We start from the raw sequence: 57,671 nt of genomic DNA on the forward strand, positions 1-57,671 counted from the left end.
GACACTTGGTTTGTCAGCCTGCAATATTATCGACATCAACCAACCTGATGGTGGCTTACGTCCATCCAAAGACCCCATAACCGTCGACAAGGTTGCCCGTGACGATGCCATGGCAAAATTGGGCGCAGCACAGCATCCGCGTATTCTGGAAACCTATGGTGGTGAATATAAAGATGCACGGCTGGAGCGCATGGTGGCAAAAATTGTCGGCAAGCTGACGGCAGTTTCCGAAAATCCTAACCAGACCTACCGCATCACCATTCTAGACTCTCCCAACATCAATGCTTTTGCTTTACCCGGCGGCTACGTCTATATCACCCGCGGTCTACTTGCACTTGCCAATGATTCATCCGAAGTTGCCGCTGTTCTTGCCCATGAAATGGCACATGTTACCGCCAATCACGGTATTTTACGCCAGCAAAAAGAACAGGAAGTGGCAATCGCCAACCGTGTCATTTCAGAAGTTCTAGTCAATAAATCCTTCGAACAGGAAGCAACAATCCGCGGGAAGCTACGGCTGGCACAATTTTCGCGTAATCAGGAATTGCAAGCTGATGCCATCGGCATCAAAATGCTGGGTGATGCTGGTTATGATCCATTTGCCTCACCACGCTTTTTACAATCAATGGAGGCCTATTCAGCCTTTAGAAATGTTTCCGGTGCCACAGATGCCACACTTGATTTTCTGGCCAGTCACCCGGCTACCCCGCAGCGTATACAGCTGGCCATCGGCCACGCCCGTAAGGTCGGTGCACCCGGTGTTGGAACAACAGACAGAGCAGCTTTTCTTAATGGCATTGATGGCTTGATCTTTGGCGATACTGCCGATGAAGGATATGTACGCGGCAACCAGTTCATCCATCCCAAGCTGGCAATCAGTTTTGCCGTACCCAACGGCTTTACAATTGATAATTCAACCGATGCGGTCATTGCCAGTGGACCGGATGATATTGCCATTCGCTTTGACGGCATCGCCATGCCTAGTGGTTTTTCAGCCAGTGATTATATCCAAAGTGGCTGGGTCAGCGGACTTGATCGCGCCAGTGTAACACCCCTCACCATCAATGGCCAACCAGCAGCACGGGCCCGTGCAACAAGCGACCGGTGGCAATTTGATGTCGTCGTGATCGTGGTCAAGGATCGTGTCTACCGCTTTTTGACGGCAGCGCCCAAAAATTCGACAAACCTTACGAATATTGCCAATGCAACAGTTGCCAGCTTCAAAACCCTTTCATCGCGAGAAGTCTCAGCCTTGAAACCATTACGTATCCGTGTTCAGATCGTACAGGCCGGACAGACAGTTGCTAGCCTTGCTGCCAAAATGCAAGGTACGAAAAATAAGGAAAAGCTTTTCCGCATCATTAATGCCTTGTCAGCGGGTGATGTTGTTTCTGCAGGCGATCGCGTCAAAATCATTATGGAATAAGAGGTCAATAAGCCCATTCTTCCTTGCCCGTCAGTGAAACTGTCAACCAACGATCCGGCCCGGCATCACCGATAGCATTACCTATTTCTTCCCTGATCTTGTCTATAAAACCGACATCCTTGATCGGATATTGTGGCGGAAGAATAAAATGAATTTCAATCATCGTCGAACGACCAACTTTTGCCGTGTAAGTTTGAGCACTTAAAAAACCATAGCGCTCAACAACATCGTCAACAACCTGACTAACAAGCGCGTCAAGGTCCACCGGTGTCAACATCAAAATACCATATAGAGCATTCTTGACTGTCTTAAAGGGAACCGGTGCCATACAAATGGCAATCAAACCAAGAATAGCAGGGTCAATATAGGATAATAACCAGTCATATCGAGTATTGCTGAGCATCAGGCCAAACAGAAAAGCCAATAAAAGCGCAAAACTGATAGAGCCGGAAATGATCCACCCTTTGGCATCAAAGGCCAAAAAATCCGACTTGATTGTACGGTTTTTACGGATTTCATAAATTGCAAGGCCATAGCAAAATATCACAGCAAAAATCGCAAAGAAAAGCGCCGCACCAAAATCTGGCCTATGTCCACCACGCATTATCGTATTGATGGCATCAAAAAGACCATAAATAACCGCAATAGATAAAGAAAGACCATTAATAGCCAATAACATCGGTTCAAGATGCCACAGTCCATATTGAAACTTGGCCGTAAAACCGGGGGCTTTCAATCTATGGCGGTTGGCATCAAGATAGATAAGACGGGCCACAAAAAGAGCGGCAACACTGAAAACTCCATCAATAATGGAATACATACCGTCAAATAGGATCGACGATGAACCGGTAAAAATACCGGTTGCTACGGCAACAACAGCCAATACAACAGTCAAACCGATGGAAAGCTTTAAAACAGACTGTTCCTGCGCTGCGTGTAAATCATATTCATGCAATTTCAATCTCCTTACCAGCAACTTATAAAGAACACTGCTAATAAAGTAAAAGACGCATCATCATGCGCCTTTTGCATGCCGTATTTTTTATCTACCGGAAGATGACGATCTATTATGAGTTAAAATCGAACCCAAGAACCATCCGTAATTTCTGCATGGCGCGCACCTCGATCTGCCGCACTCTTTCTTTTGATATACCCATTGTCTCGCCCAAAGCTTCTAATGTACTACCTTCTTCATTCAACCGCCGTTCACGGATAATTTGAAGCTCACGTTCGTTCAGAACGCGCAAGGCTTTATCAAGCCATTCCATCCGACGGGCACCATCAATCTGGTCCGCCACAATCTCATCCTGCAAAGGACTATCGTCCACCAGCATATCCATGCGTGTTGCCGAGTTTTCATCATCTTCATTCAATGCTGCACTGAGTGAATTATCAGATGCACTGAAACGATGATCCATCGTCTCTACATCCTTGATTGAAACGCCAACTTCGGTTGCAATCGCTTCCATAATAGCAGCTTTACTCATGTCAATATTTTCTGCCGCAAGTTGTGCCCGCAAACGCCGCAGATTAAAAAACAACGCCTTTTGTGCAGAACTTGTTCCACCACGGACAATTGACCAATTACGCAATATATAATCCTGAATAGATGCCCTGATCCACCACGTTGCATAAGTTGAAAAACGGACATCACGGCTCGGCTCGAAACGGGCTGCAGCATCAAGAAGACCGACATAACCTTCCTGAACAAGATCTGCCATCGGCAGATTATAGCGCTTAAATTTAGAGGCAATTGAAATCACTAGACGCATGTGAGCCGCAGCAATTTTATGCATGGCACGGTCATCGCCATCATGACGCCAGCGTATTGCCAATTCATGTTCTTCACTCCTTTCAAGATAAGGAGCTGTCATGGCACTACGCACAATATTACGGGCCAATGCGCCTTCTGGCATACCCGTATAAGAACCTGATTTATTAATATAGCCCACGCTTGTTTGCATCTTAACCTCTTATTTGCATACCGCCCACAGCGGTTATTCATTTCTGACTGTATCAAAAACGTACAAAGTCGGATTTTGTTCCAAAGATGCGATTAGATATAAAAATAACCCGTCATGCATTATGACGATGCATATAAAGCTACAAAAGAAAAAAGGCCGCAGAACCCTGCAGCCTTTTTTAAAAATAACGAAAAAAGCAATCAAGCGACTGCGATTTCACCGTCACCAGAATCAGCTTCCTCAGCCTCAGCCTTGGCACCGCGTTTAGGGCTTTTTGCCAAATTGGTTTCAATGAGGCGAACCGCTTCGGTCCCAGACAACTTGTTTACAGCCGAAACTTCACGCGCCATACGATCAAGAGCCGCTTCATAAAGCTGACGTTCCGAATAAGATTGCTCAGGCTGGTTCTCAGCACGGAACAAATCACGCACCACTTCAGCAATCGCAATAAGATCGCCGGAATTGATCTTTGAATCATATTCCTGCGCACGACGCGACCACATGGTACGCTTGATACGGGCACGTCCTTGCAATACTTTCAAGGCACGGTCGATAAAATCGGTTTCAGATAACTTACGCATGCCGATTGACAATGCTTTTGCAACTGGCACCTTTACATGCATCTTGTCTTTTTCAAAATGGATAACAAAAAGTTCAAGCTTGTGCCCTGCAACTTCCTGTTCTTCGATAGCGATAATCTGGCCGACACCATGAGCAGGATACACAATGTGTTCCTGAGCCTTAAACCCATGACGCGCCGGATTTTTCTTCACTTGGGATGACATATTCAACTAACTCCCTTTGCTTCCAACGTTTGTTGGAAACATCTGGTAAATACCCCGAAGGGTTAGAAAACCGATAAACTGGTCATATATAGATAGAACAGTTGATAAAATCACGCCGCTAACAAAATGCCACGTTTACTTCGTTTACACACAACAAAACCCTGCCAAATGATATCATCCGGCTTTTCAAAAGGGTTATAGAGTGAAAACCACCTTCCAGTGATAAAAGACCTAAAACGCAAAACATCCAGTCATCGGCTGAACGTTTTTACTCTATCACAAACCGTTAATAAGATCAACAATAATCCCGCAAACCCTTTGTTACCAGTAACTTTCAATCGCCGTTGCCGGGCTTTTCCGAAAAATACTGCAGCTTATCCGGCACGCCGTCCATTTCTTCAGCTTCCGACAATTGGTCTTTTTTAATTGTAATGTTAGGCCATTTCGACGCATATTCAGCATTCAGCTCCAGCCATTTGTCCAGCCCCGGTTCGGTATCCGGTTTAATCGCTTCTGCTGGACATTCAGGCTCACACACACCACAGTCAATGCACTCATCCGGATGGATGACAAGCATATTCTCGCCTTCATAAAAACAGTCGACAGGACAGACTTCAACACAATCGGTATATTTGCAACGAATGCAATTATCAGTCACTACATAGGTCATGAACTTCACTCCAGTTTGACGCTCAGAATATTTCAATATCAAGCAGAAATGAAAACACTCTGATTTTTGTTTGGAATATTGTTACAGCCTGCGGGTGTTTCCACCTTTAAAGCTGCGATATTCCAGCGCAATCCGGTTGAAAGCCTGTCACACTTTGCAAGCACGGGATCATATTTACAAAACAGAATTATCGTTTTTTATCGATTGTTTCAAGACGGGATTTACCTATCAATCACAATCCGCCTTTCAAACGGGCCAACTGGCGACGTTCCTTTTTGTTGGGACGTACAGAAAACGGTACATTGGCCATTTTCAATGAGGAATATTCCTGCGGAGGTGTGAGATCCTCGTAAAGGCTTTGTGCTTCAGTAGCCGGACCGCGGCGGGTACCCAGCGCAACCACCCGATAAATGAGAACACGATGAAAATGGGTAATTGTGAGAACATCACCCATCTTGATTGCTGTCGATGCCTTACCCACCTTTTCCCGATTGAGCCTGACATGCCCCCCTTCTGCCAATGCGGCAGCCAATGAACGTGATTTAACGACACGAGCAAAAAACAGCCACTTATCAAGCCGCTGTTTTAACGCCTTTTCCTCGCTCATTTTTTGAGCTGGTCACGCAAGCCTGCAAGTTTGGCAAATGGAGAATTGGGATCAAGCGGTTTATCCTGATCGCGTTTCTTATCCTTGAAAGCAGCTTGGCCTTTTGGTTTATGCCGATTCTCGCCATGCGGTTTACGTGGCCGATCCTGTCTTTCACCCTGTGCACGTTTATTATTATGCTGACGCTTGTCACCATGGGCACGTTTTGCCCGTTGGTCTTGACGCCCCTGATAGCGCCACAAGAAAACCGGCTGGTCTTCCTGCTCCGTTGCATCACCCACGCTATTTTCTGTCGTATTATCAACATCAGAAACAACAGAAGCGGCAGCATTTTGAGCCTGCTCTTCCCAACAATCCCCGACAGGTTCTGCTGCATGGATAGCGCCACTGCTTACATGAGAATCATTTCCATTGTCCAGTTCGGCAAGCTTTGCAACCAGCACCTTGGCATCAATCTGTTCATGACGATAACCGAGGCTTTTAAGAATTTCTTCCATGTCATCGGCTGTCGCACCAAGAATAGACATCATAGCCGGCGTTACAATAAATTGGCGGCCGTCAAAAGCGCCTTCTGGACGCACACCATCACCTGGCTTCCACGAAAGGGCCGGACGGATCAAATCAGCCAGACGTTCCAATATATCAATACGCACAGCACGATGGCCCAAAATACGATAACCGGCCAATTCATAAAACTTCGGATCAAAAGCTGAATCAACAACAACCGAAGTACGGCCCGCTGCCAACACTTGAATCACATCACCATAACCGGGACGGTCACGCCCGTCATTTTTCAATGCCCATAGCAAGGTAATCGCTTGGGCCGGAGCAGGCTTGATCATCATCGGCATAAAAATATGGAATGCCCCAAAACGTACCCCTAGACGGCGTAGCGCAGCTCGAGAAATCTGGTCAAGATTTTTAATTTCCTCGGCCACCTGACGACGGGCAAGATGCCCCAGCCCTTCAACCAGTTGGAAAGCGATACCGCGTGTCAAACCGGTCAGTGCATCAGCATTCAAAAGATCAAATAGCGGCTTCAAGGCCGTTTCAAAATGGAACGCGACAAATCTTTCAATCCGGCCGCTTACCTGTTCACGTGCCGGGCCGGTCAATTGTTCATCGGCGAGCAATATGACACGGGGTTTAAGAAGCTCGTCACCCGCCTGCAACGACGCAACCGGCTGGCCTATCCAGCGAATAATACCATCGCTGCCGATAGCCAGATCACCATTAGCACAAGCACCCAGACGCGCTGCACGAGCCTCAAATTCAGATGCCAACGCTTTCGCGGCAGCACCACGTACTGCCTTGGCATCCATGCCCTCCCCTCCAACATCAGGAGAAAACCGGAAACCATCCAGTTTCCCAACATGGTGGCCTTCCACCAATACATCACCATTTTGTGCTATTTCGGCATCCATCATCACATTCTCTTTAAGCCGTCTCATTAATACGCTTGTTCTGCGATCTACAAAGCGTTTCGTCAACCTCTCATGTAGCGCATCTGACAATCTATCTTCAATTTGTCGCGTCTTTTCTTGCCAGTGTTGCGGATCGGTCAGCCATCCAGGCCGATGGGAAACATAAGTCCATGTTCGAATTTGTGCAATACGATGGGATAAAGTATCAATATCGCCGTCGATACGATCAGCCTGCGCCACCTGTTCAGCCATATAATTTTCATTAACACTGCCGCGCTTGACAAGATCGGTAAAAATCGATGCGATAATGTCAGCATGCTGCGCCGGTGCAATTTTGCGATAATCAGGAAGCGCACAAACATCCCACAACAAGGCAACATGATCGCGGCTGTCCGCCAATTTCGAAATCGTATAATCTGTTGACAAAAACTCCAACGCCTGCGCATCCGTTGCTGGGAGTGCCCGTGCCAACCCCTCTATAGGAGCCGGCATTTCAAGCGATTGCTTTAATTGGGCAATCGATGAAAAGTCAAAATTGACGCTACGCCATTGCAGCACCCGTACCGGATCAAACTGATGGGCTTCAATCCGCTCGACTAAATCAGCCTCCAGCGGTGATACCCTACCGGTTACACCAAATGTACCATCGCGTGTATAGCGGCCTGCACGCCCTGCAATCTGGGCCAATTCTGCCGGATTAAGATCCCGGAACTGATAACCGTCAAATTTGCGCGTCTGGGCAAAAGCGACATGATCGACATCAAGATTAAGCCCCATGCCGATCGCGTCAGTTGCCACCAGAAAATCGACATCACCCGATTGATAGAGTGCCACTTGTGCATTACGGGTGCGCGGACTAAGCGCCCCCATAACAATCGCTGCGCCGCCGCGCTGCCTGCGAATCAGCTCGCCAATTGCGTAAACCTCATCGGCAGAAAAGGCGACAATGGCAGAACGGCTTGGCAATCGAGTAATTTTTTTTGAACCGACATAAAGAAGCTGCGAAAAACGTGGACGACCGACCACCGTTAGCCCCGGCAACAGCTTTTTTAAAACACCTTCCATTGTCGCCGCGCCCAAAAGCATGGTTTCCTGACGACCACGTAAATGCAAAATACGATCGGTAAAAATATGTCCACGTTCAAGATCACCCGCAAGCTGCACTTCGTCAATCGCGACAAAAGCAGCCTTTGTCTCGCGCGGTAAAGCCTCAACTGTACAAACGGCATAACGGGCAGTCGGCGGCGTGATTTTTTCTTCACCCGTTATCAAAGACACCTGATGAGAACCAATTTTTTCGCTAATACGATTATAAACCTCACGGGCAAGAAGACGCAGCGGCAAGCCGATCATACCGCTTTCATGCGCCAACATGCGCTCAATCGCAAGATGCGTCTTGCCGGTATTGGTCGGCCCCAATACAGCCGTTACATCGCGCCCGGAAAAAATAAGCGGGCCACGCCCCATGAAAAACTCCGTAAAAACCAGACGCCTTGCATATATGAGGACATGGCCCCACCGCAAGAGTAACACATTGTTAACCATAAAAATTAAGCTTTAGAACGGGAAGGGAACGAATCAGCGACGAATCACTGACATCGCCATGTTCTCTTTTTGTTTTTACCAGATAAAGCTTTTTAATGAAGAAGCATGACAACATATAGAATCACAAAACATCATTTCGCACATTTTCAAGCCAGATGCGTTAACTTTTGTAGCAAGCTTCAAGCACATCGTTTCCGATTCGCCATATAAAAGTTAATTCCACTTGAAAGTCTTAAAAAAAAATAAATAAAACCAAATAATTATGGTGTTATTTCTTAACATTCAGAACAGCTACAGAACGAATCGGCGACGAATCATTGACATCGCCATGTTCCTATTATGTTCACACAAGATATTGGGAGTAATTGTAGCGACAGATACTAAAGTAGAACAATCTGCCCTTCGAAAATCCACAATATGAATGTTTAATGGTTAACAATAGTGATGAATATCGGGTAAATAGACAAAAAATAAAATTAATAATTCATTCTGACGAGATAAATTATTCAATGCCTTTGTAATGCATCGGCAATCCACGGAATAAAACATAATCGAATCCAATAGCCGATTACCTTGATCACGCATGCCCATAATGAGCAACAGGCAATAAAAAAACCGGCCAGAGGCCGGTCTTTTAAAATAGAACAGATTGATAAAATCAGTCTTTCGGTGTCAAAACCTGACGGCCACGATACATACCGGTCTTCAGATCGATATGGTGCGGACGGCGCAATTCACCGGAATTTTTGTCTTCAATATAGGTCGGTGCTTTCAACGCATCGGCCGAACGGCGCATGCCGCGCTTCGAAGGGGATGTTTTACGTTTAGGTACAGCCATGGAAATACGCTCCAAATTCACTTTAATCTATCTGATACCACATGCCAAAAGCCGTCTGACCAGACAAATTGTGGATTGTTTGGGGTGCCTATACACTGATCTAAAGCATTTGACCAGTCTTAAAACGTATTTTTTACAACTCATATCAAAGAAGCAAAGCCTAACGTACACATTGTGTATAGGCACCAGAACGATATGTACGCGCTTCAACAAGACGTGCAAGCTGCGAAAGGCGCCTGCTAGGCCGTGCCGGATTACGCACATACGGATTGGGCAATGCAACAGCAAGATAGGCGGCCTGACGCGCCGAAATATTCTTGGCCGGACGTTTGAAATAATATTGGCTGGCTGCTTCCACCCCATAGATACCGGGACCCCATTCAGCAATATTAAGATAAATCTCCAAAATACGATCTTTCGGAAGAATTGTATCGGCAATCACCGCATAGGGAATTTCAAAACCTTTACGTAAATAAGATCGGTCATGCCATAAAAACAAATTTTTGACGGTCTGCATCGTAATCGTCGATGCACCACGCGATGGTCCACCCTCACGCGTAATAACCGAATGGAGCGCATTCCAGTCCACACCGTTATGAACACAAAATCGTCCGTCTTCCGACATCATAACCGCATATTTCAGTTGTGGCGATATATCTTCAAGTGCTACCCAGTGGCGCTTGAAGTCACGCAGTGCCACACTATCCTTGATCATCAAGGTTGAAACCGGATGGATAAATGGCAGCCGGTAAAGAAGCAACATAACAACCGGAAAAAGCAGTAGAAAAAGCGCAATATAAAAAACAAGGCGCAAGACCCCGCGCCATTTTTGCTCATTTAAATTGTGCCGCGTCAGCACGCTCACATTCTACCTCGCTTTGATCATCCGCATATATAACCGGAATAGCTGCATATACCCTTGTTAACAGCTATCGTTGCTACAGCAAAGAGTTGACGACTCCGATTGATTGGTTCATGTCGTTATAAACCAAAGGAATGCTTTTATGGATACCTTCAATACAACTTTGAACCATCATGCAGAAAAAATTGGCAAAGTTTTGGAAACAATGCTGCAACAGCGCACTTTGTCAGGAGAAATTTTACGTCCCGACACTCTGATGCAGGCTATCCGCCATGGTGTATTGAATGGTGGAAAACGTCTTCGCCCCTTTCTGGTAATGGAAAGCGCTGCACTTTTTGACGCGGACAAGGATGCCGCCATGCGTGTTGCCGCAGCCCTTGAATGCATCCATTGCTATTCACTTATCCATGATGATCTTCCAGCCATGGATGATGATGATTTGCGCCGTGGCAAACCCACCGTCCACAAAGCTTTTGATGAAGCCACAGCCATTCTGGCAGGAGACGCATTACTAACTTTTGCTTTCGACATTATCGCTGCCGATGAAACCGATCTGAAGGCCGAGATCAAGGTTAGACTTATCCGCGCGCTTGCACGCGCTTCGGGCATGGGCGGCATGGTTGGCGGACAGGCCCTTGATCTACAGGCTGAAACACAAAAACCCGATGAAGAAGACATTATCGCTCTTCAATCCATGAAAACCGGTGCGCTCATCCGTTTTGCCGTTGAGGCCGGTGCCATTATCGGCAATGCCACATCCGATGATCGTACCCGACTGGCAGAATTCGGCGCTGCTATCGGTCTGGCATTCCAGCTTGCTGACGATCTGCTGGACCTGACAGCCGATACAAAAGTACTGGGTAAAACGGCCGGCAAAGACATTGCTGCCGGCAAGGCAACCCTTGTCGCACTTCACGGCATCGACTGGACAAAGCAACAGCTTGATGGCTTGATCGCCCAAGCCGAAGAATTACTCGCCCCTTTCGGGCAAAAAGCAAACACCCTCAAACAGGCAGCGCATTTCATCGCAGCACGACAGAACTGACATGACAAAAGTACGTATGGATATCGCTATTGCAGGGATGGGAATCGGGGGATTGGCCTTGGCCAATTTTCTGATCCGTCAGGGCCACCGCATTGTCCTTTACGACCAAATGCCCAAGCCCGGCCCGGTCGGATCGGGCTTTGTTCTGCAACCGACAGGGTTGATCGTTCTTGACCAATTGGGATTACGCGATGCAGCTGAAGCACGCGGCCAACGTATTGACCGTATGCTTGGCAAGCTATCCAAGAATGACAAGACTGTATTGGATGTCGGTTATCGCGAGGGTGATTATGGTATTGCCATTATTCGCTGGGCACTTTTTGATATTTTATACCGCTCGGCCGCCAATGCCGGTGTCGGCATTGCCACCCGCCACAAAATTACCGCCATCGAATTGAGCGAACAACAACGCTTTATCTATGAAAATGGTGATAAAAGTCCGAAATTTGATCTATTGATTGACGCAATGGGTGCCCGTTCCCCTCTACGCAAAGTTAAAGGCAAAGAACTTGATTATGGTGCTCTCTGGGTCAATCTACCATGGCATGACAATATTGGTTTTGAGCGTACAACGCTAGAACAACGTTACGAAAAAGCTTCCTGCATGATCGGTGTCCTGCCGCTTGGCAAAGCCGGGCCCGAGCTTGACCCCATGACCACTTTTTTCTGGTCGATAAAACATCAAGATGTCAACCAATGGCGCCAGCAAGGATTGGCGAAATGGGTTGATGAAGTCTGCGCTCACTGGCCGCAAGTTGCGCCATTTCTAGCCAATATTGAAAATCACGCTGATGCATTTGTCCATGCCAATTATCGCCATCATACCCATATTCAGCCAACAATGCGGGGGTTCACGCGGTTAGGCGATGCCTATCACGCTACAAGCCCGCAATTGGGGCAAGGTGCCAATATGGCACTGCTTGATGCCCTAGCCTTATCACAGGCGCTGGCCAAAAATACTGATCTTGATGCCGCGCTTAAAAGTTATGTCAGCCGCCGGCGCCTGCACCTGCTTTTCTACCAAACGCTCAGTTACTATCTGACACCCTTCTACCAATCGGACAACCGAATATTACCGTTCTTGCGTGATTATCTCATTGCGCCCACATTGCGCCGCCGCGGCCTTGTCCATGCCATGGTGGCCGGCATGGTCACCGGACAATTGTTCAACCCCATCAAACGCGCCATGCGCTAACGGACCTAATCCGCCCAAGTTAATGTGGTTCCATCATGGATAATATTATATCGGGTACGCTCAAACAGATCGGCGTCAGAATAAAAGCAAGATAGATATGCTGCGCAAAATATTGCGTTTGGTCAATGGCCATCCCTTCCAAAACGCTTTTCAATATAATCGGCAACCATCAATTCAAATTCAGCCGCGATGTTGTCACCACGCAACGTCTTGACCTTTTCACCATCAATAAAGACAGGCGCTGCCGGTGTTTCACCGGTGCCGGGCAATGAAATGCCGATATCGGCATGTTTTGATTCACCCGGCCCGTTGACGATACAACCCATCACCGCCACATTCAAAGCCTCGACACCGGGATATTTTTCCCGCCAGATCGGCATATTCTTGCGGATATCACTCTGGATTTTTTCCGCCAGTTCCTGAAACACGGTCGACGTGGTGCGTCCACAACCAGGACAAGCAGCAACAATCGGAATGAATTGTCGAAAACCCATAACCTGCAAAAGCTCTTGGGAAACCTGCACCTCTCTTGTGCGGTCACCTCCCGGCTCAGGTGTTAATGATATACGGATTGTATCACCAATACCCTGCTGCAATAAAATGCCCATAGCAGCAGATGACGCTACAATACCCTTGGTCCCCATACCGGCTTCGGTAAGCCCCAAATGCAACGCATGATCACAGCGCTCTGCCAACATAGTATAGACTGCGACAAGATCCTGCACCTGTGAAACCTTGGCCGACAAAATGATATGATCACGCGGCAGACCGATTTCTTCGGCCAATTCCGCTGACAGGAGTGCCGATTGAACGACTGCCTCGCGTGTTACTTCTTCAGCAGATAACGGCCCACCCTTGGCCGCATTGTCATCCATCAATCTTGTTAGCAATTCCTGATCAAGCGAACCCCAATTGACACCAATCCGTACCGGCTTGTCATAGCGAATAGCCATTTCGACAATATCGGCAAATTGCTTGTCGCGCTTGTCACGAAAACCGACATTGCCGGGATTGATACGATATTTTGCCAAAGCTTCGGCACATGAGGGATGATCAGCCAATAATTTATGCCCGATATAATGGAAATCACCGATCAACGGCACATCCACACCCAACCGGTCAAGCCGTTCACGGATTTTGGCAACAGCCGCTGCAGATTCATCACGATCAACGGTGATGCGCACCAGCTCCGAACCTGCTTTCGCCAGATCAGCCACCTGTTTGACTGTTGAATCAATATCTGCCGTATCGGTATTGGTCATAGATTGAACCACAACCGGATGATCCCCACCTACAGTAACATTGCCGACAGAAACGGCAACTGAGCGACGTCTTGCAAAAGGTTTGGAATAATAAGCACTCATCTCATTCAGGCCTGTTTGAAACTTTGAATTTCTTATAGTGGCATAAAACCGTTTTGTCCTTTAATATTATTTTATGACACAGCCAAAACAAATCTCAGTCTTCATTATCTTACTTCTGTGCATCTTACCCTCTTTGACAACAGCACAAAACAACAGCTTGAGATTCAAACCCGGACTATACAAAGTCAGTAATCTTCAAGGGGATGGCAAACTGTTCTATTTCAATAGGGAAAAAGATAATGAAGCAGAACATATGATCTGTTTTAAAGATCATATGTTCTGCAGCAAAGGGGCCTTGCCAAATGTGGCTTCAACAACCTCAAGGATCGCCTAGAAAAATCAGTCGATAACAATATTATCCGCAAAATCAACCTGCATATTGATTGTGCCAACGGCAGTAACAGCACCAATACCATTGTCAGTGACAAATCAGGACAAATCAAGGTGACCACAAAAGGCAATCTGGAACAATATCCCTATCATCTGTCTTTTAACCTTGAATATACTGGGCGCTGTAAATGAGCTAATCTTTCTAGATCAGCGATTCACGTGAAACGCCATTTAAAGGGAACCTTTTGTCTGGTAGATTTATCCCCCCATGACACTTTGAAAACAAAGGAAAAACAAGGTATAATCAATGATAAAGCAAGCGTCATCAGTGCCGCTGCCGCCACGCTGACCAACCATTTCTTATTCATATCCTCTGCTGCCCTTACATAAAATATGCAAGATTATATGAGGGTAAAATCTTCTGACCGCTCTTTGATTATTTCTTTTTTCGCCATGATAATGGCGATGATTTTTCATAAAGCCAGCTATATTGGCGTATCATCTGTCTCGTACGGGTATATTGAAAGCCAAGAGCTGCAAAAATCAGCAGCACGCCAAGGTCAATCGCATAGAAATGGACCGATAACAATGTACCGTTAAAAGGCGGAATAAAATGAATAAACCGCACCGCACAAGCCAATGGCACCATATAAAGCAAAGTAACACCAAGAGACCGCCATGTCAGCGCACAGGCACGACCCGTCATCCATGCTGCCCATCCGCCTAATACACAAGTCACAACAATAAAAACCCAGAAAGATGATTCTTCATAAAGGATACCCTGCATGATCTTCTCCTTTAACAACGCTGCAGCCCCGTCCTCTTGCTTGACGGTCTAACAACGTGACATCCTAGTGTCGGCCGCCTTCGAGATAAGCCGCACGTACATCCGGATTTTCCAATAATTCACGACCCGAACCGCTCATTGTTATCACACCGTTGACCATAACATAGCCGCGGTGTGCCAACTTCAAGGCACCAAAAGCATTCTGTTCAACCAGAAACACCGTTAAACCTGTCTCACGATTCAAGTCACTGATGGCACTGAAAATCTGTTTGACAATCAAAGGTGCCAATCCAAGAGATGGCTCGTCCAACATCAACAACCGCGGGCGCGCCATCAAGGCACGCGCAATAGCCAACATCTGCTGTTCACCGCCCGACAAAGTGCCCCCGCGTTGATGGATTCGTTCTTTCAACCGCGGAAAAAGATCAAAAATACGTTCTACATCCGTATTAAAATATTTAAGATGATCAAGACTTGCACCCATCTGCAGATTTTCAAGCACACTCATGCGCGGAAAAATCCGTCGTCCTTCCGGCGACTGTGCAATACGTAAACGGGCAATCTCATGACTGGCCATCTGGGTAATATCCTGCCCGTCAAAAATAATGCGTCCGCTCGAGGCCCGAGGCTTGCCAAAAATGGTCATCATCAAGGTCGATTTACCGGCACCATTGGCACCGATCAATGTTACGATCTCACCTTGGCGCACCTCGATATCCACGCCACGCAAAGCCTGGATAGAACCATAAAACGTCTCGACCTTTTCAACCGAGAGAAGCGTTTTATTCTGATCGCTCATTAACGCTCCTCCTTCTTGATTTTTGCTTTGCTGGCAGCCGGTTTCTTGGCTCCTGACGTCTTCTTAGCAACCGTCTTTCCAGTTTTAGGCTTTGCCTTGACCATGCTATCATCCAATTGCGCCAATTCATCATCATCAACGCCCAGATAAGCGGCAATCACTTTGGGATCATTTTGTACCTCTTGCGGCGTGCCGTCAGAAATTTTTGACCCATATTCAAGTACAATTACATGATCGGAAATTTCCATAACAACGGACATATCATGCTCAATCAGCAAAATAGAGGTCTTTTCCTTATCCCGTATATGCAGAAGCAACTCATTCAGCTCGAGAGATTCCTTCGGATTCAAACCGGCGGCCGGTTCATCAAGACATAAAAGCTCCGGCTCGGTACACATAGCGCGGGCAATTTCTAAACGGCGCTGATCACCATAAGGAAGGTCGCCTGCCGGATCATCAGCACGATCAATAAGATCAATCTTTTCCAGCCAATAGCGCGCTTTTTCAATAGCCTCTTGGGCTGCCTGCTTATAACCAGGGAAACCAAGCAACCCAAGAATAGTATAACCGGATGCACGCATCAGACTATTATGCTGGGCAACCAAAAGATTTTCTAAAACGGTAAGGCCGGTAAATAAACGGATATTTTGAAATGTTCGTGCAATCTTCGCTATCTTATTAATCCGAAAATCACTCAACCGTTCCAGATAAATCATCTTATCATTTTTCAGATGAAGCGACAGCATACCGCCAGTTGGCCGATAAAAACCGGTAATACAATTGAAAACCGTTGTCTTGCCCGCTCCATTAGGGCCAATCAATGCGGTAATCTTGCCCCGCTTAACATTAAAACTCAGATCATCAACAGCAACCAAACCGCCAAATTGCATCCGCAAATGTTCAATCTCTAGGAGGATATCAGGCGTACCCATCAACCATGCCCCTCCTTGGTAAAATCCGCAGAAACACTTTTACGTTCTTTCAAGAAAGCACTGGGTGCACGTGTACCGACAAAACCGCGCGGCTTCAAAATCATGGCACACACCATTACCAAACCGAACCACAACATACGATATTGCTGGGGATCAAAATCCATGCCGAAAATCATTTGTAAATTCGGTATATTACGCAAGGCTTCCATACCCCCGATCATAACAACAGCCGCAAGGGCAATTCCGCCAAGTGAACCCATGCCGCCCAGAACAACAATCGCTAGAATAATTGCGCTTTCATCAAAAACAAAACTGGTATAATCGGCCCGCCCTTGACGCGCACCGAAAAAAGCACCGGCCAACCCACCAAACAGTGCACCTATTGAAAAGGCCGTCAGCTTGGTTGTGACCGTATTAATACCCAGCGAGCGACACGCAATTTCATCTTCACGCAAAGCTTCCCATGCACGACCAATCGGCATGCGGCGAAGACGAATAATAACCCATGCCGTAAGAGCCACCATAATAAGGATCACATAATAAAGAAATATCTTATAATGCGCCGCTTGAAACGTCAGACCAAAAGTATCGGCAAAAGAACCTTCCCCACGTGTGAAAGGCAGGCCGAAAAAGGTCGCTTTTTGTACCGATAATCCGTTTGTGCCACCGGTAACAGACGTCCAATTCTGCAAAACAGTCCGGATAATTTCGCCAAAAGCCAATGTGACAATAGCCAGATAGTCACCACGCAACCGCAAAACCGGAAACCCCAGCACAATCCCCCAAAGACAGGCAAAAATACCGGCCAAAGGCAGACATAACCAGAAAGAAAAACCAAAATGGGTGCCAAGAAGTGCAACTGTATAAGAGCCTACAGCATAAAAAGCGACATACCCCAAATCAAGCAGACCAGCGAGTCCGACAACAATATTAAGCCCCCATGCCAGCATGACATAAATCAATATCTGGATTGCGTAATTATCAATCCACTTTTGCGACTGGGCCATATTGTCAACGAGTACATTCAACACAAATAGCGGATAGATAAAAAGAAGGGCAAGAATGAAACCGGGCGCATACTTATTGATAACCGGAGAAATCTCCTTCACCGTCTCTTTAATTGACCTACGAAGGCCGTCTACATAAAACAAAATCAAACTCGCAGCCAAAGCTGCAACCAATATCACACCAAAAATGGTCAACTGACGCACCTGTTCGGAAGCGTTATAATCCGTTCCTCCCATATGCTCGATATGATAAATCCAAGCCCGATAAGCGACAAAGAGGATTGAGGCTGGAAAAAGTGCCATAACCGCTCCACGCATACCGCCGCCAAACAAGCGCCAGATAAAACGGCCAACACCGGCAATCAAAACATAATTGGCCAAATATCCCAATTGCGGCATCAAGACCATCTGGTTACGCAAGTTAAGATCTGCGCGAAATCCGACAATGAAGAGAAATAGCAAAAAAGTAATCGCTGCTACGACCACACCCTCTTTAAGTGCAAGAACGACATTACTTTCTAAGCGTGACGTCTGTGTGTTCATATTGGTCTCTGTCACGGCTACACCTTTTCCACTTCAGGCCGACCTAGAATACCCGAAGGCATAAAGATCAGCACGATCGCAAGAATAGAAAAAACAGCGACATCTTTATATTCAGCTGGAAAATAGGTCTGCCACATAGCCTCTGTAAGGCCGATCAACAAACCGCCAAGCATAGCACCGGGTAACGAACCGATACCACCAAGCACCGCAGCCGTAAAAGCCTTAATGCCGGGAATAAGACCGTCAGAAAAATGGATTTGTCCATAATTGACCAAATAAAGTGTGCCGGCGATGGCAGCAAGTGAGCCCCCCATAATAAAGGTAATTGCAATAGTCCGGTCTACATTAATACCGAGAAGCGATGCCATTTTGGCATCTTGCTCAACAGCCCTCTGGGCCCGACCAAGTGATGTCTTGCTGACAAGATAGGAAAAAATAATCAATAAGACAGTCGTTGTCACCACGACGAGAACATGCTTGTTGAGAACAAGAACATCCGTACCCGAAATGGTAAAACCACCTGAGACCAACTCGGGAATAGGTTTATTGCGAGGCCCTTGTTGAACCTGAACAAAGTTACGCAGCACAAATGACATACCAATTGCAGTGATCAATGGAGCCAACCGAAAAGAACCACGTAAAGGCCGATAAGCGATCCGCTCAATCATCCAGCTCCACACCGATGTAAATATCATCGACACCAGCAGCATAATCAAAAGCGCCAATGCAACAGGTACAGCGGCTGGGAGGGTTAACAGCATGATCAGCACAATCATGGCAATAAATCCACCAATCATGAAAACATCACCATGCGCAAAATTGATCATGCCAAGAATACCGTAAACCATTGTATAACCAATGGCGATAAGGCCGTAGATAGCGCCAAGCGCCAAGCCGTTAATAAATTGCTGGAGAAAATATTCCATTCAATCTTCACCCTCTTTTATACACTGGTTTAACCGGCTTTAAAAAAAGCCTAGCAATATGCGCACATTTATTGCAACGAGAATTTATAGCCCCCATCAAGAATCGCCTATTCTTTTTGCGGAAAAATGCTCTGCCTAAATAATATGCCTTATTCGCTTTTATTGAAATACAAGCAAAACAATTTACTATGCAACAGAATTTTACTTTGCCGTATCAACATGGGTAACGACCGACATGCCGGGTATCAAAAGTGCCGTTGCCTCCTGTCCGGGATCAATTTCAATCCGTACAGGAATACGCTGGGCCACCTTTGTAAAGTTGCCGGTTGCATTATCCGGCTTCAATACTGAAAATTCCGACCCTGCTGCCGGAGAAAAACGAACAACCTTGCCGGTCATTTTCAAACCGTTAAGCGCATCAACGGAAAACTTGACCGGCTGTCCAACTTTCATTCTTGCCAATTGTGTTTCTTTATAATTGGCAACAATCCACACTTCATCGGGAACAACAGCCAGCAATTGTGTTCCAACAGAAACATATTGACCAAATTTGGCCCCCACTTCACCGACGCGGCCATTGCGAGGGGCGTAAATCTTTGTATGGTCCAGATCAATCTGCGCCAATTCAACAGCGGCTTGCGCACTTTCCACATCGGCCTTCAAGCCTTCGCGGTCGACAATTATTTTTTTCAATGCCTGATTTTTTACATCCAACGCAGCGGCCGTCTGTTCAAGATCGGCACGTGCCGAATCCTCATCGCTTTGAGATGATACACCTCGCCGCGTCAACGGTTCGATCCGCTTCCAGTTAAGTTCGGCTTTGTGATAGGCGGCTTCTGCCGAGCGTATATCAGCTTTTGCCGATTCTTCCTGCTGGAACGAGCTTTGCAAAGCAGCTTTCTTCGTATCAAGCGTTGCCTCGGCCTGATCGAGCTTCTGTTTGAATATATGATCATCAATCTGGATTAAAAGTTGTCCTTCTTTGACGTGTTCATAATCTTTTATGTTAACCTGCGCGATATTGCCGGCAACCTGTGGGCTGAGTATGGTGACAAAACCTTTGACATAGGCGTTATCCGTTGTCTGCACACTGCTAATAAAAGGGGGCAACTGCCAGGCCCAAAGAATAAGCAATATACCTGCCAAACCAGCAACTACAGACACAGTTGTCGATTTTGATCTTAAATATTTTATCATTTTAAAGTCTCAACAACATTTCTAATCATACATTCAAACCACTCATACTGCAGAAGCATCCATGACATCCCGTTGCTGCTGCTCTTTCCATTGCTGATAGGTTGCTCTGGCAATTTTAACGAGTAAAAAGGTTAACATAGCAAGTGCAATACAAGAATAGAGCCTGAAAACATCATTATATGCAAGAATATTGGATTCTAATGTTGCTTTTTTAGCCAAGCTGGCAATGCCTTGTGCATTCAATAATGAAGGATCAATCAGAACATGACTATAAGCCGATGAAAGCTGGCTAACCTGTTTGGCAACAATGGGATCGCTCAATACAACATGCTGGGACAATATATTGGAGTGATATTTCTCAAATACAATCTGCAAACTGCCAAAAAATGCCGAACTCATAACGCCCCCGGTACTCTGGGTAAACAAGAATACAGCAATAAAACTCAAAATATAATTTGGTCCCCGTGCAATTGCAGTTGCAAGGCCTTTAGACATTGAAGGCGGTAAAAAAAGTGCTCCCCCGCACCCGATCATGGCCTGGCTCAGATACATTTGCTCCGGTCGGGTCAAATTGGTTGCATGGCTATCCATGAATGATCCGAAAGCCAATAAAATAAGCGCTATTATATGAAAAATATCTTCACGTCCGGGCTTGAATAAAAAAGCACATGTAAAGCCTCCAAAAATGGTACCAACAACAACCCATACATAAAGCCCGAACAATTCACGGTTCAACAATCCAAAAAGATTGAAAAAATTAGCTGCAAGTGTTGCCTGTTCAGACAACAAAACCCTGAATATCATCAATACAATTGCAATATGCAGCATTTCCTTACTAAAAAGCCAACGTAAATCAATTAGAGGATTTCTACGATTAAGCTCTATGACAGCAGCAATCATCAGACATAGAGCAGCAAAAGCCAGCCACCAGCCCATCCATTCAACATCACGCCACCAATACAGACGACCAACCGGCATGATTGCAGCGTTGATGCCAAGTCCCAACGCAATCAATCCATAAGAAAGAAAATCCATTTTCTCAATGACTTTTGCACGCGGTATCGGCGTCAATGGCAAAGAAAAAATACACCCAAAGCCAATCAGGGCCAAAGCCATTTCCATGCCATAGAGTCCATGAAATCCAAAATTGTCAATCAATGTTGGCGAAATCAATCGCGACAAGGGCACGGCAAGAGAAACATTCATCAAGTTAAGACTCAAGCCGAATGTCCGCTTTTGGGCAGGTGCAAAAGCTTCAATCATATAGAAGAAGGCCAAAGACGACATCGGTGCCGCTGCTATTCCTGAAAAAAACCGTATAATCAATGCCGATTGCAAATCTGTGACCAGAAGATGAAGCAGACAAATCAGTAGAAAAGACACAATAGAAAGTTCGGCAAAAGCACGCAAACCATACTGGTTACGGATTTTTATCAAAAATATCGACATGCTAACATTGGGCGCCATATAAGCCCCGACTAGCCATGTTGTCTCTATGGTCGTCGCATGAAAATAACCGGTGAGCTGACTAATATTGGATTGCACCATATTGGCACCCAAACCATAAGCAAACTGCAAGACACAGGAGGCAAAAATATAGATCAGACATTTATGAATGGGGCCAGCGAAGAACTTTCCCGGATTGGGAAAAGGCGGCTCACGCTCATCATCAGGAATGGCACTAACCGCCTCACTCATAACCGTGCCTCATGCTCGATCATTTTTGCAACAGAATTCAACACCTTAATAGTTGTCTGAATATTTTCTTGCGTAATGTCTTTTAACAATTGAGACCGAATGATGCGGCTCAATGCCTCTATACCGGCAACACTGCGACGGCCTTCAACGGTCAGGGTAATATTTTTAGCACGACGATCACTATCTACCTTATCACGCACGACAAGCCCTTGTTCCTCCAAAACATCAAGCAAGCGGACAAGAGTCGCATTTTCAATCCCCAATTCATCGGCCAGATCTTTCTGATAGAAATCATCCTGCCCTTTCAAAGCCATCAACGCGCGCGCGCGTGCCAATGTCAGCCCCTGTTCTTTGACACGCGCATCAAAAAGAACACGTAATTTCCGCGATACTTTTAACAGTAGATCAATAAAATGGGCCTGGTTATCTTCACATTTCATAGAAATGAACTTTATGTAGTAAGCTAACTATTATGAGCCAACATATATGAGCCTACCCCATTTTTAGCAATTCAAAACAGTATTACTCACAAAGGATTGAATGATGTTACTATGCTTATATATTTGTTCTCTTATAAAAAAAGCTGCCCCATAAAGAGACAGCTTGCTATCCATTTATATGTCTTTTTTTGTCTATAAAAATCAAGCTTCAGTAAACACACCTTCAACAGTCGTCAACTGATGTAAAAACTCTTCTGCGCGATTACGATAATCGTCTGTCTTGGCATCATTCATCTCGCTACGAGCTTCTTCTATACGTCGCTGCAAATCTTCACGGTCAAACTCACTAACCGGCACAGCCGATTCAGCAAGAAGCGACACACCATCCGATGTGATATCGGCAAAACCACCAAAAACAACAAAAGATTCTTCCCCGCCTGCCAATTTGACTGTAACCAGACCAGGATTAACCGTTGTCATCATAGGCGAATGATTAGCCATAACCGTCAAATAACCTTCACTGCCCGGCAAAACAACCTGCTCAACCTGTTCAGAAAGCAGTAGCCGTTCAGGAGAAACCAGTTCGAACAGAAAAGTAGCCATCTTCACATTCACCTTGATTAAAAAGTTAAACCGGAATGCCGCAATAAGCGACATCCCGATTATCAACCATTAAGCTGCTTCCGCTGCCATACGCTGGGCTTTTTCAATAGCCTCATCAATTGATCCGACCATATAGAACGCTGACTCCGGCAAATGGTCATACTCACCAGCACACAAGCCCTTAAAGCCTTTAATTGTATCTTCCAAGGCAACCAACTTGCCTGGCGAACCGGTAAAGACTTCAGCCACGTGGAACGGCTGAGAAAGGAAACGTTCAATCTTACGGGCGCGAGCAACAGTCAATTTATCTTCTTCTGAAAGCTCGTCCATACCTAAAATAGCGATAATATCCTGCAAGGACTTATAACGTTGCAAAACAGTCTGAACCTGACGTGCAACTTCATAATGTTCTTCACCGACAATCATCGGATCAAGCATACGAGAAGACGAATCCAACGGATCAACAGCCGGATAGATGCCTTTTTCAGCAATCGAACGGTTAAGAACCGTCGTTGCATCCAAATGCGCAAAAGACGTTGCCGGGGCAGGATCGGTCAAATCGTCAGCAGGAACATAAATCGCCTGCACAGATGTAATCGAACCCTTGGTTGTTGTTGTAATACGTTCCTGAAGCGCACCCATATCCGTGGCCAATGTCGGCTGATAGCCCACAGCCGAAGGAATACGGCCAAGAAGCGCCGACACTTCGGAGCCTGCCTGGGTAAAGCGGAAGATATTGTCAACAAAGAACAACACATCCTGTCCTTGATCACGGAAGTTTTCCGCGACAGTAAGGCCTGAAAGAGCAACACGAGCACGAGCACCAGGAGGCTCATTCATCTGGCCATAGACCAGAGCGCATTTTGAGCCTTCTGTTGAGCCTTTATTTTCATGTGGATCGATGTTCACCTTGGACTCAATCATTTCATGATAAAGATCATTACCTTCACGGGTACGTTCACCCACACCGGCAAAAACCGAATAACCACCATGGGCCTTCGCAACATTATTGATCAATTCCATAATAAGAACGGTCTTACCCACACCGGCACCACCGAACAGACCGACCTTACCACCTTTAGCGTAAGGTGCGAGAAGGTCAACAACCTTGATGCCGGTCACAAGAATTTCGGATTCTGTCGACTGCTCGATATATTCAGGCGCCGGCTGATGGATCGCGCGTGTTTTCGATGATTTGATGGGCCCAAGCTCATCAACAGGCTCACCGATAACATTCATGATACGACCGAGCGTACCTTCACCGACAGGAACCGATATCGGTATACCTGTATCAACAACCACTTGACCCCGAACAAGACCATCTGTGGAATCCATCGCAATTGTGCGCACAGTATTTTCACCCAGATGCTGAGCAACTTCAAGCACAAGACGATTACCAAGATTTTCTGTTTCAAGCGCATTCAAAATCAATGGAAGATGATCATCGAACTGCACATCGACAACCGCACCGATAACCTGCTTGATGCGGCCAATAGTTCCTTTTTTGGTGTCAAGCTTGAATGCACCAGCAGAAGTCTGCTTAGCAGAAGCCACCTTGGAAACGGCAGACTTAGCTGCAGCAGTTTTTTTAGTTGCCAACTTGGCAGATGCAGCCTTAGGGGCTGCTTTTGCCTCAGGCTTTTTTGCTGTTGTCTTCGTCACAGCTTTTTTGGAAGCTGTTTCTTTCTTTGGGGTCGCCGCTTTTGCCATCGATCCTTTACCTTCCACTTTAGAGCGCTTCTGCGCCCGCAATAATTTCGATCAGTTCTGTCGTGATCTGCGCCTGCCGTTGACGGTTATAAGTAATCGACAATTTGTTGATCATATCACCGGCATTACGCGTTGCATTATCCATAGCGCTCATCTTTGCGCCCATTTCACCAGCCGCATTTTCAAGCAAGGCCCGAAATAGCTGAACCGAGACGTTACGCGGAATAAGATCATTCAAAATAGACGCCGAATCAGGCTCATAATCATAAATGACAGACTGTCTCTTATCCATCGGTTGCAATGTATTGGCTTCTTCCAAATCCTCTTCATCCGGCGCAGAAGCCGGAATCAATCGATGGGAAACAGGTTTTTGGTTAATCACAGAAACAAATTCTGAATAAAACAATGTACAGATATCGAATTCACCGGCGTCAAACATCTTTATAAGCTTGCGCGCGATACTATCGGCATTGGAAAAATGTACCTGCTTAACCTCACGCAGATTAACATGATCAATCATATAGTGTCCAAAATCACGCTTAAGAAGGTCGGCGCCTTTTTTTCCAACTGTCAAAATCTTAATTGTTTTTTTCTGCGCTTGAAGTAGACGGATATGGTCACGGGCATAACGCGCAATCTGCGAATTAAACCCACCGCAAAGACCCCGCTCGGCCGTACATACAACCAATAAATGGACATTTTTTTTGCCAGTACCATGCATCAATCGAGGCGCATCCTCAGATCCGACATTGGCTGCAATATTGGCAAGAACTTTTGCCATACGCTGCGAATAAGGACGAGCCGCCTCAGCTGCCTCTTGCGCACGACGCAGCTTCGCCGCCGCCACCATCTGCATAGCTTTGGTAATCTTTTGCGTCGCCTTGACTGAGGCGATACGATCTCTGAGATCTTTAAGCGAAGCCATTACACCATCCCGTCAGTCTTATGCAAAACTCTTGGCATAGTTATCGAGTACAGCTGTAAGCTTACCCTTCATTTCATCTGTAATCTGCTTTTGATCACGGATACCATTAAGAATATCCTGATGATCCGTACGCAATAATACCAGAAGACCATGCTCAAACTTGCCCACCTGATTGACAGCGATCTTATCAAGATAACCATTAACACCGGCAAAAATGACAGCAACCTGTTCTTCTGTCTTAAGCGGCGAAAACTGTGGCTGTTTTAGCAATTCGGTCAAACGAGCACCACGATTAAGAAGACGCTGGGTTGCGGCATCAAGATCAGAACCAAACTGCGCAAAAGCAGCCATCTCACGATACTGTGCCAACTCACCCTTGATCGAGCCAGCAACCTGCTTCATCGCTTTGATCTGCGCGGCAGAGCCAACACGCGAAACCGAAAGACCGACATTCACCGCTGGGCGAATGCCCTGATAAAACAAATTGGTTTCAAGGAATATTTGACCATCTGTAATCGAAATCACATTCGTCGGAATATAGGCGGAAACGTCATTGGCCTGCGTTTCAATAACCGGCAAAGCCGTCAAGGAACCTGCACCATTGTCATCATTCAGCTTAGCTGAACGCTCCAAAAGACGTGAATGAAGATAGAAAACATCACCCGGATAGGCTTCACGGCCCGGAGGACGACGTAGCAATAGCGACATCTGACGATAGGCAACAGCCTGCTTGGAAAGATCATCATAACCAATCAACGCATGCATGGCATTATCGCGGAAATATTCGCCGATCGCACAACCGGCGAAAGGCGCAATAAACTGCATTGGCGCCGGATCAGAAGCGGTTGCAGCAATCACAACCGAATATTCAAGCGCACCGCGCTCTTCCAACACCTTCACAAACTGGGCGACAGTCGAACGCTTTTGACCAACAGCAACATAAACACAATAAAGCTTGTCTTTATCAGGACCATTATCATGAATCGGCTTCTGGTTAAGAAATGCATCCAGAAGAATAGCGGTCTTGCCGGTCTGACGATCGCCAATCACCAACTCACGCTGCCCACGGCCAACAGGAATCAAAGCATCAACAGCCTTAAGACCGGTCGACATCGGCTCATGCACAGATTTACGCGGGATAATACCGGGTGCCTTGACATCAACGCGACGACGTTCCTTGGCATTGATTGGCCCCTTGCCATCAATCGGATTACCAAGAGCATCAACAACACGACCAAGCAATTCAGGGCCGACAGGCACATCAACAATCGACTGTGTACGCTTGACAGGATCACCTTCACGGATATTACGGTCAGAACCGAAAATAACCACACCGACATTATCTGCTTCAAGATTAAGGGCCATACCACGTATACCGCCCTTAAACTCCACCATCTCACCAGCCTGAACATTATCCAGACCATAAACACGGGCAATACCATCACCCACAGATAAAACCTGACCGATCTCAGAAACCTCTGCCTCTTGGCCGAAGTTCTTGATTTGCTCTTTCAGGATTTTCGAAATTTCCGACGGTTTAATATCCATCAGCCGACCTCTTTCAGTGCAAGCTTAAGCGAAGATAATTTAGTAGCAAGTGACGTATCAATCTGGTGAGAGCCCAAACGGACAACAAGGCCGCCGAGAATACCCGGATCAACAACAAGTTTCAAACGGACATCTTTGCCCGCCTTAACTTTCAATGCCGCCTTCAGTTCCTTTTCTTGCGCAGACGTCAAAGCCTGCGCTGAAATGACTTCGGCAGTGATTTCGCCGCGCGCCTGGGCAGCAAGAACATGAAAGGCGCCAATAATATCAGGCAACGCAAAAAGACGACGATTGGTAGCAAGAACACGCAAGAAATTACCAACAAGCCCTGCCGCACCTTTTCCCTTCAGCCCAGCTTTTTCTACAAGCGCCGATATAACAGCCAACTTTTCAGTTGATGAATAGGCAGGACTGGAAACAAGGCGCTGAACATCATTATTGGATGCGATCAGCTTGGAAATGGCGGTCAATTCTTTTTCAACGGCATCAACACTTTTGGCCACAACAGCCAAATCATAAAGCGATCCCGCATAACGCTGTGCAACTACAGATGTGAAAGAAGCTGCCTTGGTCACGAATATCCCGTTCTTTAATCATTATTCAGATAATTGGCAGCATCATTAGCACCAATCACCTGATCGTCCCATGGTTTTTCAGTGTCTTTGTCCTCGATATTGAAAAACACGACACTAAAAGTTGAAGTGCATCTAGCATAGACAAACCAGACTCGCAACACCGTGAGGGGTGGCTTTTTACGAGTCTCAGTGTTTTTTTTATTTTTCCACTCAGTCTATGTAGCCACCAAGGTAGGAAAAAGAGGCGATGGCCAACAAAATTTCACCCAAAAATGCCAAACAGGCAACACGAGAAAAAGAACTGTCAAAAACAAATGATATCAATCGTCCAAAGGCCGCACAGGCTGCCGCAAGCATAATGGACATAGCCATCCAGTATTGTGCAAACAAAAGGTAGCTTATCCCCAATCCGAGCGGCAAACCGCCCATATTGGCACGCATTGCGGCATAAAGCCGCCCCTTGGGCATATCTACACCGGTGATGATAACTAACGTCCGATGCGGGCATAAAAAATAAAAAAGCCCGACAAAAACGAAAACCCATGAACTTAACCATGGCAGCCACTCACCCGCCGTCGATGGTATGTAAAATTCAATCATGGCACAATGTTACCATATTAGTGGCATTGACGCGGCGTCCGACCGCCTCAGCCTTCTTTTGTAAATCAATATCAGACGGCAAATCAAGCTGATATCTGGCAGCACGTAAAATACTACTTAAACGCTTATCATTACCTTCAAGGCGACGTGTTAATTCACGATCACTCATACGCGGACGCTTAATCTTTGCCCGATAAATTTCTATCCGGCCATAAAGAGCGCGCATAACTGCCTGCAAAAAAGGTGCATCCTGTTTTCCCCAAGCATCAACTCTCGCCTCAAGATATTCCTTTATATATTCCCCATAAATCATCTCCGCCGCTTCATAGACTTTACGATCGGCATTCTCGACCTTTTTACCACAATGATCGTACATAAAACGGTCCGCATCGGCTGTCATATCTCTGATTGACTGGTTCGTTGCCATGATTTCAATATAAGTATTTTCAAAAGTCACGTCGGCTGCATCACCCAATGCAGGCCCTACACCGACAAATAACAACATGCCGAAAAACATATATTGGATAAACCCTCTCATACGCATAGCCATCCCTCCATTCCCATTATTGCAATTCACTATAAGTATGCTGATCTTGCGGGTTCCACCCACATGTCTTTTTGATTTTCTGCTGCATATCAAGCATTAAAGTTTTGCGTGAACGAAAATCCGCCTCCAGTTGTGAATCAATCGGCGTAGCTGCGACGGTACTTCCTGATTCAATCAGCAACCGATCAAGAGCATCATCATTTTTACCAAGGCGCTCCACCACAACTTCATCACTCAATTGAAGACTGCGGGCCATGTCATAGATTTCACGACGATTAGCAATAAGCTGTTTCAGCGCTTCAAGCTTGGCCAAACTGCCAATATTATTACCAAACTTAAGTTTGACTGCATCAAGCGCTGTCAAAATAGCATCATAATGGAAAGCCGCATTCATATAGACCCATGAACGCGCATGCTTGGCTGGCTGTTGACACAATATCTGCATAAAATGCGCTGGATCTTTTTGCATTTTTGCAATCTGTTCATCAGCCTGCATCATCCAATTCAGCCCGAGCGCATAAAGACCGGCGTCCAAACTCTCCACTTTAGACACATCCGGCGCGGCAAGCGGCTCTGAATAAGCATCAACAACAGATGTAGCCAATAAAAATGACAAGAAAAGTATTAAGTAAGATCGCATTTTAATCCATTTCCAAAAAATAATATCACGTCTATAGAAAACTTTGCGGGTCAATATCAATCTGCAAACGTACAGTACCACGCGCACGCGGTGTTGCCGCTAAAATTGCACGAATATAATTTTGCAAATTAGCGCGACGATCACCATGAATGAGCAACCGAAAACGATAGCGCCCACGAATCAGTGCCAAAGGCGCTTCAGCGGGTCCCAGAATAGCGATGCTGGCATCTTTCGGTGCATACTGACGCAAAAGACGCGCATAATTTTCAGCCTCAGCCCGCACAGAAGCAGAAACAATAAGCGCGGCCAAGCGGCCGAAAGGCGGCAGATGATGGCGTTCACGCTCCATAATTTCACGGGCATAGAACGACTGCGAATCACCGGATATAATCGCCTGCATAACCGGGTGTTCCGGTTGATATGTCTGGATAAGGCCACGGCTTTTTTCTCCCGTACGACCAGCGCGTCCTGTTACCTGACTGAGCAACTGAAAAGTGCGTTCAGCAGCACGTGGATCACCATTGGCCAGCCCCAAATCAGCATCAACCACACCAACCAGCGTCAACGATGGGAAATGGTGGCCTTTGGCTACCAGCTGGGTCCCAATAATAATATCGACCTCTCCCTTCTGAACTGCCTCCAATTCAAGTCGTAAACGTTTCACCCCCCCAATAAAGTCGGTCGATAGAATAATCAGACGCGCCTGTGGAAACAGTGTTGATACTTCCTCCGCAACCCGTTCAACGCCCGGCCCGCAAGCGGCCAGATGATCAAGCGTACCGCATTCCGGACAAGCCTCAGGCGTTGGCTCATGATAACCACAATGATGGCACATTAGCTGGCCACGAACCCGATGCTCGACCAACCAGCTTGAACAATTCGGGCACTGGAACCGGTGACCACAAACACGACACAATGTCAAAGGAGCATAACCACGCCGATTGAGGAAAACCAAAGACTGCCTACCCGCCTGCAAGGTCTCGGCCATAGCCTGTTCCAACGGCGGCGATAAAAATCGTCCCGGCGGCGGCGGATTTTTGCGCATGTCAACGGCAACAAGATCTGGCAAAGCTGCCGCCTGAAAACGCGAAGGCAAATCAACCCGCTGATAGCGTCCGCGCGCCGCATTAACCTGTGTTTCCACCGATGGCGTTGCCGATGAAAGAATAACTGAAAAATGACCTATTGATGCTCTGGCAACCGCCATATCACGCGCATTATAAAATACACGGTCTTCCTGCTTATATGCCGTGTCATGTTCTTCATCGACAACAATAAGTCCAAGATTTTCAAAGGGTAAGAATAGGCTCGAACGTGCACCCGCCACAACCCTGACACGGCCTTCGGCCACCTGACGCCAGACCTTTTCACGCGCTTTGGGTGTCATGTCCGAATGCCATTGCGCCGGTGGCGCGCCAAAACGACTCTCGAAGCGATCAAGAAATTGCTGCGTCAAAGCGATTTCCGGCAAAAGGATCAATACCTGCCGTCCGGCTTTCAAGGCAGCCGCCACCGCTTCAAAATAAACCTCTGTCTTGCCCGAACCGGTCACGCCATCAAGAAGTGAAACAATAAACTTGTTTGCCTCCACAGCCGCACACAACTGCTCTGCAGCTTCCTGCTGACCAGCCTCCAAATGCCGCACCGTATAATCAGGATCGGGCGCAGGTACAACAGCATGTGATGGCAGCATAACTGTTTCAAAAAAGCCTTGTTCCTTTAAGCCGTCTACAACACCCGATGATGTAGCGGCTGCATGGGCTAGCCCGGAGCGCGTCCATACCATACCATCCCCTGCAAGCGCGATAACGCGACTGCGTGCGGCTGTCATTTTTTTCGGTTCACCGCCAATATAGCGCAATCCTTCAATCATCGGCTCGGGCTCGAAAGCAGCAGGCACTCTCAAAACCATACGCGCCACCATACCGATCGGCGACAACGTATACTGCGCAACAAAAGCCATAAATTGCATAAGTTCGGATGTTAAAGGCGGACAATCAAATACCTTGGAAACCGGCCGCAACTTTTTGGCTGCAACCTTATCCGGCATACGGTCTGTCACAATACCGGCCACTTCACGCGGCCCCAAAGGAACACGTACAAGCTGTCCCGGCTTAAGATCAAGCCCCGGAGCGACACTATAGCTATAAGCATTTTCAGCCGGCATCGGCACAATAACCGCAACACTATCATAAGACAGCTCGCAATCTTGTGGCATTCTTGGCGTCATTGACGGCATCGTCTCTTTCAACACATTCTTCTTTATAAAGATTAAACCATGCCAAACCTTCGTTCAACAATGTTTACCTTGTATGGATGATGCAACGCTAACCTCGGAACAAGACCAATTATCTATCCGTAATCCTATTTTATTTTTAGTAAATTGATTTTACGGACTTTATTGATTTCACCTATATCAATAACTATCTTGAGCGCTCCAATAAAAGTCCATATTTCAGCTGACTTCAGACAATCAAAAATTCATTATCTTTTGTGTTACTCTGGTGTTCGATTAAAAAAACGGCGAAGCCAATCAACGCAATGGTCAAGTATTAATTTCTATCATGAAAAACGCCCTATTATAAACGCGAGCGACAGCCCGCGTTTATAATCTCTGCCTTTCCAATCACAACAGCATCATTTGGTCGATGCCGATTTTCAAGGCAGTTTCGATACATCCTGAGCCAAGGAAAGGAAAACCTGTTCGGCAAGCTCTTCTGCAGCACGCTTAATAGCATCTTGCTCTGCCTGAAGATTGGCATATTCCTGTCTTGGGCGGTCAAATGATGCTGTGGCCATACGACGGCGTTTAGCTAAAACACTGCCATCCATATCTTTCAACACATAATTGGATGTACCATCAATAGCACCGGCAGACGCACGCCCTGTCTTATCTGTATCATCACCAATATCGATTTGCACCGCCGAACGGATACCGTAGGTAGCATTCAAACTGAGTTGATAAGTTGTTGTTGCAGGTTCACCCGCACCATTGCCCAAAAGAAAAATCAAATGGTTGCGAACCAACTGAGAAAAACGGTCTTTTGCCTGATCGATAGTAATACCGGCCAACTTTGCCCGCACTGGCGATGAAACATTGAGTTTTGCTGTCCCATCTGCATTGCTGCCCTGATAAAGCGGTTGCACTGTACATGCGGCCGAAAACATCATTACAGAGGCAAAAAAGATAGCTGTAGCCTTTCTGGCATTTGACAAAATAGGTTTAAACAACAACATTGACGATCCTCTGTGGTACAATGATAATTTTCTTCGGTGTCTTTCCTTCGAGATGATATTGCACAAAATCAAGCGCGAGAACAGCTTTTTCAATATCAGTCTGTCCAGCATCACGTGCAATGGTTAAATCACCGCGTTTTTTACCGTTAATCTGGATAGGCAAAACAACCTCGTCATCAATGGTCAGACCCTCGTCAAACACAGGCCACGGCATTTCAGCAATCATCTTGTCACCACCGAGCCATGTATGACATTCCTCTGCCAGATGCGGCATCATCGGTGCCAACATATGGATTAGAAAATCAACAGCCTGCCGCAAAGCGGCTTTTGTGACATCGTCAAGTTTTTCGCTTTCCTGCAAATAAGGGGCCAAAACATTGACCAGTTCATAAAGACGCGCCACGCCCCGATTGAAAGCAAGTTTTTCAATATCATCCGCGACAGCCTTCAATGTTTTATGTGCAGCCTTTGATATAAGAACCGCCTTACCTTCAGATGCCGCCCGTCCAGTTACGTCTTTCAATACCGGCGCGGCATTTGAAATCAGCCGCCAAGCACGTTGAACAAACCGATGCGCACCTTCCACTCCTGATTCCGTCCAGATAACGTCACGCTCGGGCGGACTATCGGACAACATAAACCAGCGTGCGGTATCAGCACCGTATGAGGCAATGATATCATCAGGATCAACAACATTTTTCTTCGATTTCGACATTTTCTCAATCGAGCCGATTTCAACCTTCTCGCCATCAGACAGCATGGTTGCAAAACGTTTTCCATCCCTTTCCTCAATACGGATGTCGGCAGGCGAAACCCATCCCTGCGCATTGCGATAGGTTTCATGCACCACCATACCCTGTGTAAAGAGACCTTTAAAAGGCTCCTCCACATTGACATGGCCTGTCACTTTCATGGCACGGGTGAAAAAACGTGAATAAAGAAGATGCAAAATCGCATGCTCAATGCCGCCGATATATTGATCGACCGGCAACCATTCATTAGCTGCCTTTTTATCAGTCGGCTCATTTTCATGCGGCGATGTAAAGCGAGTATAATACCAGCTTGAGTCAACAAATGTATCCATCGTATCGGTTTCACGCCTTGCTGCCTTGCCACAATGCGGACATTTAACTGTTTTCCATATCTCGTGACGATCAAGCGGGTTACCCGGCTTATCAAAACTAACATCATCGGGAAGCCTGACAGGTAAATCGGCTTTTGGTACCGGAACAACACCGCAATCATCACAATGAATCATCGGAATCGGGCATCCCCAATAACGCTGGCGCGAAATACCCCAGTCACGCAGGCGGAATTGAACCTTACGTTCACCCTGACTACGTCCATTGACCTGCTTTTTTCCCAATCTATTGGCAATTTCATCAAAAGCATCTTTTGGCTTCAGACCATCCAGAAAATGCGAATTGATCATAACACCGTCTTTTTCAGTATGAGCCGTTTTGGTCACGATAAAACTTGCCGGATCCTGTCCTTCAGGCAGAACAACCGGTGTAATAGGCAGATTATATTTATTGGCAAAATCCAAGTCACGCTGGTCATGAGCTGGACACCCGAAGACAGCACCCGTACCATATTCCATCAAAACGAAATTAGCGACATAGACTGGAATATGCCGTTTTTCATCAAAAGGATGAACAACCTGCAATTCGGTTTTAAAACCTTTTTTCTCGGCCGTTTCGAGATCGGCAGTTGATGTACCGCTACGTTGACATTCTTCAATGAATGTCTGTAATTCACTATTGGTTTCAGCCAATTTTTTAGCAATCGGATGATCGGCAGCAATTGCAATAAAAGAAACACCAAACATAGTGTCAGGGCGTGTCGAATAACTCTCGATTTCGTCAAAACCTGAAGCTTTGCTGGCCTGTGTCATTTCCCAGCGAATCAAAATACCTTCCGATTTGCCAATCCAGTTACGCTGCATAACGCGCACCTTCTCCGGCCATTCATCCAGTGTTTCCAACCCTTGCAACAGATCATCAGCAAAATCAGTAATCTTGAAAAACCACTGGGTTAATTCACGCTGCTCAACCGGAGCGCCCGAGCGCCAGCCACAGCCGTCAATCACCTGCTCATTAGCCAGAACCGTATGATCAACTGGATCCCAATTCACCTTGGAGGATTTACGTGCAATTAGTCCTTTTTCATACATATCAACGAACAGCATCTGCTGGCGATGGTAATAATCGACATCACAAGTCGCAAACTCACGCGACCAATCAAGCGACAACCCCATAGACTTCAACTGCGTCTTCATGGTGGCAATATTCTGATAGGTCCATTCCTTAGGATGTACCTTGTTCTGCATCGCGGCATTTTCAGCCGGCATACCAAAAGCATCCCACCCCATCGGATGTAGGACATTAAAGCCACGCGCACGTTTATATCGCGCTACAACATCACCCATGGCATAATTACGCACATGCCCCATATGAATGCGACCAGACGGATAAGGAAACATTTCCAGCACGTAATATTTTTCACGTGAATCATGATTGTCGGTTTTAAAGACCTGTGTCTCGTCCCAGACCGCTTGCCATTTTTTTTCTGTCGCACGCGGATTATACCGTTCACCGATAGTCATATTGTTTGTCATCGTGTTATTCTCTTGCAGACCGCTTTAAAAAAACTTTATTTTGGTTCACCATGGATTGGCGCAAGCGTCAACTGTCTCAATGCGCTTTTGATCAAAAAGAACAAAGAAAAGGAATGTTTGAATGTCTGATGCAGTAAAAAACTGGCAAGATGTACGCAATCACATCGCATCTTCCCTCAAACAGTCCGGACGCAAAGAAAACGCCGCGCAACTTGTCGCTGTTTCCAAAAATTTTACTGCCGATGATATCCTCCCAATATTGGAAGCAGGCCAACGTATCTTCGGCGAGAACCGTGTACAGGAAACCCAAAACAAATGGCCTTTACTGCGCAAAACCTATGACAATATCGAGCTGCATCTTATTGGCCCATTACAATCCAACAAGGCTGCTGAAGCCGTGGCGCTTTTTGATGTGATTGAAACCGTCGATCGCGAAAAAATTGCCGTTACCTTGGCACAAGAAATGCAAAAACAGCAAAGACAGCTTGCCTGCTATGTCCAGGTCAATACCGGATTGGAGCCGCAAAAGGCAGGCATCAACCCGCAAGATGCTCTTTCTTTTGTCCGAAAATGCCGTGAAGAACTCAAACTCGATATTATCGGCCTCATGTGCATCCCTCCGGTCGATGAAAATCATGGCCCCCATTTCGCTTTATTAAAAAAACTGGCAGGAGAAGCCGATATATCTCTTCTTTCCATGGGCATGTCCGGCGATTATGAAACCGCCATTGCTTTTGGCGCGACATCCGTACGCGTTGGATCCGCGATTTTCGGTGCACGCCAATATTAAGCCATTCCAGAAACAAAATAAAAGCCTTCTGTCTCATCACGGACCGTTCCTAAAAAATTGATAGAAAAATCTAAATAAAGACTATCCAACCCCCCTCTTTTTCGTCTAACCTGAACATGAGGTGCTTGGCCACAAGCAAATGGAGGAATTATGCGTGCCACATATGGGACGCATTTTAAAGAGGAGGCAGTCTATGACTGAAAAAGTCTATCCCGTTCCGGCAAGTGTCAAAAAAAATACATTGATTGATGAAGATACCTATAAACAGTGGTATGCAGAAAGCATTCAGGATCCAGAATCATTCTGGTCAAAGCACGGTAGGCGTATCGACTGGTACAAGCCATTCACAAAAGTTAAAAACACCAATTATAAAGGCCGTGTCTCAATCAAATGGTACGAAGACGGCGTAACCAATGTGTCTTATAACTGTATCGACCGCCATCTGAAAAGTCGTGGTGATCAGGTTGCACTCATTTGGGAGGGGGATAACCCCTATATCGACAAGAAAATCACCTATAACGAACTTTACGAAAATGTCTGTAAATTCGCCAATGTGCTGAAAAAACGCGGTGTCAAAAAAGGTGACCGCGTTACCATTTATCTCCCGATGATTCCCGAAGCAGCCTACGCCATGCTGGCCTGCGCCCGTATAGGCGCTGTCCATTCGGTCGTTTTCGCTGGGTTTTCGCCAGAAGCGTTGGCAGGCCGTCTGGTCGACTGCCAGTCAACTTTTATCATCACGGCCGATCAGGGTGTGCGCGGCGGCAAGCCAATCAATCTAAAGGAAAATGTCGATCACGCCATCGATATTGCTGCACGTCAATATACATTGGTCAATCAGGTCATGGTTGTGCGTCGTACCGGCGGCAAGATCGGTTGGGCACCGGGACGTGATTTCTGGTATCATGAAGAAATGGCCAAAGCCAAAGCCGAATGCCCGCCGGTTAAAATGAAGGCAGAAGATCCACTCTTCATCCTTTATACATCCGGCTCTACCGGCAAACCAAAAGGCGTTCTGCATACAACCGGTGGTTACCTTGTTTATGCTTCAATGACCCATGAATATGTCTTCGATTATCACCCTGGTGAAGTCTACTGGTGTACAGCCGATGTCGGCTGGGTAACAGGCCACTCCTATCTTGTTTATGGCCCGCTTTGTAACGGTGCCACCAGTCTAATGTTTGAAGGTGTACCTAATTTCCCCGATCAAGCCCGTTTTTGGGAAGTAGTCGACAAACACAAGGTCAATATCCTCTATACAGCTCCGACAGCTGTACGCGCCCTGATGGGGGCCGGCGATGAGTATGTCACCCGTTCAAGCCGCGCGTCCCTACGTCTTTTGGGCTGCGTTGGCGAACCGCTCAATCCGGAAGCTTGGGAATGGTTCTATAATGTTGTCGGTGAGGGACGTTGTCCGCTTGTTGACACATGGTGGCAGACGGAAACCGGCGGTCATATGATTACACCTCTAGCTGGTGCAACAGCTTTGAAACCAGGATCGGTTGCGCGTCCTTTCTTTGGCATCAAACCAGAAATTGTTGATGCCGAAGGTGAGGTGCTTGAAGGCAATGGTGTGGAAGGCAATCTGTGCATCATTGACTCATGGCCAGGACAAATGCGAACGGTCTATGGTGATCATCAGCGCTTTATTGAAACCTATTTTGCCACCTATAAAGGCAAATATTTTACGGGTGACGGCTGTCGTCGTGATGAGGACGGCTACTATTGGATCACAGGCCGCGTCGATGATGTGCTAAATGTTTCCGGTCACCGTCTGGGTACAGCAGAAGTCGAATCGGCACTTGTATCCGACCACGCTGTGTCGGAAGCCGCTGTTGTCGGCTATCCGCATCCCGTTAAAGGACAGGGCATCTATTGCTATGTCACCCTAATGGAAGGCACCAAGCCGACAGACGAGTTGCGTCAAGAGTTGATTGCCCATGTCCGCAAAGAAATTGGTCCGATTGCAACACCAGATAAAATTCAGTTTGCCCCTGGTTTGCCGAAAACCCGATCCGGCAAGATCATGCGCCGAATTCTACGCAAGATTGCCGAGGACGAATATGAAAATCTCGGTGATATTTCCACCCTTGCTGAACCACAGGTAGTCGAAGATCTGATCAAAAACCGACAGAATAAAAAACCCGGCACATAAGTTGGAAATATACCAAATTCAGAATCATTATCTGAACCTTGAATACATAAAAACCGCCGTTTATCGGCGGTTTTTATATTGATGGAATTGGCAAATAAACCTTATCAAGCAATCTTCTAAAAAATATCAAGATAAAACAAGTACTCACGACATCAATCGTAAATGGGCGGATTGATGTCGTGATACCATATCATCCAATACGGCATGACCTGCTTCTCTTTGTCCCGTGCACAGGCTTTTTCTATTTACCATTAAAAAAGTAATGCGCCTTGGCCTAAACAATACCTAAAAGTTTCATCGCTTCAGCCACACGAACGAAACCGGCAATATTGGCACCTGTAACATAGTCACCTGGCACGCCATACTCTTCTGCTGTCTCGGCACACATATCATGGATATTACGCATAATACTGGCAAGTTTTTCTTCTGTTTCTTCAAAAGTCCAACTTTCGCGTGATGCATTTTGCTGCATTTCTAATGCCGATGTAGCAACACCACCAGCATTGGCAGCTTTACCCGGTGCAAACAATACGCCCGCTTTTTGAAAAATCTCAACCGCTTCAGGTGTCGAAGGCATATTAGCACCCTCACCAACAGCAATCACACCATTTTTCACCAGCATCGCGGCATCCTTGCCGGTTAACTCATTTTGTGTTGCAGATGGCATGGCAATATCGCAAGCTACCGACCAAATCGACCCGCCTTCCTTATAATAAGCACTGCTCCCTTTAAGCTTGGTGTATTGCGAAATACGCTCACGCCGTTGCTCCTTGATTTCCTTGATAAGAGTAAGATCAAGACCATCTTCATCAACAACAAAACCGTTAGAATCTGAACATGCAATCACTTTCGCACCGAGCGAAATCATCTTTTCAATCGTATAGATAGCCACATTGCCGGAACCGGAAACAACAACCTTCTTTCCTTCCAGACTCTGTTTTCTTGAACCCAACATACGCTCGACAAAATAAACGGCACCATAACCTGTTGCCTCTGTACGGGCACGTGAACCCCCATAAAGAAGATTTTTCCCCGTCAAAACACCGGCCTCATAACGATTGGTCAAACGCTTGAACTGGCCGAACATGTATCCGATTTCGCGCCCACCGACACCAATATCGCCCGCAGGCACATCAATATATTCACCGATATGACGGTGCAATTCTATCATAAACGATTGGCAAAAGCGCATAATTTCATCATCCGAGCGGCCGCGCGGATTAAAATCGGACCCGCCTTTGCCGCCACCGATAGGCAAACCGGTCAAAGCATTTTTAAAGGTCTGTTCAAAACCAAGAAACTTGATAATACCAACATTAACCGACGGATGAAAACGCAACCCGCCCTTATACGGGCCAAGCGCCGAGTTAAACTGGACACGGAATCCGCGATTGATTTGCACCTGATTTTTATCATCCACCCACGGTACACGAAAAATAATTTGCCGTTCCGGCTCGCAAATCCGTTCAATCAACGCATTGTCAGTATACTCAGGATGCTTGGCAATGACCCGCCCAAGACTATTCAGAACTTCATTGACCGCCTGATGAAATTCTTTTTCACCGGCATTGCGTTGTGTAACAGAATTAAGAATCGGCAACAATTTTTCATCAATATTCGACATTTTTTCTACCTTAACAGGATGTATTTTGCGCTAATCATATTCTATTTCTATAAAAGCGCTACAAAGATTTTTAGATAATCATGACTGATCTTAACACCGCCACAATTTGAAACATAATCTCTATTTAACAATGACATAAAAAGGGCCGCCCTATGAATCGTAACTTTATCAAAAATTTCGTGCTTGCGGGTGCATTGACAACATCGCTAGGCGCGGCACAGGCCGATGATGTCGTTGAAAAGACAAGTCCTGGCGAGGATCGTAGTGCCGTTGCCGTCACCATTTATAATGATCAACTGGCCCTTATACGTGAAACCCGTACGCTGAATTTCGACAAAGGCATCAATCATTACGCATTGCGTGATGTATCAGCCCTAATCCGCCCTGAAACTGCAAGCCTTGTCAGCGCCGATGGCAGTCTGCACCTTGTCGAACAGAATTTCGATTTCGATCTGCTGACACCCAATGCACTTTTCAACAAATATGTCGGCCATGACATCACTGTCGTATCGATCAATCCGACAACCGATGAAGAGATAAAGGAAAAAGTCAAGGTACTTGCCAATAATGATGGCGTTGTACTGCAATATAAAGATCGCATTGAAACCGGTTTTCCTACCAATGCCCGCATCCAATATGACAGCGTACCGGAAAATCTGCGCGACCGGCCCACTCTTGTCGCCAGCATCGACAGCGAAGCAACAGGTGCCAAAACTGTTGACCTTTCCTATCTGACAGCGGGCTTTGACTGGAAAGCCGATTATGTTGCTGAACTCAGCAAAGATGAAAAAAGCCTATCCTTGAACGGCTGGGTAACGCTCACCAATAAAAGCGGAACAGATTATAAACAGGCCAAGCTGCAACTCGTTGCCGGTGATGTGAACCGTGTTTATACCAATTTAAATTATCAGGCGATGGCAGGGGCAGCCGATGACCGCACGCAATACGCTCCCAATGCAGACATGGCATCAGAAAACCTGTCGGAATACTATCTATATACATTGAACCGACCGACCGATCTTAAAAATAACCAGACCAAGCAGGTCGCCTTATTCAATGCACAAAATGTACCCGTAACTAAAATCTATCGTATGGGCATGGAGCGCAATTGGAACCTTTATAGCAGCGATCAAGTAGGGGCTGCCGAAAAGCGTAAGATCGAAACCTTTGTTTCTTTTAACAACGACAAGGATGACAATCTCGGATTTGCCCTGCCCAAAGGCATCATCCGTGTCTACAAGCCGGATTCAGCTGGCAACGCACTTTTTATTGGCGAAGATTCGATCGATCATACACCGGAAAAACAGAAAGTTACCCTAAAACTCGGCAACGCTTTCGATGTGACAGGCGCATGGAAACGCACCGATTACAAGCGCATTTCTAAAAAAATCACCGAACAGACCATTGAAATCGAAGTAGCCAACGCCAAGGATGTGCCGGTTGATGTCCTCGTTACCGAGCCTTTCTCCAATCTGTGGACGATCACCAAAGAATCCATCAAACACGAGAAAATTGCATCCAATGCCGCCAGTTGGACTGTGCCGGTCAAGCCCAAGGATAAGACAACCCTTACCTATACGGTGCGTATCACGCAAGAAGACTGATTGGCTTGACCAATATGACCATCAAGCTACGCGGCCATCATCTGCTTTGCATTCTCACCTTTGTCGGCAAAGGCTATACACCAGCCTTTGCCGACAATTTTGAGCAATTGATCAAGCGCTTGAAACAAAACCAACAAATAGAAATTGTTGATGCTCCCGATGATATATGTCAGGGCTGGCTTGATTGCCCTGATTGTCATTGCCATGATTTTGATATTACAATCCGAGACCGTCATGCCCTACATGATGTAGGACTGCTGCTCGGACAAAACCTACAAAAAGGTGATGTCATCCTATTGGATGAAGCGACCCTCACATCATTGCGCGCGGCTTTTGCTGGCGATAAAATCCGCAAAGCCTGCAAGGGGTGTCAATGGGAAGAATTCTGCACACAAATTGCACAAACAGACTTCCGGCATACGTGCCTATAAACAGAAATCTGAAACCGGTTTAAATGCTGCCTCTATCACTTCTGGTCTATTTGGCACCTGTTGCAAAAAGCTTTTCTGCCAACACTTGAAGTTTTCTATCGTTTTCTATGTTATAGGCAAGCAACTCACAGGCCAATTTGCCATCAGCAGCAGCATAGACCGAATAAATCCCGTCATCGCGAATAAACGCTTCACGACCGCCATAACGTATCTTGCGATAATAGTCGCTCTCTTTTGACCAATACTGCATCTCGCCAACCCGATCTTCATCACATTGATAATCGATAACAGTAACCTCACTCACATCATCAACACGCACAATGCCTCTATCAAGAATGGCACGACCATCATGAAAGCTTTGAATCACCCCCCAGCCATCAGGCAAGGCCAGTGTTTTGCCGGTTTGCGCATTGGTAAACTGATGGGCAATTTCAGGCGGATTATCGGGCAGGGCGGCAACCAGCTGCTCAATGATATCAATACGTTTTGCCCTGTCCTGATCGCGCCCGTCATCATCAACATAAACACTCGAGCGGATCGTCCAGATACGGTTTTTTAAAACCACCAGATAATAAAAAATGGTATAATGGGCAACCGGAAACGGTACCACGGCCCTTCTTGATTGCGCCTTCCAGACAGGCCTTCCCGATATGGCTACCTTTTTAAACGGATCAAGCAATTCACGTTGTTCATAATCGGCAATTTTGTGCTGCAAACGCTTCTCGCTGAATTCCGGTGCCACCATTTCGCTTGATAGCGTTATCGAAAAATTTTTGGCACGAATATCGATACCGCCATCATAATCTTGCTGCTCAATGCCTGTGCCTGATGAAACAGCCATCATCACGTCTCGACCAAGATTGATTTTAGTCCTTGTCCACGGCAGTAACAGCAGAAAATCCTCGCCGTCATCCAAAGGTTTCATGGAGGGCAGAACAAGCTGAAACAGGTCGAGAATATCGCGATAATGTTTCTTGTCCTCACCGTCATAAAACTTGACACCCCACATCTGGCCATCAACATCAATGTGGAATTCGCGCGGCTCACGCTTATCATCATAGGATTGGATGGGATAGCCGGACAGTTCGCCGTTGGGGACAAAATCAAACGTGTCATGGCTAGAGGGGTCATCATCATAAAGGCTATGGCTACCAGGATGAAGCGTGAGTGACACCGAAGTCAATCGTGAGTTGATTGCGATATATTGCGTCGATGTTTCTATCACTTCCGCGCTGATATCTTCAGGCAGCATAAGCATGCGTCCGGTTGCCGGATTTTGCCACCAGTCGGCATGGGCGCTTGTAACAAGCGCCCATGTCCACAGCAACGCGAACCAGAACAAAAGTCTAGAAATCAATCGCCCGCCCCTTTATTTCCCAATCGCCATAGCGCGACGGGTCTTCACCGCCGCGGCCGCCCAGTTCCTTCGGTGTATTCTTTTTAGCCATCTCAAGCTGTTTGCGGCGCTCTTCCGCTTCTTTCAAGGCGCGTAAAGCCTCTGGCGGTAGATTCTTTTTCTCGCCTACCGGATTTTCCTGCATTTTTTCAGTTTTTTCATTCATTTCGCCAACCATGGATATTGAAGAAACAGCACACGCGCCCCATCATATACAAGACTTATAAAGAAAATGGAGTTTATCGGCAATGAATATGATGCGGACCGCCATGCTATTGGCTTTCATGACGGCGCTTTTTATGGGTGTCGGTTATCTGGTCGGCGGCGGAAGCGGTGTTATAATTGCTTTATTGATCGCAGCTGGCATGAATCTTTTTTCCTATTGGAATTCGGATAAGATGGTCTTGCGCATGTATGGCGCCAAGCAAGCCGATGCACATTCAGCCCCCGAATATTATAGGATTGTCTCCGATCTGGCACGCAAAGCCGGCCTACCACAGCCCAAAATTTACATTATGGAAAATCCGCAACCCAACGCCTTTGCAACCGGTCGCAATCCTGAAAATGCAGCTGTTGCGGCAACAACAGGCCTTTTGCAACGTTTAAGTCCGGAAGAAATTGCCGGCGTCATGGCGCATGAACTGGCACATGTGCAAAACCGCGATACGCTAACCATGACAATCACCGCGACAATCGCTGGCGCTATTTCGATGCTTGGTAATTTTATCCTGTTTATGGGTGCAGGGAACCGCGATTCCAACGGGAACTCCAATCCGCTTGGTTTGATCGGCGTGGTCATTGCCATGGTCGTTGCTCCCTTTGCTGCCATGCTGGTACAGATGGCCATTTCACGCACACGCGAATATGCGGCAGACAAGCGCGGCGGCGAAATTTGCGGCAATCCGCTATGGCTCGCATCGGCCTTGAATAAGATTGCCCGCGGAGCCCATGAAATGGTCAATGAAGAAGCCGAACATAATCCGGCAACCGCCCATATGTTCATTATCAATCCGCTGAATGGTTCAGGAACGGACAGTCTTTTTTCCACCCATCCGGCGACAGAAAACCGTATTGCCGCCTTGCGCCAACAGGCAGAAGAAATGGGGGCCCAGATGACAACAGCAAGTCCGCATCAAAATATGCGGCGAACAGTAAAACGTCCGAATTGGATGCGTAAAAGATAAAATACAAAAAAAGAGGAAAGGCTATGGCTGGAGGGTGGAGTATAGACGGCGCTGTCGAAGAACAGATTGAAGCCAGTCTTGATGATGCGCTATCACTGGCACGTAAAAATTTGCCAACTGGTGAAAGTGCCGAATATTGCAATGAATGTGGCGAACCGATACCGGAACCACGCCGCAAAGCCCTGCCCGGTGTGCGCTATTGTATTGTCTGTCAGCAAGCTTTGGAAAAAGAACGACAAGTCACCAGCACCTATAACCGTCGCGCCAGCAAGGATAGCCAGCTGAAATAGAAAGCATAATCCCTCCGCAATTGACCCCTTTTCATGATCGGGCTACAAGCAACCAAAGCGAGCACCGATCATGACGACAAAACGCCCCCATAAAAAACAACAACAGAGAATAGAAGCCGATATTCCTGGTCTCGCAACCCGTCAAACCGCAGCCCGTCTGCTTTCTGCCGTTATTGATAAAAAAACCTCTCTGGACGGTTTGACCGACAATGAACACGGCCACCCGCAATATCTGGCACTTGAACCGCGTGATCGCGCCTTATGTCGCGCTATATTGGGCAGCAGTCTTCGCCACCGTGCGACGATTACGGCTGCATTGGCAAATTTTCTTGACCGGCCTTTGCCGGCTAATGCATTGTCGCTCAACCATATTCTCCATATCGGCTGCGCCCAAATTCTCTATCTTGATATTCCAGATCATGCCGCCATTGATCTCTGTGTGACGGCAGCCAAACTTGACCCGCGCAATAGCCGATTTTCCGGTCTGGTCAATGCGGTCTTGCGCAACATTGCCCGCCATGCAGACACTCTTAAAAATGATACCGCTGCTATCGCCAATACACCTGAATGGTTCAATGATATACTCATACAAAATTATGGATCAGAAAAAGCCAAGGCCATTATCGCCATACAAAATGAAGAGCCTTGCCTTGATCTGACCGTAAAAGACAATGCACAAGAATGGGCAAAAAGACTCGGCGGCATGACCCTGCCCAATGGCACGGTACGAATAGAACGCTTGAATGGCTCACTGACGGAACTGGATGGTTTTGATAACGGCGAATGGTGGGTTCAGGATGTCGCCGCCAGCCTTCCCGCCCGCTTGATGGGCAACATAAAGGGCAAACATATTGCCGATCTTTGTGCCGCACCGGGTGGAAAAACAGCCCAACTGGCAATACAAGGAGCCCATGTCACAGCGCTTGATCTCTCCGCGAACCGGCTAAAACGGCTAAAATTCAATATGGAACGTCTTGGTTTGAAAGTTCAGACATGGGCAGGTAATCTTAAAGATTATCAACCCGAACAGCTTTTTGATGCCGTCCTTCTTGATGCGCCCTGTTCATCAACCGGTACAATCCGACGCCATCCTGATGTTCTATGGACCAAAAATCTGGATGATGTAAACAAATTGGCCGCCCTACAATACGAGCTTCTTGAACATGCGATTAATTTAACAGTTAAAGGTGGCACCATTGTTTTTTCCAACTGTTCGCTGGCAAAGCAGGAAGGTGAAACGCTGGTAGAAAAACTGCTTGCAACCCGCCAAAACATTACGCTCTCTCCTATCCAGCCTGATGAACTTAAAGGCATGGAACAGCTGGTTACTCGTGAAGGCTATCTGCGCACAACACCCGCCGACCTTCCCCACGATAATCCAGCCTTAGCCGGTATGGATGGTTTTTTTGCCGCCCGTTTAATCAAGAACTGATTTGAAGCAATCCACGCAACAGATTTCCATTCTGATTCCTGTCATCAAAATGAACAGTTGTTAAAGCCCTTGGCTGACGACGCACGTCACCAAGAAACACCCGTTTTTTTAAAAAAACACCAATAATTTTTAAGCCAGCCTTTGCTATTGCGAATAAACACCTCAATCTCAAAACAGCCATAATAAAAATACTTAGAATCAACATCCGTTTTTTCAGCGTCATCTCCTAAAAGTTAACCATTCATTCACTATAATTGAAGACAATGGCTTCAATCATGAAAGGGAGAAAATACTTTGGTGAGTGCTTTAACCACCAGCCCGTTATCCGGCACCTTACAAGCAGCAGATCATTTTCTGCGGCTTTTTCGCCGTTTACAGATAGGGCCTTTGTTCCGGTGGCGCTTTTCCGGTTTTTCCCCTCAATATATCCGTGATATTCCTGTTGATCTACATCTTGCCGACCCGGAGCTTGCCCATGAAATCTATCATGGCCGTTTTGCTCTAGCCGGTCGTATTGTGCAAGCCGGATCAATCTCTCCCTTCCGTGTCGAACCACCAAGCCTTGGATGGGAAACAGCACTGCATGACTTCGGCTGGCTCCGCCATATGGCAGCGGCCAAAACCGGTATCGCTACTGCCCATGCACGTTCACTACTTCTCGACTGGATCAAACTTGTCTCCTCACCAATCAAGGGGACACCATGGCAAGGAGAAGTTATCGGCCGTCGGATCATGAGCTGGCTATCCCATGCTGATATGCTGCTTAATGATGCCGCTCCCAGTTTTTCTAAGAAATTTTTAAAGTCCTTGGGTTTCCAAGTGCGGTTGTTACGTACGCTTGTGCGTTCAATGGATGATAATGAGAAACGATTGACAGCCGAGATTGCATTGGTTTTTGCCAATCTTGCTCTTGATGTCCCACTAAAACACAAAAAGCGTGGCATCCAAGCACTAGAGCGATCTCTCAATCGTCAAATTCTGCCTGATGGCGGACATATTTCACGCAATCCTGCCATCCTGCTTGATCTGCTGGCTGATCTTATTTCTCTACGGCACAGCTTTATCCATTGCACAACAACACCGCCACGCAATCTTGTCGACACGGTCGAACGCATGTTGCCGGCCTTGCGGTTTTTCCAACATCAAGATGGTACATTGGCACGTTTTAACGGTGTCGGCCCTCTCTTGCCTGAACGGCTGGCCGTCATTCTTGGTCTTGATGAAACGGCTGGGCATCCATTTTCCCACGCCCCGCATTCCGGTTATCAACGCCTGCATGCCAACCATACCACCATCATCGCCGATACCGGTGCAACACCGCCGCGTACAGCATCTGAACAGGCCGCAGCCGGTTGTCTTTCTTTTGAATTATCATCAGGAAGCCGCCGTTTTATCATCAACTCCGGCATTGATCCTTACGGACGTGATGATATGCGCTTTCTGGGCCGTACCACGGCAGCGCACTCAACCGCAACAATCAACGACACATCATCATGCCGGTTCCGTACAAAAGGTTTACGCGCAACCGCGCCTATTCTGTCCGGCCCTAGAAACATCAAGGTAGAACGTATCGAAGGACCGGAACGCAACGGCTTTATTGCCAGCCATGACGGCTATGTCAGTACATTTAACCTGTGTCATGAGCGCGGTATCGTGCTCAATCATGATGGCACGATTATTGAAGGTTTCGACCGCTTTTTCTCACCCGGTCTTGACCTGCCCAAAACCGATGGCGGTACACAGGCAGCCATTCGCTTTCATTTGCATCCCGATGTCGAAGTCAGCTATGCCAGCAATGGTATCAGACTTGAAATCATGGGCGGTGATGTCTGGACATTCTCATGTATGGATGCCGATATTGAGCTTGATGATTCCATTGATTTTGCCGCTTTGAATGGTCCGACACGCACCCGCCAAATCGTTTTGAACTGTCATCCTGCTCTTCATCCGCGCATTCGCTGGCGCATGGTCAAAATTGTATCCGAATAAAATATATCAACGCAAAACAACGGCCCCTTTCAGCAAAAGCAGGGATAACCGCTGTTAAAAGATAGGATTTTTGTCGGCCCTGTGTTATCAGCCCTGAGATAACCGAAATTTCAATTTTCAGGACTTTGTTATGGCTGTTTCATCCAAACACATTCCCGCACCCGATCTGTTTCGTGTGCGTCGCGCCCTTCTTTCTGTTTCCGACAAAACCGGTCTCATCGAGTTTGCACAAAAGCTACACCACCACGGTATCGAGCTAATCTCGACCGGCGGCACATCAAAAGCAATCGCTGCGGCAGGACTTCCGGTCAAGGATGTCTCCGATATTACCAGTTTTCCGGAAATCATGGATGGCCGCGTTAAAACATTGCATCCGGGCATCCATGGCGGCCTTCTGGCTGTGCGCAATGATCCCGAACATGAAGCAGCCATGAAAGAGCACAATATTGTCGGCATCGATCTGGTTGTCGTCAATCTCTATCCATTCGAAGAAACCGTTGCATCCGATGCCGATACTGATACCATCGTAGAAAATATCGATATTGGCGGTCCGGCCATGATCCGTGCTGCAGCAAAAAACCATGGCTATGTCGCCATTGTCACCGATCCCGATGATTACACACAAGTTCTGGCCGAGCTGGATAAATATGAAGGCAGTCTCAATTTTGCCTTCCGTCGTAAACTTGCAGCGCGTGCTTATGCCCGTACCGCTTCTTATGATGCCGCAATTTCAAACTGGTTTGCTCGTGAACTTGAAATTGATACCCCGACATGGCGTGCTTTGGCTGGCAAACTTGATTCGGTCATGCGCTATGGTGAAAATCCACATCAAAGAGCCGGTTTCTACCTCACCGGTGAAAAACGCTTTGGTGTTGCAACAGCTGAAGTCCTGCAAGGCAAACAACTATCATACAACAATATCAATGATACAGACGCCGCTTTCGAGCTTGTTGCCGAGTTTGATCCCAAACGTACATCCGCTGTCGCCATTATCAAACACGCAAACCCTTGTGGTGTAGCCGAAGGCAAAACACTTAAAGAAGCCTATCTCAAAGCACTTGCCTGTGATCCTGTTTCCGCCTTTGGTGGCATTGTTGCCCTAAATAAGCCACTGGATGAAGAAAGTGCCGAAGAAATTGTCAAAATTTTCACCGAAGTTATTATCGCACCTGATGCAACACCGGCAGCCCGTGAAATTGTTGCCGCCAAGAAAAACCTCCGCCTGCTCATCACCGGCGGTTTACCTGATCCCCGTGCCAATGGTCTGACAGCCAAAACCGTTTCCGGCGGTCTTTTGGTCCAGTCGCGTGATAATGGCGTGGTCGATGACCTCGATCTGAAAGTTGTCACCAAAAGACAACCGACCGACAAGGAAATGGAAGATCTGAAATTTGCTTTCCGCGTGGCCAAGCACGTCAAATCGAATGCCATTGTCTATGTCAAGGATGGCGCAACAGTCGGCGTTGGTGCCGGCCAGATGAGCCGTGTTGATTCGGCCCGCATCGCGGCTCGTAAAGCGCAGGATGCCGCTGAAGCCGCAGGGCTTGAAAAACCTTTGACCATTGGTTCGGTTGTCGCCTCTGACGCCTTTTTTCCCTTTGCCGATGGACTATTGTCAGCGGTTGAAGCCGGTGCCACAGCCGTCATCCAACCCGGCGGATCGATGCGCGATGACGAAGTGATCAAGGCAGCCGATGACAACAACATCGCCATGGTCATGACAGGCATGCGCCATTTCAGACACTAAACTGAAAAACACAAAGCCCCCATATGGGGGCTTTAATCTATCTTAAGGATATGCAGACAACATTCCCGTCCACCAATGCACACTGCATAATATTTTGAGCCGCCAGTGCATCGACGATTGCCTGAAAAACCGCATATTTATCAGCGACCGATATCAGGCCCTGTCCCAAAGGCTTCGTGAATATCTTATCCCAATCAAGTGGTGCAATTTCATCTGTTATGCTTTTAACAAGGCAGGATGCTACAAAAATATAACCATTAAAGCCAACCTTTGAGTGGATATCGTCAACCACAATCGCTTTCAAAAGCGTTGGCACGGCCCGCAAGCCCATATTATCTATTTCATCATAATGGCGATAAGCTTCCCCATAGCGATGATCAAAGCCTGTTTTTGCTTTTTCACAGCCTACATCATAATAATCTATCGAATTTAATATTTTCGCTATATCGGGGTTTTCATAAAACCGCGACTGCTCGGCGTGTGCATATATAGGTACAAAGGCAAACATAACCACAATAAGAAAACCACGCAGTATTGTGCCTGCGCCAAAGGCATGTAACTGTATGGTCTTCAAAATTTAAGTCCCGGTATGGCAAGAGGATTATCACTCAATGCCTGCCGGTCGGCAGTATCAATAGACGGCACATCCGTAAACGCATCAAAAAGACGTCTAATCTCATCTTTGTCAATACCATCGACAATCATCACAAGACGCGTATTATCCACGCCTTGCGGCCAATGGTCCAATCGTTGAGGCGGATGGAACAATGTCTGTACACCATGAATAATCACCGGCTTTGACGGATCTTCTGCCAGCTTGACGATTCCCTTCATCCGCAGCATTTTTTTACCATGCAGACCGCGCAGCAAATCGATAAATGCATCTAGCGCCGCATAGGGAATCGGCTTGTCATGGGTCAAGCTAAAAGCACGGATCGACTGGTTATGACGATTGACATCATGGTGATGGTGGTCATGATGGCCATTTTCCAACTTGAGCCAGCCTTGCACATCAACACGCTTTGCCCCTTCATCAAATATCCCACAATCAATCAATATTGCCGCAGAGATATTAGCCGCATCAACAATATCGGCTGATGGATTGAGCCTTTGCAAATGGGCGCGTAATACATCAACTGTTTCTGCCTCGGCCAGTTCAGTTTTGGTTAATACCAGACGATCGGCAAAAGCCACCTGTCTGGCCGCTTCCTGATGCGCTTGCAATGTTGCCATGCCATTGACGGCATCCACCACCGTTATGACACTATCAATCTGAAAAGACTGCAACATGGCAGGATGCCCCAAAAGAGCCTGCAATATCGGTGCAGGATCGGCCAATCCTGTTGTCTCGATAACAATACGGGCAAGGTGTTTGATTCGGCCCGTTTGCAAACGGTCGATCAAACCGGCAAGCGTATCCATCAAGTCACCACGAATGGTACAACATAGGCATCCATCAGAAAGTTCGATGACACCTTCATCGGCTGTTTCAACGAGAAGATGATCAATGCCGACTTCACCAAATTCATTGATAATAACGGCTGTATCCTTCAACGCTGGATCATTGAGAAGAGCGTTCAACAAAGTGGTTTTGCCAGCACCCAAGAAACCGGTCAGGACTGTAACAGGAATACGCCTATCCATAGAGCCTACTCGGTTGTATAGGGTGGACGCTCACCCGGAACAGGCACTTTCCATAACGGAAGTTCACCCGACTTTGTCGGAGCCGGTTCACGCAAAGGTCGCACTTCCACGACATGGGGCTGGTCATTCAATACTGCAATAAAAGGAGAATCAAAGATGGTTTTACCCTTTTCATCACGATATTGCATCCGCACTTTCCATGCTTCTTCATTGCAAATCAATTCACGATTGTCGGTTACCTGTGAAAGCTTTTGACCATAAGGCTGCATGGTTGCCAAAGTGACCTGTGCCGATCCCTGTTTGCTATAACCGTCATTCAGAAGCTTGGCAGCCAATTCTTCCCGTTGGTCGACACGCTCTGCCCCTAAAACAACCGCAATCAATGTACGGCCGCTACGTGTAGCTGATGCAACCAAATTAAAACCGGACGCACAAATAAAACCGGTTTTCATACCATCAATCCCGGTAAAACGGCCCATCAAATTATTGGAGTTACGCTCGATTTTCTTGCCACTCCCATAATCAATCGCCTCGATTGAAAAATAATGCGCATATTGAGGAAATTCGCGCCTGATCTGTGTTGCCAACAAAGCAATATCGCGCGCCGTTGAATAGTTAGCAGGATTGGGCAGACCATTGGCATTAGCAAAATGGCTGCCAATCATACCAATACGGCTTGCTTCAGCATTCATACGCGCAACAAAAGCCTCATCCGACCCGCCAACCGCCTCACCAATTGCCATGGCAATATCATTGGCCGACTTGACCATCATGATCTGCAAAGCTGTATCAAGCGTCAAAACCGTGCCCGCTTTATAGGGTGAATGCGAAGGCGGCATGCGTGCTGCCTGCGGTGTAATAAGCACTTCTGTCTGCGGCGTCACTTCACCTTTCTGCATGGCACGAAAAGTCACATAAGCCGTCATCATCTTAGTGAGCGACGCCGGATACCAACGGTCAAAGGCCTCATGATGCTCAAGTACACGGCCTGTCTGCACATCTACCAATATATAAGGATTGGCCAATGCCCGATTGATGCCTGCCAAAGCAAACATGATAGTCATCAAAAATATAAGCCGTTTTTTCATATCAACCTACTGCGAACCAAATGATAATCTTATGAAACATGTCTTTAAGGAATTAGGGAAGCAAAGACAAAACACATCTGCGTTGGCGGCAAAATAGACTTAATAGTCGCCTTCGTCAAAAAAAACATTATAATAAAAAATCGCGAGGAGAGGTCGCAACAAAATGCCGCAGTATAATAGCATTGAAGCAGGCTTCAATCGTACTTATTTTAAAGTCTGGAAACAAATGCATTGAGAGTGGGAAGGAAAGCACATGTATGAACGTATCCTAGTTGCAACCGATGGGTCAGAGCTCGCCGACCGCGGTGTTGATGCTGCTATTGAACTGGCGAAAAAGACAGGCGGTGAACTTTTTGCTGTCACCGTTACCTCTTTAATGCCATCTTATGGCATTGTCGTGGGTTCAGAATGGGCCTCAAGTCCCGGTGCACTTGATGACTTTCGTAAGGAAATGGAAGATGGTGCCAAGAAAATTCTGGATGTCGCCCTGAACAAAGCCAAACAGGTCGGTGTCAAAGCCAAAGGCATCCATGCTGAAAACCAACTGGCCGCTGCCGGTATTGTCGATGCTGCCAATGAGCATGACGCCGATCTGATCATTGTTGCTTCCCATGGACGGCGCGGTGTCAATCGCCTGATCCTCGGCTCACAGGCATCTGAAGTGATTGCCATGAGTGAGCGTCCGGTGATGGTCGTCAAATAATATTGCAATTCATCCAAACACGAAACGGAGCGCTTGAACGCTCCGTTTTTTATAAAACACCCGGTACTGCCCGTTGAAGAACCTTATGGACTGTATAGACAAATACTACTTTGACACCATCCCCCGGCAGAAAGGCAAGGTTGCCTTTTATCAACCAACCGATTGCAACTTGGCTTGTTAAAAGCAGCCATAAAATACCAAAAATATAAATGACGAAGCAACCTGCAATCAGAATAGTAATTTCCTTGAATGGCGTAGAATTCGATTTTATCCGGTCATAAAGAAAACCGATAAAAAGGGCTGAAAAACCATAACCGAAAATATAACCGCCCGTTGGCCCGAACAACGGCCCCAGCCCACCGGTACCGCCTGTCAAAACCGGCAAACCAATAGCAACCAATATCCAGAAAATAATCGACATGAAAAAAGCCCGGTGCCCGCCTAACAAAGCGCCTGCCAGCATAAAGCCCAAACTTTGTGCTGCAATAGGCACCGGTATAAGCGGAACCGGTATCGGAGGAAAAAGGCCGAGCGCAGCCGTAAAAGCCGCAAACAGGGCAATCAATACAATATCCTTGATACTCATTTCTGTTCTCTTATCCCCCGACCACTATTATCATAGCAACGCGCCTCAATGGCATCGGCAATATCATCACTCATTTTTACCATTCTGATAAGCAAGGGCACAAGAATAGCCAAATAATGCGACTCCAATCCGCGTGCTTTTTGTGCTTCTCGCACTTGGGAAGCCATATGCGACATAACCGGTACAAACCGGATTGTAAGCGCAATCGCCAAAGATAAACGGGCCGGATTAAGACCGGGCAGCGGTATCAAGGCAAAGAACCACTCCAATGTTGCAAGCATTCTAGACATTGGTGTGGTCATAGTCACAAGGCTTGCAAATAAAATCATCGCAATAATTTTAATCACATTGTTTAATGCACTTTGCCAATCAACACTGAAATATTGGATGAGCAACAGCAATATAAGGAACCACCATAACCGTGCCAGCTGTTTAAATGGTTTCTTCCATGTATATCCGGCAATCCTGAAAAGGACCATCACGACGATCAACATAGGTAGCGAAATTCGGAAATCCCGGATAAAAAATAATGCGATGCTAAAGCCAAAAAGAATACCAAGTTTCAATCCTGGCGCCATCTTTTGAATGAAATTTTGCCCTCTATCCATCAGCCATTAAATTCCGATAAAAAGAAATTGCCTGTTGCGGCCTGTCATCACAGACAATACGTCCCTGATCAAAAACCAAAACACGATCAAAACTATTCAGCAAATCAAGATCATGAGACACAATAATAACTTGCTGTTCAAGCGCTTCTATAACCTTGGAAATGATACGTTTATTACGCATATCCAACTGGGTTGTCGGCTCGTCAAACAAGATTATTTCTGGCTGCATGACCAAAATACCGCATATAGCCAACAACTGTTTTTGGCCGCCACTGAGAAGATGGGCAGGAGCACGGCGCTGGCTTTCAAGATGATATTGCGCCAGCATCTGATTTATACGACACTTGATTTCATCTGAATCAAGTTTCAGGTTTTTCATACCGAAAGCGAGATCTTCCTCAACAGTCGGCATGACAATCTGGTTATCAGGATTTTGAAAAACAAAACCGACCTTGCGGCGGATTGCCTTACCCTCTTTGACCGTATCCAATCCATCTATTTCAACCTGCCCGTCACTTGGCAATAACAACCCGTTGAGCAGCCGTAAAAAAGTACTTTTGCCACAGCCATTGGCCCCGATCACCGCAAGGCGTCTCTCATCCAGCTGTACCGTAATACGATCAAGGATCGTCTGGCCTTCCCTGCGGAATGAAACATGGTCAAGCCTGATCATAAGCAGAACATAATCCGGTATTGGAAAAAACGATATATTGACGAACAAGCGCTTGCCAATCAAAACAATTTTCTTTGCTCAAGACTTTGATTACACTATCATCAGTCATCAATCATGCTCCCTAGTCCCGTATCGGCCCCTGCCAATCCAGACCAAGAGCCTTAAGACGCGTTACGGCTGTCGGCGGCATAGCAGGCGGATTTTCATCATAGGCTGCCGCCAGCAACAGATCGTCACAGGCTTTTTCCGTTTCTTCAATCAGACGGGGTAAAAATTCCCGTTTATCCAAGCCTGCTTCAATAGGTGGTAGGATACGCACCCGAATCTTGCCAGGATAGCGGCGAAAATTACCGCGAGGCCAATAAAGGCCTGCATTATGTGCAATCGGCACTACCGGCAAATCAAGTCCAGTATACATAGCAACAATACCAGGCTTATAATCAGGCTCTGCACCGGGTTGACGGCGCGTGCCTTCAGGAAAAATCAATATCTGTCGTCCTTGTGCTGCTTTTTCTTTTGCGCCATTCATCACTGTTTTCATGGCCTTGACCGGTGAACCGCGATCAATCGGAATAATCTGCGTTTTAGCCATATACCAACCAAAAATCGGTATCCATGTCAGCGATCGCTTCATAATCAACGCCGGATCATCCAGATGAGGCACAAGCGCAAATGTTTCCCATGCCGACTGATGCTTGGGTGCAAGTATATATGCCCCTTGCGGTAGGTTCTCCAACCCTTCAATTTCGTAATCTGTACCGGCAATATGTTTTTGCAACCACAGCGTTACCCGCCCCCATGTTTTGGGTACAATCCATGCCTTTTTACGTGGCATCAGAAAATAGAAAGGTGCATAGATAATCATCTGGACAAAGGTTGTCAGATAAAAAGCAAAAGTAAAAAGAATAGAGCGTAAAGCAAGCACTGGCTGGTTCCGTTACGAAAGATTTCTTGGCAATGCTTATAAAGGCATTTCATCAAAGTGAAAATGCTTTTTAAGCCATAAAAAAAGCGGCCATAAAGGCCGCTTTTTAAATCTTTCTAAAAAATCAAAGATCAGATGATTTTTCATTTCTGATTTTAGCCACGTCAGAGGCCGTCACAGGCTTTGCATCATTTGTCCAGCTCGAGCGTAAAAAAGTTGCCAGTTCAGCCACTTCACTATCGTTCAAACGCCAATCAAAATTGGGCATAGCAAGCGGCGCAGGTTTTTGCGCTGTCGATGGCATACGTGCCCCATGCAGAATAACACGGATAAGACCGGTTGGATCATCAGCATTGACGATACTGGCACCATCAAGCTCGGGGAACACATCAGGCGCACCTTTACCATTGACAAAATGGCAAGCGTTGCAATTATCCATATAAAGGCGTGCACCCAATTTCATATCCGGTGCTGCTTCTGTCAGCATGGCCGTCGTTGTCTGCGGATCACGTACCGATTTTTTCATTTCACCCGGCTGCTTGATGTAAATGAGATATTTGGCAATCGCATCAATATCATCATCACTCGCAAACTGCATAGATTCCTCAACCACCAGTTTCATTGGTCCGACAACTGCTGTGTGGGCGTTACGGCCTGTCTGCAGATAGGATTTCAAATCTTCTTCATTCCATTTGGCAAAGGCCGCATGGGAAGAGCGAAGATTGGGACCATACCAGCCATCAATTACTTCGCCGGTCAAGAAAGAACGGCTTTCACTCGTTGTACCTGACTGACGAAACAATATATCACGTGGTGTATGACAAGCACTGCAGTGGCCGAAACTTTCAACGAGATAGGCACCACGATCAAGCTTTGCATCATTAAACCGCGGTGTGAAACCGGCCTGATCGGAAATGGCGAACCAATTCCACAAACGGATACCCCAACGCTGATTGAATGGAAAAGTCAAATTGGTCTGGGCTACCTTATTGGATACAGGCTTCACTTCATGCATAAAATAGTCATAAAGTGCGACCATATCCTCTTCATTGATCTTGCGATAATTTTCATAAGGCATAGCAGGATAAAGATGGGTGCCATCCGGCCGCAATCCATCACGTAAAGCATCACGGAACTGATCCAATGTCCAACCCTTTATACCTGTCTCATCCGGTGTGATGTTCGAGGCATAAATAATCCCGAAAGGGCTGGCTACTTCATGACCGCCAGAATAGGGCTTGTCTGTTTCATTGCTATGACATGCCGCACAATCCGCCATCTTGGCGAGATATTCGCCACGACCCGGCTCAGGTTTGAAGTCAGATGCCAAGACCTCCAACGGTCCGGTACGCTGGACAGGAACAAAAATAATGGCAAGAAGAGCAACAACACCTATAACCACCAATGCGAGGATAA

52 protein-coding genes and 1 pseudogene (2 of these 53 cut by a window edge) are annotated in these 57,671 nt (G+C 46.7%); 13 read left to right on the top strand and 40 right to left on the bottom strand.

What is annotated here, in order from left to right; translation table 11 throughout:
• Positions 1-1,426, top strand: partial view of a M48 family metalloprotease gene (locus ACYZ97_RS10065; protein WP_473300681.1) — the 3' portion only. 95 nt of this gene lie to the left of the window's left edge; 1,426 of the gene's 1,521 nt are visible here — the last part of the coding sequence; its start codon lies beyond the left edge, outside the window; its stop codon occupies positions 1,424-1,426.
• 4 nt (positions 1,427-1,430) lie between these two features.
• On the opposite strand, the gene ACYZ97_RS10070 is transcribed toward ACYZ97_RS10065, so the two are convergent.
• The 8 genes from ACYZ97_RS10070 to mtgA form a co-directional block, all read right to left on the bottom strand.
• A complete protein-coding gene (locus tag ACYZ97_RS10070) occupies positions 1,431-2,381 on the bottom strand; it encodes a cation diffusion facilitator family transporter (RefSeq protein WP_473298564.1) in 951 nt (316 codons plus the stop codon).
• Between the two features lie 112 nt (positions 2,382-2,493).
• Positions 2,494-3,390: an RNA polymerase factor sigma-32 gene (locus ACYZ97_RS10075; protein WP_473298566.1), complete on the bottom strand. Its 897-nt coding sequence runs from the start codon at positions 3,388-3,390 to the stop codon at positions 2,494-2,496.
• A gap of 200 nt (positions 3,391-3,590) precedes the next feature.
• Entirely contained in the window at positions 3,591-4,175 is a 585-nt protein-coding gene (locus tag ACYZ97_RS10080) for a CarD family transcriptional regulator (RefSeq protein WP_473298568.1), read from the bottom strand.
• Positions 4,176-4,509: 334 nt separating this feature from the next.
• Complete coding sequence (fdxA, locus tag ACYZ97_RS10085) at positions 4,510-4,845, bottom strand: ferredoxin FdxA (RefSeq protein ID WP_473298570.1); 336 nt, start codon at positions 4,843-4,845, stop codon at positions 4,510-4,512.
• A 232-nt stretch (positions 4,846-5,077) separates the two neighbouring features.
• Positions 5,078-5,452 (bottom strand): RNA-binding S4 domain-containing protein, encoded by a 375-nt coding sequence (locus tag ACYZ97_RS10090; protein WP_473298572.1) that lies wholly within the window; start codon positions 5,450-5,452, stop codon positions 5,078-5,080.
• Entirely contained in the window at positions 5,449-8,343 is a 2,895-nt protein-coding gene (locus ACYZ97_RS10095; protein WP_473298574.1) for a helicase-related protein, read from the bottom strand. Before ACYZ97_RS10095 ends, ACYZ97_RS10090 begins: the two co-directional genes overlap by 4 nt.
• A 736-nt stretch (positions 8,344-9,079) precedes the next feature.
• On the bottom strand, positions 9,080-9,259 hold the full coding sequence (rpmF, locus tag ACYZ97_RS10100; RefSeq protein ID WP_461721346.1) for a 50S ribosomal protein L32: 180 nt from the start codon (positions 9,257-9,259) through the stop codon (positions 9,080-9,082).
• Between the two features lie 160 nt (positions 9,260-9,419).
• Positions 9,420-10,073: a monofunctional biosynthetic peptidoglycan transglycosylase gene (gene mtgA, locus ACYZ97_RS10105; protein WP_473298576.1), complete on the bottom strand. Its 654-nt coding sequence runs from the start codon at positions 10,071-10,073 to the stop codon at positions 9,420-9,422.
• A 190-nt stretch (positions 10,074-10,263) separates the two neighbouring features.
• On the opposite strand from mtgA, the gene ACYZ97_RS10110 reads away from it, so the two are divergent.
• Together ACYZ97_RS10110 and ACYZ97_RS10115 are read left to right on the top strand one after the other, a co-directional pair.
• A complete protein-coding gene (locus tag ACYZ97_RS10110; protein WP_473298578.1) occupies positions 10,264-11,166 on the top strand; it encodes a polyprenyl synthetase family protein in 903 nt (300 codons plus the stop codon).
• 1 nt (position 11,167) lies between these two features.
• Positions 11,168-12,361, top strand: coding sequence for an FAD-dependent oxidoreductase (locus ACYZ97_RS10115; protein WP_473298580.1), 1,194 nt, complete (start codon positions 11,168-11,170; stop codon positions 12,359-12,361).
• Positions 12,362-12,483: 122 nt separating this feature from the next.
• Here the strand turns inward: ACYZ97_RS10115 and ispG are convergent, their stop codons facing one another.
• The 20 genes and pseudogenes from ispG to leuS form a co-directional block, all read right to left on the bottom strand.
• Positions 12,484-13,725: a flavodoxin-dependent (E)-4-hydroxy-3-methylbut-2-enyl-diphosphate synthase gene (gene ispG, locus ACYZ97_RS10120; RefSeq protein ID WP_473298582.1), complete on the bottom strand. Its 1,242-nt coding sequence runs from the start codon at positions 13,723-13,725 to the stop codon at positions 12,484-12,486.
• 766 nt (positions 13,726-14,491) lie between these two features.
• Positions 14,492-14,842, bottom strand: coding sequence for a DUF6867 family protein (locus ACYZ97_RS10125; RefSeq protein WP_473298584.1), 351 nt, complete (start codon positions 14,840-14,842; stop codon positions 14,492-14,494).
• 64 nt (positions 14,843-14,906) lie between these two features.
• A complete protein-coding gene (locus ACYZ97_RS10130; RefSeq protein ID WP_473298586.1) occupies positions 14,907-15,641 on the bottom strand; it encodes an ABC transporter ATP-binding protein in 735 nt (244 codons plus the stop codon).
• Positions 15,642-15,754: 113 nt separating this feature from the next.
• Positions 15,755-16,573, bottom strand: a pseudogene (locus tag ACYZ97_RS10135) (ABC transporter ATP-binding protein); the annotation flags it as partial.
• A complete protein-coding gene (livM, locus tag ACYZ97_RS10140; protein ID WP_473300682.1) occupies positions 16,573-18,123 on the bottom strand; it encodes a high-affinity branched-chain amino acid ABC transporter permease LivM in 1,551 nt (516 codons plus the stop codon). The pseudogene ACYZ97_RS10135 and the gene livM, both read right to left, overlap by 1 nt.
• Positions 18,124-18,140: 17 nt before the next feature.
• Positions 18,141-19,049: a branched-chain amino acid ABC transporter permease gene (locus tag ACYZ97_RS10145; protein WP_473298588.1), complete on the bottom strand. Its 909-nt coding sequence runs from the start codon at positions 19,047-19,049 to the stop codon at positions 18,141-18,143.
• A 201-nt stretch (positions 19,050-19,250) separates the two neighbouring features.
• On the bottom strand, positions 19,251-20,246 hold the full coding sequence (locus tag ACYZ97_RS10150; RefSeq protein WP_473298590.1) for an HlyD family secretion protein: 996 nt from the start codon (positions 20,244-20,246) through the stop codon (positions 19,251-19,253).
• Positions 20,247-20,288: 42 nt separating this feature from the next.
• Entirely contained in the window at positions 20,289-21,944 is a 1,656-nt protein-coding gene (locus ACYZ97_RS10155) for an MFS transporter (RefSeq protein ID WP_473298592.1), read from the bottom strand.
• Complete coding sequence (locus ACYZ97_RS10160) at positions 21,941-22,384, bottom strand: MarR family winged helix-turn-helix transcriptional regulator (RefSeq protein ID WP_473298594.1); 444 nt, start codon at positions 22,382-22,384, stop codon at positions 21,941-21,943. The genes ACYZ97_RS10155 and ACYZ97_RS10160 overlap by 4 nt, the downstream gene beginning before the upstream one ends.
• Positions 22,385-22,585: 201 nt before the next feature.
• Complete coding sequence (locus ACYZ97_RS10165) at positions 22,586-22,987, bottom strand: F0F1 ATP synthase subunit epsilon (protein WP_473298595.1); 402 nt, start codon at positions 22,985-22,987, stop codon at positions 22,586-22,588.
• Positions 22,988-23,056: 69 nt separating this feature from the next.
• A complete protein-coding gene (atpD, locus tag ACYZ97_RS10170; protein ID WP_473298597.1) occupies positions 23,057-24,697 on the bottom strand; it encodes a F0F1 ATP synthase subunit beta in 1,641 nt (546 codons plus the stop codon).
• Between the two features lie 19 nt (positions 24,698-24,716).
• Positions 24,717-25,622, bottom strand: a complete 906-nt coding sequence (locus ACYZ97_RS10175) for a F0F1 ATP synthase subunit gamma (protein WP_473298599.1) — start codon at positions 25,620-25,622, stop codon at positions 24,717-24,719.
• Positions 25,623-25,640: 18 nt separating this feature from the next.
• Entirely contained in the window at positions 25,641-27,170 is a 1,530-nt protein-coding gene (gene atpA / locus ACYZ97_RS10180) for a F0F1 ATP synthase subunit alpha (protein ID WP_473298600.1), read from the bottom strand.
• The gene (locus ACYZ97_RS10185) at positions 27,170-27,745 is read right to left on the bottom strand and encodes a F0F1 ATP synthase subunit delta (RefSeq protein ID WP_473298601.1); all 576 of its coding nucleotides are present in this window, start codon (positions 27,743-27,745) and stop codon (positions 27,170-27,172) included. Before ACYZ97_RS10185 ends, atpA begins: the two co-directional genes overlap by 1 nt.
• A gap of 210 nt (positions 27,746-27,955) precedes the next feature.
• Positions 27,956-28,345 (bottom strand): DUF4345 family protein, encoded by a 390-nt coding sequence (locus ACYZ97_RS10190; protein ID WP_473298603.1) that lies wholly within the window; start codon positions 28,343-28,345, stop codon positions 27,956-27,958.
• Entirely contained in the window at positions 28,338-28,889 is a 552-nt protein-coding gene (locus tag ACYZ97_RS10195; RefSeq protein WP_473298605.1) for a hypothetical protein, read from the bottom strand. Before ACYZ97_RS10195 ends, ACYZ97_RS10190 begins: the two co-directional genes overlap by 8 nt.
• A gap of 19 nt (positions 28,890-28,908) precedes the next feature.
• The gene (locus ACYZ97_RS10200; protein WP_473298606.1) at positions 28,909-29,532 is read right to left on the bottom strand and encodes a hypothetical protein; all 624 of its coding nucleotides are present in this window, start codon (positions 29,530-29,532) and stop codon (positions 28,909-28,911) included.
• Between the two features lie 31 nt (positions 29,533-29,563).
• Positions 29,564-31,786: a primosomal protein N' gene (locus tag ACYZ97_RS10205; protein WP_473298607.1), complete on the bottom strand. Its 2,223-nt coding sequence runs from the start codon at positions 31,784-31,786 to the stop codon at positions 29,564-29,566.
• Between the two features lie 404 nt (positions 31,787-32,190).
• Positions 32,191-32,769, bottom strand: coding sequence for an LPS assembly lipoprotein LptE (lptE, locus tag ACYZ97_RS10210; RefSeq protein ID WP_473298609.1), 579 nt, complete (start codon positions 32,767-32,769; stop codon positions 32,191-32,193).
• On the bottom strand, positions 32,756-35,386 hold the full coding sequence (gene leuS, locus ACYZ97_RS10215; RefSeq protein ID WP_473298610.1) for a leucine--tRNA ligase: 2,631 nt from the start codon (positions 35,384-35,386) through the stop codon (positions 32,756-32,758). Before leuS ends, lptE begins: the two co-directional genes overlap by 14 nt.
• A 121-nt stretch (positions 35,387-35,507) precedes the next feature.
• On the opposite strand from leuS, the gene ACYZ97_RS10220 reads away from it, so the two are divergent.
• A complete protein-coding gene (locus ACYZ97_RS10220) occupies positions 35,508-36,176 on the top strand; it encodes a YggS family pyridoxal phosphate-dependent enzyme (protein ID WP_473298612.1) in 669 nt (222 codons plus the stop codon).
• A 193-nt stretch (positions 36,177-36,369) separates the two neighbouring features.
• Complete coding sequence (gene acs, locus ACYZ97_RS10225) at positions 36,370-38,331, top strand: acetate--CoA ligase (protein ID WP_473298614.1); 1,962 nt, start codon at positions 36,370-36,372, stop codon at positions 38,329-38,331.
• Between the two features lie 274 nt (positions 38,332-38,605).
• On the opposite strand, the gene gdhA is transcribed toward acs, so the two are convergent.
• Positions 38,606-39,955: an NADP-specific glutamate dehydrogenase gene (gene gdhA / locus ACYZ97_RS10230; protein ID WP_473298615.1), complete on the bottom strand. Its 1,350-nt coding sequence runs from the start codon at positions 39,953-39,955 to the stop codon at positions 38,606-38,608.
• Positions 39,956-40,107: 152 nt separating this feature from the next.
• On the opposite strand from gdhA, the gene ACYZ97_RS10235 reads away from it, so the two are divergent.
• Positions 40,108-41,559 carry a DUF4139 domain-containing protein gene (locus ACYZ97_RS10235; protein WP_473298616.1) on the top strand — a complete coding sequence of 484 codons (1,452 nt, stop codon included), beginning with the start codon at positions 40,108-40,110 and terminating at the stop codon, positions 41,557-41,559.
• Positions 41,560-41,573: 14 nt separating this feature from the next.
• Complete coding sequence (locus ACYZ97_RS10240; protein WP_473300683.1) at positions 41,574-41,990, top strand: DUF1284 domain-containing protein; 417 nt, start codon at positions 41,574-41,576, stop codon at positions 41,988-41,990.
• A 46-nt stretch (positions 41,991-42,036) separates the two neighbouring features.
• Here the strand turns inward: ACYZ97_RS10240 and ACYZ97_RS10245 are convergent, their stop codons facing one another.
• Both ACYZ97_RS10245 and ACYZ97_RS10250 read right to left on the bottom strand, forming a co-directional pair.
• Complete coding sequence (locus ACYZ97_RS10245) at positions 42,037-43,347, bottom strand: hypothetical protein (protein ID WP_473298617.1); 1,311 nt, start codon at positions 43,345-43,347, stop codon at positions 42,037-42,039.
• Entirely contained in the window at positions 43,337-43,552 is a 216-nt protein-coding gene (locus ACYZ97_RS10250; protein ID WP_473298618.1) for a DUF1674 domain-containing protein, read from the bottom strand. Before ACYZ97_RS10250 ends, ACYZ97_RS10245 begins: the two co-directional genes overlap by 11 nt.
• Positions 43,553-43,634: 82 nt before the next feature.
• Between ACYZ97_RS10250 and htpX the strand changes: the two genes are divergently transcribed.
• From htpX to ACYZ97_RS10265, 3 genes are all read left to right on the top strand, one after another.
• A complete protein-coding gene (htpX, locus tag ACYZ97_RS10255) occupies positions 43,635-44,570 on the top strand; it encodes a zinc metalloprotease HtpX (RefSeq protein WP_473298620.1) in 936 nt (311 codons plus the stop codon).
• 23 nt (positions 44,571-44,593) lie between these two features.
• Positions 44,594-44,860, top strand: a complete 267-nt coding sequence (locus ACYZ97_RS10260; RefSeq protein WP_473298621.1) for a DksA/TraR family C4-type zinc finger protein — start codon at positions 44,594-44,596, stop codon at positions 44,858-44,860.
• A 70-nt stretch (positions 44,861-44,930) separates the two neighbouring features.
• Positions 44,931-46,292, top strand: coding sequence for an RsmB/NOP family class I SAM-dependent RNA methyltransferase (locus ACYZ97_RS10265; RefSeq protein WP_473298622.1), 1,362 nt, complete (start codon positions 44,931-44,933; stop codon positions 46,290-46,292).
• On the opposite strand, the gene ACYZ97_RS10270 is transcribed toward ACYZ97_RS10265, so the two are convergent.
• Entirely contained in the window at positions 46,282-46,515 is a 234-nt protein-coding gene (locus ACYZ97_RS10270) for a hypothetical protein (protein WP_473298624.1), read from the bottom strand. The two genes, ACYZ97_RS10265 and ACYZ97_RS10270, sit on opposite strands and share 11 nt — an antisense overlap.
• A gap of 74 nt (positions 46,516-46,589) precedes the next feature.
• On the opposite strand from ACYZ97_RS10270, the gene ACYZ97_RS10275 reads away from it, so the two are divergent.
• On the top strand, positions 46,590-48,281 hold the full coding sequence (locus ACYZ97_RS10275) for a heparinase II/III family protein (protein WP_473298625.1): 1,692 nt from the start codon (positions 46,590-46,592) through the stop codon (positions 48,279-48,281).
• A 130-nt stretch (positions 48,282-48,411) separates the two neighbouring features.
• Complete coding sequence (purH, locus tag ACYZ97_RS10280) at positions 48,412-50,028, top strand: bifunctional phosphoribosylaminoimidazolecarboxamide formyltransferase/IMP cyclohydrolase (RefSeq protein ID WP_473298626.1); 1,617 nt, start codon at positions 48,412-48,414, stop codon at positions 50,026-50,028.
• Between the two features lie 37 nt (positions 50,029-50,065).
• Here the strand turns inward: purH and ACYZ97_RS10285 are convergent, their stop codons facing one another.
• Genes ACYZ97_RS10285 through ACYZ97_RS10295 form a run of 3 tightly spaced genes read right to left on the bottom strand, consistent with a single transcriptional unit; the run spans position 50,066 to position 52,736 of the window.
• Positions 50,066-50,602 (bottom strand): hypothetical protein, encoded by a 537-nt coding sequence (locus ACYZ97_RS10285; protein WP_473298628.1) that lies wholly within the window; start codon positions 50,600-50,602, stop codon positions 50,066-50,068.
• Positions 50,599-51,672 (bottom strand): CobW family GTP-binding protein, encoded by a 1,074-nt coding sequence (locus tag ACYZ97_RS10290; RefSeq protein WP_473298629.1) that lies wholly within the window; start codon positions 51,670-51,672, stop codon positions 50,599-50,601. Before ACYZ97_RS10290 ends, ACYZ97_RS10285 begins: the two co-directional genes overlap by 4 nt.
• 5 nt (positions 51,673-51,677) lie before the next feature.
• Entirely contained in the window at positions 51,678-52,736 is a 1,059-nt protein-coding gene (locus ACYZ97_RS10295; RefSeq protein WP_473298631.1) for a D-alanyl-D-alanine carboxypeptidase family protein, read from the bottom strand.
• A 277-nt stretch (positions 52,737-53,013) separates the two neighbouring features.
• Between ACYZ97_RS10295 and ACYZ97_RS10300 the strand changes: the two genes are divergently transcribed.
• Positions 53,014-53,463, top strand: a complete 450-nt coding sequence (locus ACYZ97_RS10300) for a universal stress protein (protein WP_473298633.1) — start codon at positions 53,014-53,016, stop codon at positions 53,461-53,463.
• A gap of 49 nt (positions 53,464-53,512) precedes the next feature.
• Here the strand turns inward: ACYZ97_RS10300 and ACYZ97_RS10305 are convergent, their stop codons facing one another.
• The 5 genes from ACYZ97_RS10305 to ACYZ97_RS10325 all read right to left on the bottom strand — a co-directional run.
• A complete protein-coding gene (locus tag ACYZ97_RS10305; protein ID WP_473298635.1) occupies positions 53,513-54,049 on the bottom strand; it encodes a biotin transporter BioY in 537 nt (178 codons plus the stop codon).
• On the bottom strand, positions 54,046-54,657 hold the full coding sequence (locus ACYZ97_RS10310; RefSeq protein WP_473298637.1) for an energy-coupling factor transporter transmembrane component T family protein: 612 nt from the start codon (positions 54,655-54,657) through the stop codon (positions 54,046-54,048). The genes ACYZ97_RS10305 and ACYZ97_RS10310 overlap by 4 nt, the downstream gene beginning before the upstream one ends.
• The gene (locus ACYZ97_RS10315; protein WP_473300684.1) at positions 54,650-55,336 is read right to left on the bottom strand and encodes an energy-coupling factor ABC transporter ATP-binding protein; all 687 of its coding nucleotides are present in this window, start codon (positions 55,334-55,336) and stop codon (positions 54,650-54,652) included. Before ACYZ97_RS10315 ends, ACYZ97_RS10310 begins: the two co-directional genes overlap by 8 nt.
• Before the next feature lie 115 nt (positions 55,337-55,451).
• A complete protein-coding gene (locus tag ACYZ97_RS10320) occupies positions 55,452-56,255 on the bottom strand; it encodes a lysophospholipid acyltransferase family protein (protein ID WP_473298639.1) in 804 nt (267 codons plus the stop codon).
• Between the two features lie 124 nt (positions 56,256-56,379).
• Positions 56,380-57,671 carry the 3' portion of a c-type cytochrome gene (locus ACYZ97_RS10325; protein WP_473298641.1) on the bottom strand. It continues 19 nt past the right edge of the window, so 1,292 of the gene's 1,311 nt are visible here — the last part of the coding sequence; the start codon falls outside the window, past its right edge — the gene reads right to left on this strand; the stop codon is at positions 56,380-56,382.

Source organism: Bartonella sp. bp_1, from assembly GCF_055808085.1.

Bases quoted from the DNA above. Each gene is read 5' to 3' on its own strand.
- ACYZ97_RS10250 (WP_473298618.1), bottom strand. From the start codon at position 43,552: ATGAATGAAAAAACTGAAAAAATGCAGGAAAATCCGGTAGGCGAGAAA.
- ACYZ97_RS10290 (WP_473298629.1), bottom strand. From the start codon at position 51,672: ATGGATAGGCGTATTCCTGTTACAGTCCTGACCGGTTTCTTGGGTGCT.
- ACYZ97_RS10200 (WP_473298606.1), bottom strand. From the start codon at position 29,532: ATGCGATCTTACTTAATACTTTTCTTGTCATTTTTATTGGCTACATCT.
- ACYZ97_RS10130 (WP_473298586.1), bottom strand. From the start codon at position 15,641: ATGAGCGATCAGAATAAAACGCTTCTCTCGGTTGAAAAGGTCGAGACG.
- ACYZ97_RS10295 (WP_473298631.1), bottom strand. From the start codon at position 52,736: ATGACTATCATGTTTGCTTTGGCAGGCATCAATCGGGCATTGGCCAAT.
- acs (WP_473298614.1), top strand. From the start codon at position 36,370: ATGACTGAAAAAGTCTATCCCGTTCCGGCAAGTGTCAAAAAAAATACA.
- purH (WP_473298626.1), top strand. From the start codon at position 48,412: ATGGCTGTTTCATCCAAACACATTCCCGCACCCGATCTGTTTCGTGTG.
- ACYZ97_RS10235 (WP_473298616.1), top strand. From the start codon at position 40,108: ATGAATCGTAACTTTATCAAAAATTTCGTGCTTGCGGGTGCATTGACA.
- ACYZ97_RS10305 (WP_473298635.1), bottom strand. From the start codon at position 54,049: ATGAGTATCAAGGATATTGTATTGATTGCCCTGTTTGCGGCTTTTACG.
- leuS (WP_473298610.1), bottom strand. From the start codon at position 35,386: ATGACAAACAATATGACTATCGGTGAACGGTATAATCCGCGTGCGACA.
- ACYZ97_RS10155 (WP_473298592.1), bottom strand. From the start codon at position 21,944: ATGAGTGAGGCGGTTAGTGCCATTCCTGATGATGAGCGTGAGCCGCCT.
- ACYZ97_RS10220 (WP_473298612.1), top strand. From the start codon at position 35,508: ATGTCTGATGCAGTAAAAAACTGGCAAGATGTACGCAATCACATCGCA.
- livM (WP_473300682.1), bottom strand. From the start codon at position 18,123: ATGAACACACAGACGTCACGCTTAGAAAGTAATGTCGTTCTTGCACTT.
- fdxA (WP_473298570.1), bottom strand. From the start codon at position 4,845: ATGACCTATGTAGTGACTGATAATTGCATTCGTTGCAAATATACCGAT.
- ACYZ97_RS10090 (WP_473298572.1), bottom strand. From the start codon at position 5,452: ATGAGCGAGGAAAAGGCGTTAAAACAGCGGCTTGATAAGTGGCTGTTT.
- ACYZ97_RS10175 (WP_473298599.1), bottom strand. From the start codon at position 25,622: ATGGCTTCGCTTAAAGATCTCAGAGATCGTATCGCCTCAGTCAAGGCG.
- ACYZ97_RS10110 (WP_473298578.1), top strand. From the start codon at position 10,264: ATGGATACCTTCAATACAACTTTGAACCATCATGCAGAAAAAATTGGC.
- lptE (WP_473298609.1), bottom strand. From the start codon at position 32,769: ATGTTGTTGTTTAAACCTATTTTGTCAAATGCCAGAAAGGCTACAGCT.
- ACYZ97_RS10195 (WP_473298605.1), bottom strand. From the start codon at position 28,889: ATGCGTATGAGAGGGTTTATCCAATATATGTTTTTCGGCATGTTGTTA.
- ACYZ97_RS10075 (WP_473298566.1), bottom strand. From the start codon at position 3,390: ATGCAAACAAGCGTGGGCTATATTAATAAATCAGGTTCTTATACGGGT.
- ACYZ97_RS10115 (WP_473298580.1), top strand. From the start codon at position 11,168: ATGACAAAAGTACGTATGGATATCGCTATTGCAGGGATGGGAATCGGG.
- atpD (WP_473298597.1), bottom strand. From the start codon at position 24,697: ATGGCAAAAGCGGCGACCCCAAAGAAAGAAACAGCTTCCAAAAAAGCT.
- ACYZ97_RS10145 (WP_473298588.1), bottom strand. From the start codon at position 19,049: ATGGAATATTTTCTCCAGCAATTTATTAACGGCTTGGCGCTTGGCGCT.
- ACYZ97_RS10165 (WP_473298595.1), bottom strand. From the start codon at position 22,987: ATGGCTACTTTTCTGTTCGAACTGGTTTCTCCTGAACGGCTACTGCTT.
- gdhA (WP_473298615.1), bottom strand. From the start codon at position 39,955: ATGTCGAATATTGATGAAAAATTGTTGCCGATTCTTAATTCTGTTACA.
- atpA (WP_473298600.1), bottom strand. From the start codon at position 27,170: ATGGATATTAAACCGTCGGAAATTTCGAAAATCCTGAAAGAGCAAATC.
- ACYZ97_RS10260 (WP_473298621.1), top strand. From the start codon at position 44,594: ATGGCTGGAGGGTGGAGTATAGACGGCGCTGTCGAAGAACAGATTGAA.
- ACYZ97_RS10150 (WP_473298590.1), bottom strand. From the start codon at position 20,246: ATGATAAAATATTTAAGATCAAAATCGACAACTGTGTCTGTAGTTGCT.
- ACYZ97_RS10095 (WP_473298574.1), bottom strand. From the start codon at position 8,343: ATGGGGCGTGGCCCGCTTATTTTTTCCGGGCGCGATGTAACGGCTGTA.
- ACYZ97_RS10270 (WP_473298624.1), bottom strand. From the start codon at position 46,515: ATGACGCTGAAAAAACGGATGTTGATTCTAAGTATTTTTATTATGGCT.
- ACYZ97_RS10160 (WP_473298594.1), bottom strand. From the start codon at position 22,384: ATGAAATGTGAAGATAACCAGGCCCATTTTATTGATCTACTGTTAAAA.
- htpX (WP_473298620.1), top strand. From the start codon at position 43,635: ATGAATATGATGCGGACCGCCATGCTATTGGCTTTCATGACGGCGCTT.
- rpmF (WP_461721346.1), bottom strand. From the start codon at position 9,259: ATGGCTGTACCTAAACGTAAAACATCCCCTTCGAAGCGCGGCATGCGC.
- ACYZ97_RS10125 (WP_473298584.1), bottom strand. From the start codon at position 14,842: ATGCAGGGTATCCTTTATGAAGAATCATCTTTCTGGGTTTTTATTGTT.
- ACYZ97_RS10240 (WP_473300683.1), top strand. From the start codon at position 41,574: ATGACCATCAAGCTACGCGGCCATCATCTGCTTTGCATTCTCACCTTT.
- ACYZ97_RS10080 (WP_473298568.1), bottom strand. From the start codon at position 4,175: ATGTCATCCCAAGTGAAGAAAAATCCGGCGCGTCATGGGTTTAAGGCT.
- ACYZ97_RS10300 (WP_473298633.1), top strand. From the start codon at position 53,014: ATGTATGAACGTATCCTAGTTGCAACCGATGGGTCAGAGCTCGCCGAC.
- ispG (WP_473298582.1), bottom strand. From the start codon at position 13,725: ATGAGTGCTTATTATTCCAAACCTTTTGCAAGACGTCGCTCAGTTGCC.
- ACYZ97_RS10310 (WP_473298637.1), bottom strand. From the start codon at position 54,657: ATGGATAGAGGGCAAAATTTCATTCAAAAGATGGCGCCAGGATTGAAA.
- ACYZ97_RS10190 (WP_473298603.1), bottom strand. From the start codon at position 28,345: ATGATTGAATTTTACATACCATCGACGGCGGGTGAGTGGCTGCCATGG.
- ACYZ97_RS10265 (WP_473298622.1), top strand. From the start codon at position 44,931: ATGACGACAAAACGCCCCCATAAAAAACAACAACAGAGAATAGAAGCC.